Here is a 57,671-nt window from a genome sequence, read left to right on the forward strand (position 1 = left end):
ACAGCTACCGCGTTTTAAGCCTCTTTTCCGGAAATCGGCGCCAAAACACACCCTCTCCATATGCAAGAAGGGGAGGCAAGCTTTCGCCTGCCTCCCCTTCCTAATCTTTGATTGAATATTTGTTTACGCTGTGGCTGCTTTATCCTTTGGCTTTTTATATATAGGTACAGTAGAACAAGGCTCTCCATACATTATACTGCTCGCCACTGGTAAAAGCTTCTGCATAATTTCTACGTAAGCAAAGGTGGGTATTGGTATTTGCCCGCACCCTTTAATCACCAGTTTTGCGTCTTTATAGTCTTCAGGGTTAATATTGGCAATGGCATCTTGCATTAATGCCTGTTCTAACGCCTCTAAATCTCCAAAAACGAAGCGATTCACGTAAGGCTGCATCTTACTTGCTAATAACATATATGCCCATGTTGGCACAATGGCATCGGTGGAGCAGATAATGGCAACGTTCTTTCCTTCATACTGCGACCAGTCGTGCTCCTTTACAAACGCTCTAAAGTCTTTCTCTCTCAACATGAGCCCGTGAAAGAGATTATCTTTTATATCGTAGACTATTCTCTCCCCTGGGTGCAGGTACTCTTCCAAGTTCAATGTAATAAGTCCGCTGTTGGCTACTCTGTTTACAAACTCTTCCATATTCTTATTTGCCTGATGGCTTTGTGATATGCACTTCTTTTAAATAGAACGGCTCATAGTAAGCCACATCTTCAAACTCTTTGTTTTGCCATTTATTCCAAGCCAGCTCGCCTATGGCTTTGGCTGTAGGCATAACATTATCTATATAGTATGCGTTCGGGTGGTCGGTTAGAATTTTTTGGGCTTTAGTGGCGCCACTTCCAAAAAAAATAACGGCCTGCTTTTCCAACTCCTCCGCAAAAGCGGCGGAAGTTAAAATCCTAGGCTCCGTTGGGAGCACTACATTTAAATTCTCATCTACAAGACAGGTGTACACTTCGTCACGGCGCGCGTCTACCATAGGGCAGAACAAGAATTGCTGAGGATTAGGGGTAGCTGAAATTACCTGCTGGGCCATGGCTGCCAAGGTATCTACGGCTATGAGCGGCAAATCCAGAGAAAAGCAAAAGCCTTTTGCTGTTCCGGAACCAATTCGTAAGCCGGTGTAGGATCCTGGCCCACCTGAAACAGCCACCGCCGATATGTCTTCTATTGCCACCTTAGCATTGTCAAGCACCTGCTTCACCATTACGGTTATGTGCGAAGAATGCGACTTCTCCATCTGCAACTCTGCGTATGACTGCAGATGCTGGTCTTTATGCAAAGCCACTGAGCAAACCGTGGAGGATGTTTCTATAGATAAAATTAGCGCCATGCTTTCAGGTACAGGTAATCAGCATTTTCACACAAAGCTACGTTATTCTAATGCAAAAGGGCAACTGCTGTGCAGTTGCCCTTTTGCTCACTACTATATATAGGTATACTACTTCTTAGCGCTAGCGCTCAACAGGCTGTTATACTTGGTTGTGTTGTTCAGCACCTCTACCGCAGCCAGAATATTTTTGTCATCATTGAAGGTAGCCTCTACCAGACCTTTCTGCAGGTAATAGCGTGAGGCAATCTCCTGCTCTAACAACTCAACAATTTCAGGCTTGAAGCGCATGAGGTCATTGCCTTTGTTAGAGGCTACTTTCTTCTTTATTTGCTCAATCTCAGTCTTTATCTCCTCATAGTGTTTGTCTTCTTTGGCCTTTTTGAGCATGTTGTCTAACGTTTTCTCCACATCGGTAGAGTAAGAGATATCTTTCCCGTTCAAGAAAGTCACAAACTTTTGGTATTCGGCATCTGAAAGTTTAAAATCTTTAGCCGCCGGAATGCTAGGATTCTCCGCTTTGTACCTCGTGGCATAGTCAAAGAGATAGTTCTTCATCATCAGCACCCTAATAATTTCCGGCATTTTCTTATTGTCAATTGCCAAGTCGGGGCTTATGCCACCGCCGTCATACACCACCCGCCCGTTAGCAGTCTTGAAAGCCACACGCAAAGAATCCGGAATCTTATTTAAAGAGCCGTCGGCATTGCGGTGGGCATAGTCAATTGCCTGAATACAGCGTCCGCTCGGGATGTAGTATTTGGCGGTAGTTACTTTCAATTGCGAGTTATAAGAAAGCGGACGCGTCATTTGAACCAAGCCTTTGCCAAAGGTTTTCTCGCCAATTAGTACTGCGCGGTCATAGTCTTGCAAGGCGCCAGACACAATCTCTGCTGCCGAGGCACTGTTAGAGCTGGTCAAAACAGCCAAAGGCATTTGCACATCTAGCGGCTCGTCTAGCGCCTTGTACATTTTGTTCCAGTCAGAGACCTTGCTCTTGGTGCTCACTATGTCTTTTCCGCGGGGCAGGAACAGGTTGGAAATGTTCACCGCCTCGTTCAGCAATCCGCCTGGGTTATCACGCAGGTCAAGAATTACTTTCTGTGCTCCCATTTCCTTCAGCTTCGCTACAGCTGCCCGCACTTCACGGCCAGCCTCCATGGTAAAGCCGCTCAATTGCAGGTACCCAATGTCTGAGGTGACCATGCCGTAATAAGGCACGTTAGGGATGTGAATGTTGGCACGGGTAACTTTAACCAGCATGGGTTTGTCTACACCATAACGCTTAATCTCCAGTTCTACTACAGAACCTGCCTGGCCTTTCAAGAGCTTGCTCACTTCGCCATCATTTTTCTTGGCTAAGTCTACGCCGTCTATTTTCAGTATTTCGTCTCCAATCTGAATGCCTGCTTTCTCGGCTGGAGAGCCTTCATGCGGCAACGAAACAATAGTTCTGTCACCGCGCTTGCCCACCAAAGCACCAATACCACCGTAGTTGCCGGAGGTCATGGTGCGGAAATCTTCAATATCGTCTTCGGGAATGTAGTTGGTATATGGGTCCAGCGACTTGAGCATGGCGTCAATGCCCACGCGCACCATTTTAGAAGGAGCCACGTCATCTACGTAATAGGTGTTCACCTCTTTGAAGAGCGTAGCGAAAATATCAAGGTTTTTGGCGATATCGAAGTAACGCTCTGAGCCCGAAGAGAAGGAGAAAAGGCCCCAAGATGCGCCTACCAACGCAAGACCGGCAATAGATTTCTTCAGCATATCAGCAGTAATAAAAACAAAAAAGGGAGGAGACTATTTAGTTAACAAACGCTCCAATCCTGAATTTAGTTTTTTACTGACAATATTGAAAGGATTTTTTTCTTTGCCGATGTATAAAATGGCAATAATCCACGTTCCGCCCTGGGTATTGAGCTGCGGAATGAGGTGTTTGTTCAAGCGGTACGCCTCACGGATCTGGCGTTTGAGGCGGTTGCGGTCTACGGCTTTCTTGAAGTAGCGCTTAGAAACCGACACCAGCACTTGCACCGGAGGCTGGCTCTCTTGCGGCAAGTGAAGCGCCACAAAACGGAGCGGATATGAATTAAAAGAAGAACCCTCACGGAACAGCTGATCAATCAGCTTTTTGCTCCGTAAGCGTTCTTCTTTTTGAAATCTATGGGAAAGCGGTTGCTCTTCTGCAGAATGTTCAGTGAAGGTACCCATTCGCGAGGCGCCTTGCAGCGAGCTACTCAGAAAAATTAGGCTTTGTGTCTTCTCTCGTCAGAAACGGTCAGTTTATGACGGCCTTTAGCTCTTCTGCTAGCTAATACTCTTCTACCATTGGCAGTTTCCATTCTTGAGCGGAAACCATGCTTATTTCTTCTTTTGCGTTGCGAAGGTTGGAATGTTCTTTTCATCTTACACTAAACATTTTATTAAGGGTTGCAAAATTAGGAAATCAATTTTGATAAATCAAACCCTGCTCCACATTTTAATTTGATTATTTGCACGTTACCCCATTCCGCTGAAAGCGAAGGTATACGTTTATTGATTACTAAAGGCGTTTTTAACCAGTTTTTCTGAAAATAGGACGAAAACAGAAGTAGCATTAAAATAGCTCTTTATATCTCAATCCAGCAGGAACAGGCCACAACTACTCCTATACGGCAGCTTATGTGAGACCATTGTCTACAGTAAAGAAACGTTGGCTTGAAACTGACTGACTCTTATTCACAGGCGCTGAGGATGCCAACGCAGCGGACATACCGCGAGCTGCCCCTACCAAATCTGACATGTGACGTTCCCTTATTTAATGTTGTTTTTAACCTGTTTTTCGGAAAAGAGGCCTAAAACGCTCTACCTTGCAGGTAATTCTCGTTATACTAAAGAGACAGTAAAGACAGAGCGCCGTGCCACAGTATTATATCTCCTGCCAAAACCCGCTCTCGGGCTACCTGCAAATTAAGACAGTTATAGAAAACATCTCCGCCCCTGAGCTTTACCTTCAGCTGCCGGCTTGGCGCCCAGGGCGGTATGAACTACAGAACTTCGCACAGAAGCTGCAAGGCTTTAGGGTAACTGGCTCAGACGGCTCTCCGCTGACTTTCCGCAAGGTAACCAAAGACAGGTGGCAGGTTCAAACGCAAGACCACCAGAAAATAGAGGTTCATTATAATTTTCATGCCCGCCAAATGGACGCCGGGGGTTCGTGGGTTGCTTCTGATTTTTTGTACGTGAACCCGGTCAACTGCTTATTGACCGCCGAAGGCCAGGAGCAGGAACCCTGCACCCTCTCCTTGGAAATTCCGGATGATTGGCAGATTGCCTGCGGCTTACCCGTAACAGACAAAGCTACGCTACGGGCGCTGAACTATGACCATTTGGTAGATTCACCGTTTATAGCCAGTGCCACGCTGCAACATCAGGTGTTTGAAGAGCAGGGCATTCCGTTCCATATCTGGTTTCAAGGTGAATGCCAGCCTGATTGGGAGCAGGTTATTTCACATTTCAGGGCCTACACCCAAGAACAACTGGCCTTATTCCAGACTTTTCCGGTACCTGACTACCACTACCTGAACATCATTCTACCCTACCCGCACTACCACGGGGTAGAGCACCTGAATTCTACGGTTATCACCTTGGGGCCAGGGGAACAGCTCATGTCACAGAATTTATATAAAGAGCTACTGGGTGTGAGCTGCCATGAACTTTTTCACACGTGGAACATCAAGCAAATTCGGCCTGAGGAGATGCTGCCCTATGACTTTAGCCAGGAAAATTACTTCCGGACCGGCTATGTGGCCGAGGGCGTGACTACTTATTACGGTGATTACCTGTTGGCCCGTAGCGGCGTTTTCACGGCAGAGCAGTATTTCCAAGAGCTGACCACCACCATCAAACGCCACGCAGTTGACCAAGGCGAACAGAATCTATCCGTAGCCGACTCTTCTTTTGACACTTGGTTAGACGGCTACAAGGCCAGTATTCCGGACCGGCGGGTGAGCATTTACCACAAAGGCTGTATTGCGGCGCTTGTGCTGGATCTGGAAATAAGACGTGCCACCCAAAACAAAAAATCACTTGACGATGTCATGTGCCGAATGTGGCAGGAGTTTGGCCAAACCGGCATTGGCTATTCAGACCAAGATTACAAAATTATAGCCGAACAGACGGCAGGCGTTTCTTTGGAAAAGTATTTTCAGGAGATGATTTTCGGTACTGCCCCTTTTGAGGAATGGCTAGCCCCGGCGCTGGAATATGTGGGATGCGCTTTGGAAAAACTTCCTGCCACCGCTGCACATGAGAGCCTTTTCGGGTTTAGGCTTAGTGCCGCCTCTACAGCATCCCCTACCGTTGGGTATATTTCCCCTAACTCACCGGCCGCCGCCGTACTCTCTGTGGAGGATGAGTTGATTGCACTAAACGGCCGAAAACTGGAGAACAACAACTTGCCGGGGCTGCTTTCTGACAAGAAAGAAGTAGAGATAACACTATTCCGGCAGCGCAAACTGCATACAGTAAAGCTTGTTACAAACGGTCCACTACACTTGCCACAGTACCGGGTCAGCAAAACCACATCGGCTACAGAAGAACAGAAGCAAAACTTTAAACTTTGGCTGAAGCAGGATTTTTAACTAGTACGGACTGGCCAAACCCTGCCCGTACTAGAATCTGAGAATTTAGAAACTCGTTTTGGGTCTGTTTTCTGAAAAGTAGCCCCAAAACAGCTGCATGTGGCCTGATAGATTTCCCCGAACTTCTATAACTTGGGCAAAACTTGAATTGTATGCGCTCCTCCTATCTTCTGTTACCCATCATTTTGTTGCTCATGGGCTGTACTGTATCTAAACCCATCAAAAACGACTTGGCTCCGCTTAGGGAACAAATAACCACAGAATTGAACAAAGAGGCAGGCACCTTTGCCGTGGCTTTTAAAGATTTGCAGACGGGGCAGGAACTGCTAATCAATGAGCATGAAACTTTTCACGCGGCCAGCACCATGAAAACGCCGGTACTCATTGAAGCTTACAAACAAGCCGCCGAGGGCGTATTTTCATTACAAGATAGTATTTTGCTCAAGAATGAGTTCAAAAGCATTGTAGACGGCAGCGCTTACACCATTGGCGCCGAAGACGATAGTGAGCAGGAACTTTACGCTAACCTGGGCAAAAAATGGCCGCTCGCCGATGTGCTGTACAAAATGATCATACATAGCAGCAACCTGGGCACCAATCTGGTTATTGAAAAGCTAGACGCTAAAAAAGTCACCCAAACCATGCGTGACCTTGGTGCGAAAGACATTCAGGTGCTGCGCGGCGTGGAAGATGGCAAGGCATACGAACAGGGTCTTAACAACACTACCACCGCCTATGACTTAATGCTGATTTTTGAAAAAATAGCAAAGGGAGAGGCTGCTAACGCAAAGGCTTCAGAAGAGATGGTTAAGATTTTACTGGACCAGAAACATAAAAACATTATCCCGGCCAATCTCCCGAAAGAAGTTAAAGTTGCCCACAAAACCGGCTGGATTACCGGCGTTCGCCATGATTCAGGAATCGTGTTCCTGCCCGACGGCCGCAAATATGTGTTGGTGCTACTATCCAAGGGCCTGAAAGATGACAAAGCTGGCATCAGTGCTATGGCCAACGTTTCTGAAATAATTTACCAGTTTATGATGGCTAACCAATAAGCCATCATGAAACCGCCTTTACAAAAACCATTGATGGCGCAAGCGTCCGCTTGTGTCCGCACGCTTATCTGATGTTAAAACTCTGAAATTACTCTTGTTCTGGCAACCGCAGTTTTAGTTGTTGGTGAGAACACACAACAACGGCAGAGGACAAAGCTGGCGCAGTCGATAATCTTTTGCAATGCTTACGGACACAAGCGTCTGCTTGCGCCAGTATAAAAGATCAATACATGTAAAGTATAACCTGTTTTCGGCCTATTTTTGAGAATAGAGCCTGAAAACAGTACACTATCTAAAACAGAAAAGGCAGCCTTACGGGGCTGCCTTTCTAATTATCAAATAGGAGTTGATTTTATTTACCTCTGTCTGATTGGTTATCGCTTGGGTTGCTACGCGGGCGGTCGCCGCCATCGCCGTAGGCCGCATTTACACCTTCACGGTTGCGGTTACCGCCTCTTGAGAGATTGTCTTCGCTCTGAATACTGGTACCGTTGCTGTTGGTGAAATACTTGCTTTCTGGGTCAGTTTGGGTAGGGGGCACCAAGGAGTTGGGGTCAGTGTTATCCTGAAAGCCGCCTTTTTTCTTAGTTTCCTCGTTTTGACCTTTCTGGTTTCTATCATTTGTGCTTGCGCTCATATCTATATCCTCCTTTTAAATTTACGTGATATAAGACTATACGGGCAATTGGGGCAAAAGTATACTGTTTTCTTAACTAAAGGCCAGCAACAACACCACCAGCAGCGTGGGCAAAGACAGGTAAAACCAGAACATAACGTGCCGCCGGTACTCGCGGGGCACCTGAGAACTTGCAATGAGTAAAGCAGATACTACTATGGCAATGTAGGCCAGGGTAAAGTACATCACCTTGTTCCAGCTCCGGACAATGGTTCCGCCTTCCTCCTCTAACTTAGGATCTGTAGGCACTAGCCAGGTAGACAATACGTAGTACACCGCCAGCTCCAGCGCCAGGAAAATGATGGCACCAATAAACATTGCCAGCGCCGTTTCTTTGGTTTTCTGCATAAAGAAGAAATAATCCATTTAAAGGTACATAATTCCCGCTTGCCACTTTATTTTTCCGGCTTCAGAAAAGATACATAGATACTTTTGAAATTTTTTCGTTTAAGTTTGAAGCAGGCAAAGAAGGCGTTGCTACTTAAAATAATGCTCACAACCAGATTAGACCAAGATTTACAGGCTGTCATCTCCACCTACAAAGGCTTTCTGAAGCATCAGGAGTTCATGGAAATCTCTTTGGCTACGCTAGACTTAGCCAAAGAACATGGCCTGAGCAAGATTTTTGTGGATACAGTGCACTTGAAAGTAATGCTGCAGGAGAGCCAACAATGGATAAACCAGGTTTGGTTTGGGAAAGCCAAGCAAGTGGGAATTCGGCACATGGCCTTTCTAATACCAGAAGACATCTTCGGCAGAATGAGCATGGAAGCCACGAACAAACAAGCTTTGCAGGAGGGCGCTATTGAGATTAAATACTTTGACAAGGTAGAAGAAGCACGCCAGTGGCTAAAAAGCGCGTAGTCAATAAGCCATAATAAAACAGAGAAGGCCACTGAATATCAGTGGCCTTCTCTGTTTTATGCCTTCTGTTTTGAGCTTGTTTTCAGAAAAACAGGCTCAAAATGACTATAAATTAACCGCGCTGTGGCTGAAAGTTCACCAATTTCACAAACTCCAGTACGCGCTGTACCACCTCATCAGGCTGCAGGTCTACTAAACGCTCAGTTCCGAACTGCTCTACGCAGAAAGACGCCATGGCCGAACCATGAATTACGGCGCGCTTCATGTTCTCAAAGCTAATGTCATCGGTAGAAGCCAGGTAGCCAATAAAGCCACCGGCAAAAGTGTCACCGGCACCGGTTGGGTCAAAAACTTCCTCTAGCGGCAAAGCCGGCGCGAAGAACACTTCTTCCCCGTGGAACAACAGCGCACCGTGTTCACCTTTTTTAATGATGAGGTACTTCGGCCCCATGGCCATGATTTTTTTGGCGGCTTTCACCAAAGAATATTCTTTACTCAGCTGGCGAGCTTCTTCGTCATTGATGCTGAGTACGTCTACCATGCCAATGGTTTGCACCAACTCATCATAAGCAATGTCCATCCAGAAATTCATGGTATCCATTACCACCAGTTTAGGGCGGTTTTTCAGGCGCTCAATTACTTGGCGCTGTACCTTCGGGGCAAGGTTGCCCAGCATGAGGTATTGGCAGTCTTGGTAGCTTTCAGGAATAATCGGGTCGAAATCTCCTAGCACGTTCAGCTCAGTGACCAGCGTCTCGCGGCTGTTCATGTCATTGAAGTACCGGCCAGACCAGAAGAACGACTTTTCGTTTTCCTTTATCTGCAGCCCGTCTGTGTTGATGCCTTTGCTCTGCATCATCTCAATGTCAGACTTCAGGAAGTCGCCGCCCACCACACTTACCAGATTCACTGGCTGCACAAAATTGGCCGCCGACAAGGAGATGAACGTTCCGGCACCGCCGATGATTTTATCCCGTTTCCCGAACGGAGTTTCCAGGGCATCAAACGCCACCGACCCAATTACTAATAGACTCATGTTCTTTCAATTATGTGTGACCTGTATCAAGTAGCAGGTATCACGTAGCACGACATATTTTACTTTACTCAAAGGTAAAAGTACCTATTCTATACAAGTATTGTTTCTCCTGGCTTAAATCTTGAAACCTGATATGCGCTACTTGATACTGACAACTGTCCGAAAACAAAAAAAGCCCCTGAAAAATCAGGAGCTTTTTGGGTGGCCGATGGGGCTCGAACCCACGACTTCCAGAATCACAATCTGGTGCTCTAACCAACTGAACTACGGCCACCGTGTAATTGGAGAGCAAAAGTAGTGGGTTTGGATATTCAATGCAAGTGTAAGAGCGGAATTTTTATATGTTTTTTTCACCTTTTACATAATCCCCTGACGATGTACTCATTTTAACTGCTCCTCCAAATTCACTTCGTCTACTTTCATATCTACTGGACAATAATGACCATATGCCCGCTTCCGATGAAGCTCTACAGCCTCTTGCTCTTGGTCTGATAAAGTTCTCCAGAGCCGCTTTGCTTCTGACACATGCCAATTGTAGAGCGTTTTACCTGAATCAATGTCATGAATTTTCTTGAAATCATTGGGCAGAAGCTTCCATTTTACAAAGTAAGAGAAAGACGAATGTGGTTCGTAAAAAGCATGAACCCACATTGTACTGCACTCAGGGCATTGTTCTAGATTGATAAAATTGCCTGCCTCCAGCACATTTAACTCCAACTGAGAGCTGCCCGGCCCCCAAATGCTTCTTTTATCTGATTCGCAGGTAGTACAGCAAATATCTATCATCAAAGGATTCTAGCCTATTAAGGTCTAAATTAACAATACCTGCGCCACCTGAATCAAAACAGTTAATTTGATACAAAATAAATGACTAAATAATCAAGCAACATCAGGAAAATCACACCACCTGCAGTCCAAAAGAAATATAAAAAAGATTTTGCTTTCAAATTAGGAGTTCCTTTCACAAGACCTGAGATTGAAGACCAAAAAATAAACCCAAACCCAATCAGAAATACTAAAACTTTTAAAAAGGTTAAAGTAGCAAGTAACTCCGCTCTCATCTTTAATTTACTACCTGCTAAACATCACTCGCTCTCCACGCTTACTCTCATCAAACTGGCCATTCTTATAAGCCAAGTGCCCAGATACAATAGTATGTGTCACCACGCCCGGCAACTCCTGCCCTTCCAGCGGAGACCAGCCGCACTTGTAGTGAATATTATTCTTGGCAACAGCTTGAGTTTGCTCCAGGTCTACCAACACCAAGTCAGCCCAGTAGCCTTCTCTAATGAACCCACGCTTTTCTACCTGAAAACAGATGGCCGGAGCATGACACATTTTCTCCACCACCCTTTCCAAAGGAATTTTGCCTTGCTTGTAAAACGCCAGCATGACCTGCAGTGAGTGCTGAACCAGCGGTAAGCCTGATGGAGCTCCTTTGTAAGTATTGGCCTGCTTTTCCTCCCAGGTGTGAGGGGCATGGTCGGTGGCAATGATGTCTAGTCTATTGTCTAGCAACCCCTGAAACAGCGCCTGTTTGTGCCTTGCCTCTTTAATGGCCGGGTTACATTTAATCTGGCTGCCCAGCGTTTCATATTGAGCAGCGTCAAACCAAAGATGGTGCACGCACACTTCGGCGGTGATTCGTTTCTGCTCTAGTGGAACATCGTTCCGGAACAGGGCCAGTTCTTCTTCGGTGCTGATGTGCAGAATGTGCAGGCGCGTGTTGTGTTTTTTGGCCAGCTCCACCGCCATGCTGGATGATTTGTAGCAAGCCTCCACATTCCGGATAAGCGGGTGCGCACTCATAGGAATATTGCCCTCGCCGTACTCTTCGGTAAACCGCTGGGTAGTGGCTCTAATAGTGGCCTCGTCCTCGCAGTGCGTGGCAATAAGCATAGGCGACTGCTTGTAAATAGCCTCCAGCGTTTCTGGGTTATCTACCAGCATGTTGCCTGTGCTGGAGCCCATAAACAACTTTATGCCACAAACAGTACGCGGGTCGGTCTTCAGGATTTCCTCCAGATTGTCATTGGTGCCACCCATGAAGAACGAGTAATTGGCCAACGATTTTTGCGCCGCTGTGTCATATTTTTGCTGCAGCAGCTCCTGCGTAGTAGCGTTGGGCACCGTGTTCGGCATCTCCATAAACGTAGTCACGCCACCGGCCACGGCTGCTCTGGGCTCTGTGTACAAATCAGCTTTGTGGGTAAGGCCTGGGTCACGGAAATGAACCTGATCATCAATAATACCCGGCAGCAGGTACTGACCTTGAGCATCTATTACCGTGTCGGCAACTGAGTTCAGGTTTTGACCAATGGTGTGGATGAGGCCATCTTTGACAAACACATCAGAAGTGGTGATCTGACCTTCGTTGACTAGTTGGGCGTTTTTGATGAGGATGCTGTTCATGGGGCTAAGATAAAACCGGCGAGTGGAAAGTTTTTTGTTTTTGTGCTGATTTTCTGGAAACAGGTTAAAAACGGATGTTGGCATAGACACTCGCAGGACTGGAAGACACTGCGAGGTCTTTTGAGCAGGCGGTAAGACTGTAGCATTTCTAACTTGCTTTCACAAAACCAGCACAAAAACGTAAAAGAGAAAGACCAACATTCAATTACGTACCTTTGCTGTAATGATAGAAGAAGAAAACGAAAATCTTGCCCCTGAGCAGGACGAAACTATACCCGCAGAACCAACTGCAGAAACAGAATCAGCCGAGACAGAAGAGCTTGAAAGTGAACCTCAGCCCAGCTTTGACGATTTCAAGCTAAACAAGCAGTTACTAAACGCCATTGCGGAACTAGGTTTTGAGAAACCTACGCCGGTGCAGACCCAGACTATTCCGCTGGCGCTGGCGGGGCATGACGTGATGGGCATTGCGCAGACAGGCACTGGCAAAACAGCCGCCTATGTATTGCCACTGCTCATGAAAGTAAAATACGCGCAGGGTCACCACCCTAGAGCCTTGATATTGGCCCCTACCCGCGAGCTGGTACTACAGATTGAGGAGAACATCCAGAAGTTCAGCGCCTATCTAGACGTACGCATCGTGGGTATATTTGGCGGCGTGGGACCAAAATCCCAGATTGAGCGCATTCAGGCAGGGGTTGATATTCTGGTGGCCACCCCCGGACGCCTCATGGACATTTACCGTAAAGGCGAACTCATTTTGAAAGAACTGAAAACGCTGGTGCTGGACGAGGCCGACAAGATGATGGACATGGGCTTTATGCCGCAGATCCGCCAGTTACTTGAAATCATTCCGCGCAAGCGACAGAACCTACTTTTCTCGGCTACCATGCATGAGCGGGTACATACTCTGTCTGAGGAGTTTCTGGAATTCCCGATGGTGATTGAAGTAACCCCGCAGGCTACGCCCGTGACCACCGTGAGCCAGAAGCTGTACCGCGTGCCTAACCTCCGCACTAAAATTGGCCTGCTGGAACATCTGTTTCATGACAAGGAGGCATTTAACCGCGTGCTTATTTTCACCCGCTCCAAAACCAACGCAGACAATGTTAGCTCGTTCCTGGACCGTAAAGGCGAGGGAGGCGTGCGGGTGGTGCATGGCAACAAGGGCCAGAATACACGCATTAACGCCGTAGAGGCCTTTAGAGAAGGCGAGGTTCGTTATTTGGTTGCCACCGATGTAGCCGCCCGTGGCATTGACATCAGCGGGGTGAGCCACGTGATTAATTTTGATGTGCCTATTATTTACGAGGACTACGTGCACCGCATAGGCCGTACGGGCAGGGCCGAGCAGACTGGCGCTTCTATCACTTTCGCCAATGAGGCAGAGATATACCACATCCGGCGCATTGAGAAGCTGATCAAGATGCAGATTCCGGAAGACCCTCTGCCTGAGGAGGTGGAAGTATTCAAAACGCCTTATGAGGAACAGCAGGAAATAGACAAAGAAATAGACAACCAAAAGAAGAGGGCGAACCCAGAATTCAAAGGCGCTTTCCATGAGAAGAAGTCACTTCCGCCACGTGAGAATATTGGCAAAGGCGCCAAAACTCGTGACAGAAAGAAAGCTGGCTGGAAAAAGACTAAATCTGGCGGTGCCAGCAAGCGCAAAAGCAGATAATTTGATTGGTGATTGTTAGTTGTTGATTGTTTAGGAAATGTATTTTTGGCCTCTTTTCATAAAAATAGGCCAAAAACAACAAGAGCCGCGGGTCTTCTCTCGCGGCTCTTGTTGTTTTTGCTAATTACAAGTAGTGTACGGGTTGGAACATTGCGCCTCGGGCGATAGCCAACCTTGTATGACCCGGCCATTCATATTCAACTTCACCCGCACCCATCCTTCATTGATAGAGGTTACTTCTAAAAAATTGCTTACCCGTTCAGATGCCACAACGCTCACCCCAGCATAGGTACTTGGCTCTTTATATAATGTCAATGGAGTGGCTGCATCATAGTCTCTGGCGTATGTTCCAATATGCTTTCCCTTCTTTATCCAGCCTTTATAAGATTTGCCAGATACTGCAAAAGAAACAGCGGCAAAATAAAAGTTAGAGGTTTGCTGAGTGACAGACAACAATATAAAATCTTCAGCCTCTACATCATGCGCAACAGTAGTTACCAAGTTTCCTTCTGGCTTCTCATAAACGCGAATAGTTTCTGTATAATCCGGATTAACCAGTAACTCGCAAGGCTTCTGAATGATAGCAGTCCTGAAAGGAAGAAAACTGAGAACTAAGAGGAAGTAGAAGATATTCATGATACTTGTGCCTACTTTACTTTAAAAACTCCAGGAAAGGCAGGTGCTTTAGCTGGAATACTATTAGGGTTAAGGCGAAACCCCAGAAAAGGGCGCTCCAGAGCATATGCCCCATAATCCGGGTTTTGGCTACTCCAAACACAGTGGCCAGCACCGTGCCCCCAATAGGTGTTAAAATCAACGGCGTTAGAAAAGCAATACCAGGCATACCAAACCGGCGCCACACCTTTACTACTCTACGCGTTTTCTTACTGAAGATGGGTTTGTTTTTGGCTCTCCGCCTGCGCACATAATAGCGGTGCGCGGTATTACCCAGCAAAGAGAAAACAACGACACTGCTCATCATGCCAGCAACGGTGAGTCCAAAAGTCTCCAGAAAAGATAGCCCTGTGGAAATGCCGGCCAAAGGACCTCCAATGAATTTGATTGTACTCAGCAGATAAACCGAAAAGTATTTTAGTAACTCACCGCCCATATTTTCTTTTCTTCCTGAGTAACGTGCTTATCAATACGGAATTTGCTGAGAGGGCGATAAGACAATTATTTCTTCGCGCCGAAGGCCAGATCACCGGCGTCACCAAGTCCTGGTACAATATAGGCGTTCTCATTCAGGCGTTCATCTAAGGCGCCCACCCATAGTTCTGCCTCCGGTATTTCCTGTTGTAAATGCGCCGCTCCCTCAGGGCTGGCAATAATGGCGGCAATAATAATTCGCTTGGGGGTACCAAATCTCAGCATGTCTCGGTACGTGAGCACCAAAGACTTACCAGTGGCCAGCATGGGGTCTACCAGAATGAGCACTTTGTCTTGCAGGTTGGGGGCGGCCATGTAATCTAAGTGCACCGCCAGCTGCCGTTCACCATCTCCTTCTACTCTATAGGCACCCACGAAGGCGCAGGTGGCTTGGTCAAAGTAATTCATGAACCCCTGATGGAAAGGCAAGCCCGCCCGTAGCACCGTGGCTAGCACCGGAAATTCGGTGAGCAGCGTTTGCTGCGTCTGGGCCAGGGGCGTCTGGATAGTCTTTTCGGCAAACTCCAGCGTTTCAGAGATTTTATACGCCATCACTTCGCCCAAACGCTCCAGGTTGCGCCGGAACCGCAGACTATCTTTCTGCACCGTAACATCGCGCAGCTCAGATATAAAATGATTGGCTAACGAAGGCGTTTGCGTAAGGATGTGAAGACGTTTCGGGTCCATAGGTAGGCGGCAGGTAAGTTTTGGAAACTTAAAGATAGATATGGAACGGGTTGCGCGCCAAAGTTGGCGTAAAATTTCGCCACGCCCGGCACTTCGCTTCCCTCAAAATCAAAGGTTTTTCCAGAGCCAGCCTCTTGCTGAATCAGCTGGTCCATGAGAAAAGCCATAGCATTTAGTTGCCTACCTTTTTCAGAACTTGCCCCAAACAAATAAGTGATACGGGTACCGTCGTGCAGAAAAAAACCGATGCAGAGCACCTCTTGCTGCTGCCTTACCTCCCACAACTGCCCCACTCCCGCCTGCTGCGCATTATGGAATAACTGGCTAAGCCGTTTATATTCTTTCGCCTTCAGTTCACCCAGCTCTTTGCCTTTGGTATTCTGGAACAGTTGCAGCAGCTTATCAAAAGAGGCTGCTCTACCAATGTTTAGCTGAGCAGCCTGCGCCTTTTTCAGGTTCCGTTTCAGGTTAGTGGCACAAGCACGGTACAGCTCAGGGTAAGTAGGCGCTAAAGAAAGCTCATAATTTGGCCTTAACCTGGCGCTCCAGTTTTTGGGCAGATGTAGTTCTACCTCTGGCTGCGGCAACTGGTACTGCACCTGGGCAAAGTGCGGCGGAAGTAAAGAGAGGTATTCTGAAACAGAACGGTGTTGGCTGGCTTGGGTGCAGAACAAGCCAAGCTGCTGCGTGAACAAGGGCTGAAACACCATCTGCTTCCCCAGTACTTTCTTGATAGGCAACGGAAAAACAGACACATACGCGTCCTTCTGCACTTCCACCAAAGCCTGCCAGTTTGGTCCGCAAACAGCATCTAAATACCACGCATGGGCATATACCAGCGGCCTCTCCGCCTTTTGCAGGCAAGTTTCCCAAAGGGCTTTGTCTATGTCTTGATAGCGAAGCAGCTGTATCATGCAGCGGCAAGATAAGAGTTTTGCGGCTACAAGTCAGGAAGAACAGATGACGAATGAACCTTGCCCTAGGCTGTTTTCGGCCTCTTTTTCTAAAAACACGGCTAAAACAGACGTTAATCTTTCTGAACCCCGCCACTTATTTAGACAACCTATGCCCTAAAGCTGTAGTACACGCACAAAATTCTCTTAACTTAGTATATTCAATCTGCACTATATGAAAAAAATATACCTGCTGGCCCTCCTGACGGTATCTGCGTTTCTTCAGGCATATGCCCAAGACGCCACAGTACCATTAAATGAAGATGTGTACCGGCTCATTGACCGCTATCATATTAAATACAATACAGAAAATCTGCACACCTCCTTCAAGCCTTACGGCAGAGCTCGGGTAGCCACCCTAGCCGAAACTGCTCAGCAGAACTTAGATGAAAAATCTCCGGAGGACCAGTACAATATTCAATACCTGATCAACGACAACTGGAACTACACCCGCTATGACCGCGATAACCTGAGCCGCCGCCCATTTCTGAAGTATTTTTACGAAAACCAAACTGACTTTTACCACTACGAGAGTCCTGAATTCAGCCTGCGGGTGAACCCCGTAATAGGTTTACTTGCCGGGGAAGATAACCAAACTGATGGTCTGCGGTCTATCAACTCCCGTGGTGTACAAGTGGAGGGTACCATAGATGAGCGGCTGGGTTTTTATACTTTCTTGGCTGAAAACCAAGTCTTCTTTCCGGGCTGGGTGAATAACCGCATTGCCAGAGACACCATTGTGCCGCATGAGGCTTACTGGAAACCGTTCAAAGACGGAGGCTATGACTTCTTTTCGGCTCGTGGCTATGTAAACTACGCTGCCACCAAGCACATAAGTGTCATGCTGGGGCACGATCGCCACTTTATAGGCAACGGCTTCCGTTCGCTCATTCTCTCTGATTACTCCGCCCCGTATTTTTTCCTGAAACTTCAGACACAAGTGTGGAAACTACAGTACACCAATCTTTTTGCAGAACTCACCGCCGACCATGAATCCCGAGATCAGCTGTACCCTAAAAAGTACATGGCGCTGCACCACCTGAGCGTAAACCTTCTGCCCAACCTGAACGTGGGTGTGTTTGAGTCTACCATTTTTGGCCGTAACTACGGCCGCTTTGAGCTGCAGTACCTGAACCCTATTATTTTTTACCGTGCTATTGAGCAGGCTCTGGGGTCAGAAGACAATGCCATTTTGGGGGCAGACTTCAAATGGAACATCTACAACAGAGTGCAGCTATACGGCCAGTTTGTGTTAGATGAATTTCTGCTGAGTGAAATAAAAGCCGGGAACGGCTGGTGGGGCAACAAGTACGCGTTACAAGGCGGTGCCAAATATATTGATGCCTTCAATGTGTCTAATTTAGACCTACAGGGCGAAATAAACATAGTTAGGCCCTTTACTTATCAGCACGAAAGCGCATCTACTAACTTCCAGCATTACCAGCAGCCATTAGCTCACCCCATGGGTGCCAATTTAGCCGAGGCCATTGCTATTGTGAGATACCAGCCGCTGCCTAAGTTAACCCTTACCGCAAAAGCCATTGCCACCCGCTACGGCCAAGACCCTGAGCCTAGAAACAACGAGAGCAACTTTGGCGGCAACGTGCTCAAGCCTTACACCACCCGCAACGGCGAGTATGGCCACAACATTGGCAATGGGGTGAAGACAGACCAACTGTACGGCGAGGCGACTCTTTCTTACCAGCTCAAGTACAACATGTTCATAGATGCTACCCAGATAGTGCGCAATGCCAAGGCTGAAGATCCTGCCTTTGACCACAATACCACGTTTACGGCCTTGTCTTTCCGCTGGAACATTCCGCAGCGGTCGCATGCCTTTTAGCCAAAGCTGACAGCAAATCATATATACCTCTTTTACATCAGCCTAAAACAGCACCGCCCCGTTTGACTATCAAGCGGGGCGGTGCTGCTTTAGGCCTGTTTTTCAAAAAGTAAGCCTAAACGAGTAAACAACAGGTATGCTGTTTTAGCCAGTAAAGCCCTACCTTTGCCAGAATGAAAACTTATTTCCGCATTCTTAATTTTGCGCGGCCCTTTAGTCAGTATGTTCCGTGGTATGCAATTGCAACTCTGCTAGCTACCATTTTCGGGATCATGAATTTCACTCTTCTGGTACCTTTGTTGTCAGTTCTTTTTGACGAGGTAAGTACGCAGGAGGCCTCCGTTATCACCACCAGGCCAGAATTCTCACTTTCGTTTGATTGGGCCAAGCAATTCTTCTATTACTACTTTGGGCAGGTAATACAGTCCGAGGGTAAACTGGGCGCTCTCCGCTTCATCTGCCTTTTACTGGTTGCCTCTGTTTTACTGGCCAACCTGTTCCGCTACATTGGCCTCAGAATAGAGGGCGAAGTAAGAGCCAAGGTTGTGAAAAACTTACGCTTTCAGGTATATGAGCGCATCACGCAGCTGCAGTTGGGCTTTTTCTCTAACCAGCGCAAAGGCAACATCATGTCTACCCTCACCAATGATGTGCAGGAAGTAGAAAACTCAGTGGCCAGCACGCTGAATGTTCTGTTCCGCGAGCCTTTCCTGCTTTTCGGGTATTTTGGGGTGCTGTTTTACCTATCACCTAGCCTTACCCTTTTTAGCTTATTAGTATTGCCTGCCTCTGGCTTGATCATCTCCAGCCTTGCCAAAAAACTGAAACGACAGTCAACGGAAGGACAAGATTCTTTGGGCTCCATTTTGGGCATTATTGACGAAACCTTGGGCGGCCTTCGCGTGATCAAAGGATTTAACGCCCAGCCGTACGTGATCAATAAATTCAAGGAGAGCAACAACCGCTATGCCCGTATCATTACTTCCATGAACAACAAGCGGAGCTTGGCTTCGCCTATGTCTGAGTTTATGGGCGTGACGGCCGTAGCAGGCATTTTATTCTACGGAGGTTCATTGGTTTTAAGTGGTCGTTCTGACCTTGAGGCCGCAGAATTAATTGGCTACCTGATTTTGTTCTCACAAGTATTGGTGCCGGTAAAAGCCATTTCCAATGCATTCAGCAATATACAGCGCGGCTTGGTGGCCGGTAACAGAGTATTGGCTCTTATAGACACTCCTCCACAAATCAGAGACAAGGCCCAGGCACAAGTGCTGCCCCCTTTCAGCCAACATATTGAGTTTAAAAATGTAGGCTTCCGCTACGCCGAAGACCCAATTCTACAAGACATCAACCTGCGCATTCCTAAAGGCAAAACTATTGCTTTGGTAGGCCCGTCTGGTGGGGGCAAGTCTACCCTAGCTGATTTGCTCCCACGCTTCTATGACCCAACCGAAGGCGCAATCTTTATTGATGGCCACGACCTCCGCGACTGCACCCTGCACTCCATCCGAGACCAGATGGGCATAGTGACCCAAGAATCTATTTTGTTCAACGACACCATCTTCAACAACATCAAGTTCAACAAAACAGATGCCACCGAAGAAGAGGTAATGGCCGCCGCTAAAATTGCCAATGCCCACGAGTTCATTATGAACTCACCCGAAGGCTACCAAACCTTGATTGGTGACCGGGGCGGAAAGCTATCTGGTGGACAGCGGCAGCGCCTGAGCATTGCCCGTGCCATTCTGAAGAATCCACCCATCTTGATCATGGATGAGGCCACTTCAGCGCTGGATACTGAGTCAGAAAAGCTGGTACAGGAAGCCTTGACGAACCTCATGAAAAATCGCACCTCCTTGGTTATTGCGCACCGCCTCAGCACCATTCAGCACGCTGATGAAATTATTGTGCTACAGGCTGGTAGAATAGTAGAGCGCGGCAATCATGCGGAGTTAGTGCAGCATGGGGGGCTTTACTACAAACTCACCCAAATGCAGACGGCGTAATAATTGTTGATTGCTGGTGGTTGATTGATATTTCCCTTATTTCGAACTCCTCTCCTTGGAAGAGGTGGGTCTTCTTTTGCCGATCATAACAATCAACAACAAACAATCAGCAACCCTAAGAACAGCTATTTTAAAGCTTTTGCGTAAGCATTAGAATATATAGTATATTTAATGTTCACGCGATCTCTCACTATGGAAACTCTGAAGAAGGTTATCAACATCACTGCAATGGTTTATTTGATCGTTGCCTTTCTGTTTTTGCTGCGCATTTTAAGCGTGAGCAAGTTTGTGGCTCTTTTTGATTTGCCTCATGATGCTGCTTTTCTTAACCGCTTTCTGTGGGCTGGTGCCATTTTACTTCTGGCAGAACTGTTGATAGAAAACGCGTATATTGCCACCCTAAAACGTGGTTTAGAGCGCGAACATCGGCAGATTACCGAGCTAAAAGCGCAGTTGTATGACCAACGCATGAAAGATTCTGTAGCTGCACCTGTTGTTCCTCAGCCTGACCCAACCAGACCAGTTAATTCTACCCCGCAGAATGGAACGTTCTGGGCTTCGGCTGACCGCACCATACCACCTACCACTGGCCCAACTGACGAATCTGATCTACCACCGCGGCCAGATCAAAGACCATTACCTTAATGAATCCAACTACTGAACTTATATTAGCTGAGCTGCAAGAAGCACAACAGGTACTCTCTAATTTTTTAGCGCTTCCTTCCACTGTTTCTTCCATAGAAGCTGCAGTACACCTCATGGCAGACAGCCTGAAGAACGGAGGCAAAATTCTTTCTTGCGGAAATGGCGGTTCTATGTGTGACGCCATGCACTTTGCCGAAGAGTTAACCGGCCGCTACCGCAATGATCGCCCAGCCATGGCTGCTATTGCCATCTCAGACCCTACGCACATGAGCTGCGTGTCTAATGACTATGGGTATGATCAGGTTTTCTCAAGATATGTGGAGGCCATGGCCCGCCCCGGCGATGTGTTGCTGGCTATTAGCACCAGCGGCAACTCAGGCAATGCTTTAAAAGCAGCTGAGGCGGCCAAAAAGAATGGCGTGAAAGTAGTAAGCCTTACTGGAAAAGACGGCGGTAAACTCGCAGCTTTAAGCGATGCAGAAGTCAGAGTGCCACACTTCGGCTACGCCGATAGAATTCAGGAAATCCACATTAAGGTTATTCATATTTTCATTTTGCTCTTAGAAAAGCACATGGGCTACTAAAGCTTCGCCAAATTAGGAACTTGGTATGGAGCAATACCCGCCCCAAATGCATGGTAGCCACGGAAGGCGCTCTAAAGCTCTGCAAGTCTGCTGGATTGTGTACCATCAGTCCACTCCTTTATATCTGTTGCCTACTGTCGCAGATTTTCTTTGATGAGGGCTAACTTTAGTTCTGGTTATACAAAGGGCAGTTCTGTTTTAGCCTTATTTTTCTAAAATCAAGCTAAAAACAAAGAGCACCTTTCCATCTGGAATTAATTGCAGCAGCTTAATGTTGGCGTACTCAAGATAAAGCACCCTTGCATTATAAGATATTATGCTTGTTAAAACCTTTGGCAGCGCGGTACAGGGCGTAAATGCCTATACCATTACCATTGAAGTAAATGTTAGCCCCGGCACAAAGTATTTTTTAGTTGGTCTGCCCGACAATGCTGTTAAAGAAAGTGAGCAGCGCATAAAGTCGGCTTTAAAACAATATAACTACCGCTTCCCCAGGCAGAATGTAGTCATCAACATGGCGCCCGCTGACGTTAAGAAGGAAGGCTCCGCTTATGACTTGCCTATTGCCATTGGCCTGCTGGCCGGCTCTGAACAGCTACCCACAGAAGACATTGACAAGTACATCATGATGGGTGAGTTGGCTTTAGACGGAGAGCTAAGACCCATCAAAGGTGTGCTCCCCATTGCCATTCAGGCCCGCAAAGAAGGCTATAAAGGTTTTATTCTACCAAAAGAAAATGCCCAGGAGGCAGCCATTGTCAATAACCTGGAGGTGATTGGAGTGTCCACCTTAAAAGAGGCGGTTGATTTCCTGAGTGGAAACCTTTCCATCTCTCCCCTTAAAGTTGACACCCGCGATATCTTCCAGACAACCGTACACCAATACACCGCCGATTTTGCCGATGTGCAGGGGCAGGAAAACATAAAGCGGGCGCTGGAGATCGCCGCAGCCGGTGGCCACAACGCCATCATGATTGGGCCTCCGGGAGCCGGTAAAACTATGTTAGCCAAGCGACTACCTTCCATTCTGCCGCCGCTTACTTTGCATGAAGCCCTTGAAACAACCAAGATTCATTCCGTAGCGGGCAAACTGGGCACTAACAGTTCCTTAATGGCGCAACGTCCCTTCCGGGCACCGCACCACACTATTTCAGACGTAGCGCTGGTAGGTGGCGGCGGCAATCCTCAGCCTGGTGAAATCTCGTTAGCCCATAACGGCGTCTTATTTTTAGATGAATTACCTGAGTTTAAACGGACGGTTTTGGAAGTAATGCGCCAACCTTTGGAAGAGCGACGGGTAACTATTTCCAGAGCCAAGCTTACCATTGATTTTCCGGCTAACTTCATGCTGGTGGCCAGCATGAACCCTTGCCCCTGCGGATTCTATAATGACCCCAATAAAGACTGTGTGTGCGGACCAGGCGTGGTACAGCGGTATCTGAACAAGGTAAGTGGCCCGTTATTAGACCGGATTGATTTGCATGTGGAAGTAACTCCGGTGTCTTTTGACCAGATGACTTCTACCCGAAGAGCTGAAACCAGCGCTGACATACGCGAGCGGGTAGAGAAGGCTCGTCAATGGCAGGCTGACCGCTTCAAAGACTTTCCAGAGATACATTCTAATGCCATGATGCCCCCACAAATGGTAAAAGACCTTTGCCGTATTAATGAAGCCGGCCGTTTGTTATTGAAAGCCGCCATGGAAAAACTGGGACTCTCCGCCCGTGCCTACGACCGCATTTTAAAAGTAAGCCGCACCATAGCCGACTTGGCCGCCTCTGAAGAAATAAAAATTGAACACTTAGCCGAAGCTATTCAGTACCGCAGCCTCGACCGCGAAGGTTGGGCAGGATAAAATTAAAGTCAAAAAAATCATGTAAGAGGGGCCAGCTTTGAATAAAGCTGGCCCCTCTTTTTGTAGAAAATATTTTTAACGACTTATAGGGGTAAACAACACACCTGCTGTCTACAATTACAGAAACAATATAATTATGTAACGTTTTATTAAAACTTATCTTACATTAGAATCATAATTTCACTTGTTCAAAAACATAGGCTATTCTTTTACCAATATCACTCTTTATTCACCTGAGCACACATAACTCTTAATGAAAAAACTTTTACTTCTGGCTGTCTTTAGTTTGTCTTGTGTGTGTGGGCATGCGCAAACTGGTTTCTCCCTAGGCGTTAAAGCCGGCGGTAATTACACTGGGTTTACTGGTGAAGATGTACCCGCAGAAGCAAAATATAAATTCGGTTTTCATGCAGGCGCCATTATTGAATATGCCCTTACACCGTCTCTCTCTATCAGACCAGAAATGCTGTATTCGCTCAAAGGCACCAGTATGAAATTTATGGGCCCAGACTGGGAAAGCATTAACTGGGAAACGGTTAATTGGGAAGAGTACATGGCAGACCCAGAAGGCTACGAATTTGAAGTTGGCGAGAAAGAGTATCATTTTAAAGAAACTCTACATTACATTGACGTACCGGTTCTGGCTCATTATAAAGTAGGAAATCTTTTCTTACAGGCTGGTCCTACCGCTTCCTTTTTCATTTCTTCTAAATCAGAACTTGATGGTGACTCTACCCCTGACGATGAAGAAACCGCCGGAGGCAACGATTATAGAAAAGTTGATTTTGGTTATGCCTTAGGGATTGGCTATCAATTAAGCCATGGACTAGAAGTTAGCGCCAGGTATAACGGCGGAATAACCAACGTAGACAAAAACAACAACTACAAAGCTAAAAACTCAGTGTTTCAGCTTTCTTTAGCTTACATAGTTGGCAAAAATTAGTAGATTCAGTTACTGCATACGTGTTAAGGAAAGCAACACAGTCACTATCACCTGAGCACTAACTTTATGGCACCAGCCAATATAGGAGTAGTCAATATTATTTATTATATCGCAGCCCAATCATCACTCAACCCAACCCTTTTCAAACACTTACTTCATGAAAAAATTATTATTCTTTGTTGCAACTCTGTTTACAGTTTCACTTGCCCAAGCGCAGGATGGTATCAAACTTGGCTTAAAAGCTGGTGTTAACATAGCCTCTATGGCCGGTGATGATGCTGACGATATCACTAATAAATTCGGTTTCCATATTGGAGGTTTTGCAGATTACGGTATATCTGAAATGGTGTCAATCCGTCCAGAACTCCTGTACTCAACAAAGGGCGCGACATCTGAAGAAAATGATGATGCAAGCTTCAACCTAAACTACATTGACGTTCCTGTATTAGCTCGTATCAAAGCAGATAAACTTTTCTTTGAGTTTGGCCCTACATTTTCTTTTTTGGTGAAAGCAGAGGTATCAGATGGAGATGTTTCTATAAATGTGAAAGATGCAACTAGAGGTTTTGATTTTGGTTATGCTGCCGGACTCGGGTACCAATTCACAGAGCAAATTGGCTTAGGCCTGAGATACAACGGTGGTTTAACAAACATCTTTGAAGAAGAAGATGGTGAATCGCTTGCGGAAGTTCGTAATTCTGTTTTCCAAGTCTCTTTAAGCTACTCTTTTGGGAGATAATTATGAAACACTCTGCTAGGGTGCTATATGGGTATTCCTAGCAGAGTGTTACATTAGCGACAGCTCCTATAAACTGCGGCTACTCACTTTTCTTTCTTTTAGCAGCATTTCTTTTAGGCCACCTTACATGTATATTTTATGACATGTGTAGTACTTACAAGTAGGTATAGGAGCAGACCAAAAAAAATTAAAAATTAGCAACTGAAATATTTCAAACTTTTAACCCTTAAAACCCTTTATTTATGAAAAAACTACTTCTTTTTGTTGTAGCACTATTTACCATATCTTTTGCCCAAGCGCAAGGTGGTATTAAGTTAGGCTTGAAAGCCGGTGGAAACTTAAGCAATATTACTGGAGATGACACTGAAGACTCCAAAAACAAATTTGGTTTTCATGTAGGCGGATTCGTTGATTTTGGCGTTTCTGACATGGTTTCTATTCGCCCCGAAGTTTTATACTCTATGAAGGGAGCTACCGGAGAAGGAGATGGAGATAGCGACATGAGCCTTAACTTAAACTATATTGATGTTCCGATTATGGCTCGCATCAATGCTGATAAGCTTTTCTTTGAATTTGGTCCTACCATCTCTTTCTTAGTTAAATCAGAAGCAGAAATGGGAGATTTGTCTGTAGACTTCAAAGATTACACTAATACTGTTGATTTTGGATATGCTGCTGGACTAGGTTATAACATCAGTGATAATATTGGTCTAGGGCTGAGATACAATGGCGGATTATCGAAAGTCTTCAAAGATAATGAAGATGCAGATTTTGGAGATGTTCGTAACTCAGTATTCCAACTTTCTTTGAGCTTCTCATTAGGTGGCAGATAAGAAATATTAACCACATTCAACAAAAAAGGGGTGCTAAAATTAGCACCCTTTTTGTTGAATGTGCACTAGTAGTCAGCGGTTTGTATTAAAAGAAAATTTAAAAGAGACATAATTGTAGTTTTCCTATTCTGCACAGCCACAAGTCTTTCATTACTCCACTACAAGTAAAATACCAACTTTTTTATCAGAAAGCGTATAAAGAAGCATTTTACATGGTAGCCACTTTTTGCTACATGAATAACTTTAATGCGTAACACTATGAAAAAGATTGTATTATTCTTAGCAGCAGCTTTATCCTTTTCGGTTGCACAGGCACAAAACGGTCCACGTATTGGTCTTAAAGCAGGTGTAAACTACTCTAATTTATCTGGCGATTTAAAAGAGGACAGGTATGAAAACAAAATTGGTTTTGTGGGGGGTATCACCGCTAACTTTCCTCTAACGAGTGACAACTTCTTGTCTATTCAGCCTGAACTGCTCTTCTCTCAAAAAGGGTATAAGTATCGGGACATAGAATACAAAAACGCCATGAACCAAACCATTAAAAACAAAGGTGAAGTAAGCTATAATTACCTTGATCTGCCTATTTTATTACGTGTAAATGCGGGTGGTTTATTTTTTGAGGGAGGTCCCCAGGTTTCTTACCTGTTAGGAATTAAGGATAATACAGAAGTAAGTGTAGATGGAGACACGTTTAGAGAAACATCCACCAAAATAGACAAAGATAATCTAGCCGAAATAGAAATAGGTTACGCCGCCGGTATTGGGTACCAAACCGGCAATGGACTTAGCCTTGGCTTGCGCTACAACGGCAGCATCAACTCTTTAGCTAAAAACGACGGTGATGAACTGGCCAATGCCCGTCACTCCGTTTTCCAGCTAACTTTAGGATTTATGATTCCTAGAAAATAAAGTCTATGCCTTAAATGAAAACAATAAATGCTCTGCTAGTGCGGGGCATTTGTTGTTTTATGGACGCACTTTTAATTTTTGAAAACAAGCAAAGTTGATCGTCACAACTAACTTTTTCGCTTCAAACCGTATATAGGAGCATTTTAACCTTGTACGCCTAACACAAGGCTCCCTTACCTAATCGATACTACTATGAAGAAGAATGTATTATTTTTAGCATTAGCAGCAGCTTTATCTTTTTCGGTTGCTCAAGCACAAACCGGACCACGCATTGGTCTTAAAGCAGGGGTTACTTATTCAAATCTTGCTGGCAATTTAGAAAACGAAGATATCTATAAGAATAGGCTTGGGTTTGTAGGAGGTCTTACAGCTAACCTGCCTTTAGCTGCCGACGGCTTTCTTTCCATTCAACCAGAACTGTTATACACACAGAAAGGATACACCTACCGTGATCAAGCCTTTACTCTGGGTACAGAAAACATAACCCGCCAGGGAGACGTCATCTTCAATTATGTAGAGCTACCGGTGTTCTTGAGAGTTAACACAGGAGTACTTTATTTTGAGGCTGGTCCACAAGTATCTTATCTCGTGCATATCACCAATGAATCTGAAGAACGCATAGGCAACAGCAGCTTTGAGCAGTCTAACAGAATAAACAAAGACAACATGGCGGAGTTTGAAATAGGCTATGGAGCAGGTTTAGGACTGCAAACTCCAGGTGGCTTCAACTTAAACTTGCGCTACAACGGCAGCATTAACTCATTAGCTAAAGAAAATAACGATGAGCTGACCAATGGTCGTCATTCAGCATTTCTGCTTACTATTGGCTACATGTTCCCGGGCAGATAATATCAATTCTGCAGTAACTTCAAGTTTTTCACAAATGCTCTGCCAAACGCAGAGCATTTGTGTTTAATGAGCTAGTCCAAAATAAAACAGCCTCGTATACTTATCCTAAAGCAAAACAGGCACAGTGTTTGAGTAAGTATTTCCAGTGAATGGAACTTTTATCTTAATTTTTGAACCATGAAAAAATTACTTTTTCTATTTGCGGCGGTGGTTGTGTCTTATACAACACAGGCCCAAGCAACTTTCGGACTTAAAGGCGGGCTAAACTACTCTAACCTTTCTGGCGATTTAAAAGACGAAGAGCGTTTTAACAACAAGATAGGCTATAATGCCGGTATTTTTTTAAATGCTCCCATTGTTGGTGATTTCTTCTCTATTCAGCCAGAAGTACTGTATTCTAACAAAGGGTACAGGTACGATGACAAGGTAGTTAGCACTGTTCAGACACCTGTAGTAGGAGCCGGTGAAGAATATAGATATGAGGGCTCAGCCAACTTTAACTATATTGATGTACCAGTGCTAGCTCGCGTAAAAGCGGGTCCTATCTTTTTTGAGGCTGGTCCGCAAGTATCTTACCTGGTTAGTGTGAACGATAAAACCAAACAGTACAACAACAGAACCGGAGAATTGATAACAAGAAATACCAGTGAGAAAAGCAAAGAAGGCTACTCTGATTTTGAAGTAGGGTATGCGGCTGGTATTGGTTTTGCCACCCAAGGCGGTATTAGCTTAGGCCTCCGTTATACCGGCGCATTTACCGAACTTACCGACGATTCCCCTACCCGCGGAGATTTCAAAAATGCCCGTCATTCTGTGTTTCAGCTACAAGTAGGTTTCCCAATTAGCAGATAGCTTTAAGACACAAGATGTAAGACGCAAGACATATCCCTTCATAAAAATGCCTGCACAATTACTGTGCAGGCATTTTTATTTTTTACCGTTGTCCAAAACATCGAAGAAAGAGTCTTACATCTTATGTCTTGAGTCTTGTGTCTAAGACCTTCCGTGCAATTGGGCAAAATGCTTGTAGAACAACGGAATAGTCTCAATACCTTTCATGAAATTAAATACCCCAAAATGCTCGTTTGGAGAGTGAATAGCGTCTGAGTCTAACCCAAAGCCCATAAGCACCGTGTCTATTCCTAATTCAGATTTAAACATGGCCACTATAGGAATGCTGCCGCCACTGCGTACGGGCACTGGTTTCTTCCCAAAGGTATCTTCCATGGCCTTGGCTGCTGCCTGATAACCCGCCGAAGTTGTTGGTGTTACCACTGGCTCCCCTCCATGGTGAGGCTTAACCACTACCTTTACACTTGGTGGGGCAATAGATTCAAAGTGCTTCTGAAACAACTCACTTATTTCTTCAGAAGTTTGGTGAGGTACCAGGCGCATAGAAATTTTAGCGTAGGCTTTAGAAGGAATCACAGTTTTGGCTCCCTCGCCAGTATAACCGCCCCAAATGCCGTTCACATCTAAGGTAGGCCTGATGGAATTTCGCTCCATGGTGCTGTATCCGGCTTCGCCATGCACGTCTGGCAGATCTAGAGCTGCTTTATAGGCATCAAGGCTAAAAGGGGCTCGTGCCATTTCTACCCGCTCTTCCTGGCTTAGCTCTTCTACTTTGTCATAAAAGCCAGGTATAGTAATGTGGTTGTTTTCATCATGCAATGAGGCAATCAACTTGCACAGAATGTTAATTGGGTTTGCCACTGCACCGCCGTACAAGCCTGAATGCAGGTCTCTGTTGGGTCCGGTTACTTCTACCTCATGGTAGCTCAACCCACGCAAGCCACTGGTAACAGACGGTATATCATTTGCCAGCATACCCGTGTCTGATATCACAATTATGTCTGCCTGTAAGCGGGCTTTATTCTCCTTCACAAAGGTGGCTAGATTTACTGAACCTACTTCTTCCTCGCCTTCAATCATGAACTTCACGTTGCAGGGCAAAGAGTTTTGCTGCATCATGGTTTCAAAGGCTTTTACGTGCATGTAGGTCTGACCTTTGTCATCACAGGCGCCACGGGCGTAAATGTTTCCGTCTTTGATTACGGGCTCAAACGGAGGCGAATCCCACAGCTCATAGGGGTCGGCGGGTTGTACATCATAGTGACCGTACACCAACACCGTAGGTAAGGCAGGGTCAATAATTTTGTCGGCGTACACAATAGGATTACCCGCTGTCTCAAACAGTTGGGCATTGTCGGCACCGGCTTCGGCAAGCTTTTCTTTAAGATACTCAGCTGCTTTTACCACGTCGCCCTTAAAAGCCGCATCAGCACTTACCGACGGTATCCGGAGCAACTCCAGTAATTCGTTTATAAACCTATCCTTATGTTGTTCTATATAGTTTTTCATGCTGAATAAGTGTTGAGATTTTAATAAGTAAGAAGGTAGAATCACACTACCTCATTTTGTCATCTTGAAAAGATCTTGTGGGCGAACTAGAAAAGCACTTATTGCCCGCTACTGCCGTTCGTCACCAAGATCTTTTCAGGGTGACAACAAAAAACCGGCAAACTATTTTTGCCCACCCTTTTTGGGGGAGAACACCAGGATCATCCTCTGCCAATTATGCAGCTTTCCATGGCCTACTGCAAGACTGAGTTCCTGCTTTGGTCACAGCAGATCTAACAGAAGTATTCAGCTTTTCTTGCCAAAGCTTATCTTGCTTTCTACTCCTTGCAAGAGGCGGGTTATGTTCTTTCGGTGTGTCAGCACCACCATTACGGCAATCAAGATTCCGAAAACCATTAGCAGGGGCTCATCTTGTCTAAAGACGGGCAGCAATAACAAAAGAGGGAAAGAGATAGCGGCCAGCATAGAGCTCAAAGAAACATACTTTGTCAGTAACAGCACCACAATAAAGATTCCCAGACATACCAGTGCTACCTGCAGGTACACTGCCAGCACCATGCCCATGAGGGTAGCCACTCCTTTGCCGCCTTTAAAACCTACGTAAACCGGAAAAATATGACCTATCACGGCAATGGTACCGAACAGAAGCTTATACATGATCAGCTGCTCTTCCGGAATGGCCTCAAAATATACCAACAGCCCAGCCAACGAGGTAGCGGCCCAGCCTTTGAAAATATCTACTGCCATTACAATGGCGCCTGGCTTTTTGCCCAACACTCTAAATGTGTTGGTGGCACCAGCGTTACCGCTGCCATGCTGCCGAACATCTATACCATAATAAGACTTGCCCACCCACACTGCCGTAGGAACTGCCCCAATCAAATAGGCAGCCAGTAACATGCCTCCAATTATTAACCACTCCATATTTTGGTCTTTCTCTTTTACCCAAGTTTCTGTTCCGCCACTCTTGACGCAGCCACAGAAATACTTGATTCTTCAAATATAGAAAAAGAGCCTTCTTTTGCCCAAAATAAGTACTGGAGTAGAGAATTTATACCTGCTTTCGTGAATAAAGTATGGTTATTCAGCCTGCCCTTAGTTAAAAGACGCTACTGAAGCCGAAAACAAAAAACCTTCTGTTTTAAGCCTCCTTTCGGAAAAACAGGCTCAAAACAGAAGGTTTTAACTTATAATAGATTAGCGGTTGCAGTGCCTTAGTTGCCAATAGGAATATCAGGTGGCGGCACTTCGGCTTCTTCCTCGCCTTTCTTCTTTTTCTTTTTATCTTTTTTAGAATCTTTGGCTGGTTCAGCCACCGGAATGTCAGGAGTTGATTCTGCCTCAGCCTCTTTTTGCTTTTTCTTTCTCTCCTTCTTAGACTCTTTGGCTGGAGTTTCCGCCTCTTCTGCTACCGGAATATCACCTGTCTCAGCCTGTTTAGCGTCAGTATTCTCTTCCTTGTTCTTCTTCTTAGACTTTTTAGAATCTGCAGGCGCGTCTGCTACCGGTATGTCAAAGCCCGCCGGAGCGGGTCCGTTTTCGTCGTCCTTACCTTTTTTCTTTTTGTCTTTCTTTGCCTTTTTCCCGCTAGCTTCTTCTTCATCTGCGCTTGCAAAAGTATCATACGTTGGCTGCGGTGGCGCCTCGGCAGGTCCTTTGCCTAAGTAATTCTTACGGAAGTAGTTTACAAACTCCATTTTATCTATCTGTTCTAATGGATAGAAACTGTAAGACCCCGGAGATTTGCCGTTTGATTTTTTGGAGATAACGCTGTTGAATTCTCCATCAGAAGCTACCAGACCCAAGCCTCCTTCGTAGAAGTTGAGGTAGTACCACCCGTACGGATTTGGCTCCAGGTACACTGAAACCACATCGCCACTGGCACCACGTTTTATCTCAATGTACCCATTTATTTTAGCGTTCACATCGGTCTTATCAATACCAGCAATACTTAAAGGGCCTACACTGTACCAGGCATTAGTCACCGGTGACCATTTCAGCTGTACATTGTTCAGCACAAGGGAACGAACCAGTTTAGACGAAATCTTTGAGAAAGGAACGTAGCCATTGGCTGTTTTCGCTTTAAAGTCTTCTACTCCCTTATCGCCAATGAAAGCGGCCAATTTATAAGGCAAAGAAGCACTGTTCAAGTCTACTCCCTCTGGAGCGCCCTGCACGTTCTTGACTAGATTCTTCGCCATGTTCTCTATGGCTTGCGAAGGCACATCAAAGTCAAAAGCCATGAAAGTATCTAAGGCGTAAAGACTGCTATCGGTTCGGCCTGAACCATTGCCAGACACTTGCAGCTTAAACCCTTTTGCAGGTTGAATCAGATTAAAAGCTCCTTCATACTTAACTTCCTTCGTGGCGTTGTTGTAATGCAACACATTACCTGTGTAAGAACTGCCGAAAGCCCGATTCTCGTCGCCCAGTTTGTATTGTTTCGTCTCTTTGTCAAAAGAAAGAAGTCCTTCTACCTCAAACACGTCAAGGTCATCGTCATACTGTTTTTTAGACACAAAGGTGTTGTAAATTCTACCATCGCTGGCATTAATATGGATTCCGGTTTTCAGCGGCGTCCCGTCTGCCAGCGCAGCCTTTCTGATCTCAAGCCGAACGTCTTCAGGATTTAGCTCATCACGTTTGAAAGGGAACCAATCAGAACTTTCATTGCTGCTGAATTGCAGCTTTGCAAATCCGTCAAAGTTCATATACTGCTTGTTTGACGCCAAGCTTACGGTACCATAATACCTCACATTTGGTAAAATGAATACAGTATCTTCCTCAGCTACCTGGGCAGTAGCCAAAAAATGAGGAGTAGCCATTTCTCCTTTTCGCTCTTCTTTCTTGCTTAACTCTGGTGCGTTCCAGGCAAAATTATTAAACTTAATATCATAGCTATTGGAAGCGGAGTTAGTGAATTTATACACAGCGTTACCGGTAATACCAAAGGCATTGTCCAGGTGTAGTTCACCGCGCACCATCTGATGGTACTTCTGTACCGAGTCCATGGCCAGGGCTGCATTCTGGAAAGTTTTCAGCTTTGCGTCTTCCAAAATATGCACTCTATTACTGTCAGGAATAATGTAACTGTCACCTACTGGAATGTAAGGCACCCCGGTAGCTACTAAGGTGTAATTACTGAGGTCGTACACGGCATTTGAAGCTTTAAACCGCAACGAGTCCATACCGGTCTTCATAGAATAGAAGTACGATTCATTGTCACCGGCTTCACCTGAACTAAGGGTTAGCTTTTTCTCTTTGAAACTCCAGTGGCCGCCGCCTAAAGAAGATTTATACTGCGCAAGCGGAAACACGGTGCTGGCAAAACCTTTACGTTCTGGGGCATATTTGGCATACCCTTCATCTAAGAAGAAATCCAGGAAAACATCAAAAGTAGTCAGGGCTGGCTTAGTCTTATCAGAAGAACTGATTTCCATACTAGCCCGGTTGCCGTGAATTAACCCTTTTTTGAACGTAAACAAAGGCGACTTAATGGCAACATCTTTATTCTCTATCACGCCATCTCCAAAAAGTGCCGACGGCGTGAAACCAAGCATTCCTTTGTAGGTAAACCGGTTGCTAAACATACTCATGAGCTCCTGGCCTTTGGTTTCAATTTGAAGTGTATCTCTGTAAGGCCACCACTCCATGGTATACCCTTTGAAGGTCCCGCTTGGGTAAGACCCTTGCTGTACAGAACCGGCAGTAAAACTACCTTTAACACCCGAATCTGTTATGGCTGAATCTTTGAAGAACACAAAGCTTGGAGATTGCATTGTGGCCGTTTGGTAAGAAAGCGTCCCATTCCCCCGCAGACCTTTGGTATCAAGGGTAAGCGTATCAGAGAACTTGCCCTTGCCACCGTACACTTCTATACCCTTCGGAACAAAATATTGAAATCCTAAAGCTCCATCTGGTTGAACTGAGAGCTTTGTTTCAATGGGCGGGAAAATACCACCGGAATGGAAGGTGCCAGAAAGCCCAATCACACTTTCGCCCCCGTTACTCATACTGTCTACCTTAAACGGTGGAATACTGAAGAATACCGTAGTATCATACACTCCTCCAAGAATTTCAGGTTTATTGAAGTAAACCGTTGCTCCGGAAATGGCATCTAATGCGGGGTAACCACCATACTTCTTCTGACCCGACTTATTGTCTGGCCGATTCAGGTATAGTTTTGCAACACCCTTCCCGCTACGGCTAACCAGAGTATAAGGGGTAGACTTTAGATTGCCGCTTTTGTCTTTGGTTTTAGTAGTTAATATGGTGGAGTCAATTTTAGCCAGATCAATAAAAAATCCGTCATAGTCAAACAGGAATTCCTTCCCTTTGAAGGTAAAATCAGCTGATTTTACCCGGCCATTAAATAGAATATTTCGGTTTTTCTTAATTCTTACAATCTGGCTATCTGGCTCAGCAGTAACGGTAGAATCTTTCGTGAACGTAAACTTCTTAACTCCCCGAACAACCAAATCACCAGTTTCAAGATCTATAGTGGCATTACGGCCGCTAGGAGACAGAGCGTTCAGGTGAATAAAATCATAGTCTCGCCGGCCTCTTGACGCTTCTACAAAATGAATGGCCTTCTCTCGCAGCTGCACATGCCCAGTGGCAGGGTTATACCCCAAGAAGTTACCCCTTGCCAGGCTAGTGAGGGTGTTATGCAATACCTCTTTGTCCATTTTGGTATCGCGGACCATATCTGCCAAGTAATATTCTCTGGTTCCCTGCTGCTGCCCGTACCCTACCGCTAAATACAGCGGATGAAAATTAGAGATAGATCTAATTTGATTAAATAATCCTTCAGTATAATATTCTCTAGAATTTACCTGAGCCGGCACCTGACTTTTGGCCGACAGGATGGTAAAATTAATTTGAGACTCTTTCAGGTTCCAAATGGCGGCATCGGCTAACAGTTCTACCTGATGGTAAGAGTCAAAATAAGGTGTAGGCCTGAAGACTCCATCTGAATAGGAGAGCACCAGCCGGCTGGTTTCTCTGTTAAAGTTGAAATTCACGCCGGGGTGAGCAATAGAGTCTTTCCCTTGGTACAAGGCAATACTTGCCTCTGGTGCTTTGATCAAACTGTCTGTAATTGTAAATGCTCGCGCCGATGCTCTAAACTTGGGCTCCCCTCCCTCTGATACCACAATAGTGGAAGGGCTACCATCTAAAGCCGCGCTCATGAGTGCCTGACCGGCTATGGAAAGCCCGCCAACATATTTGAGACCAGCCCCAAACTTTTTGATTTTGGCGTTGCTGGTACGTGAAATAAATTTAGGGAAATCTCTATCACCGTTCGCCTTTGGCTGACTCAGCCTGTACTCAAAGTCTCCCCTTATGTCATTCTCTAACAAGGTTGGGTGTTTTAAAAGTACGTTTTCAGCCTTAAAACTTGGTTTATCGCGGTCAAACACCAGATTACCTAATTCAGCGGTAGCCTGAACGCCCATGTGGCTCCAGGTAATTTTACCGCCTTTACCGGCGTACTTGCCCCCTTCTAAACTCATGGCTCCACTTACACCTTTAATGGTGATAGAGTCATAAGAAGAAGTAAATAACAGATTAGCATTCTGCAGCACCACTACCGGACCACTTAACTGAGGAAGCGGCTCTTCATAGAAAACAGGTTCTTCTTGCGGGGCGGGTTCTTGCACAGCGGGTTCAGGCTCAGCCTTTTTAGGCGCAGCAGCGGTTTTTCCTTTAGTTGACTTGGCAGGCGTTTTCTTTTTTGGCTTATCCCAGTCTCCCCACGGATCCTCTTCCTCTACTTTGTTTTGTGCAGGGGCCGCCGCAGGGGCTTTTACAGGTTTAGGTGCATTGTCCCAGCTGGCACCAGGGGCAGCGTCTGCGGTGGCATCTCTGTATTCAAAAGTGAAACTACCGCCAACGGCTTTCAAACCATTTGATTTACCCTGAAAAAGAGCTTTGGTACTTAAGAATTGATGAGCGCTGTTCAGGTAGCGTTCATATACTTTATAATCGTGTTTCTGCAGTGTTTGCTCTGTAACTTTTAGCAACTGGTCTAACTTGTCACCAGTAAACTGATGTACGTTCACGCTGCTACCCAAGGCACCAAAGAAATCTTCAAAATGCGGACGAGCCCTCAAACGCTTCTTCAGCATTTCCTGGGTTAGCTCCATAATCTTTTTTTGCTGAGACGAGCTGATTCTACCGCTGTTCCAGGCCGTTTCCCAACTAGAGCCCACTTTTGCAGCAACCTCATTTTGAGTTGCTGTAAACATGGTCTTCACATCCGTCAGGAATTGCTGTGGATTATCAGCACTGATGCTGTTGTTTTGAGCAAAACCTATGACGGTAATAAGTGAAAATATTAAGAATAAAGTAAGCTTCCTCATAAGAAGATAAGATACCAATTAATGGCCGTTTTTCCTAAAAATGGCTGAAACCCAATTGTTTTTGGTTCGCATTGACTCATAAGTAAGCCCCTGCTCCGCTGCTTTTTCCTGCAGCATTGGAAGATCCTCGGTGTAAAAGCCGCTTAAAACTAAGGGACAGTTGGGGAGAAGAAGTTGGCTGTACACGGGCATGTCTGCTAAAAGAACATTGCGGTTGATGTTGGCCAGAATCAGGTCAAAAGGGGCTTCTCCTTCTAAAACTGAAGCATCGCCTAAGCGAACTTCTAAGGTGGTGCAACCATTGTATTCGGCATTTTCTTTTGCATTTTCCACCGTCCAGTCCTCAATATCAACTGCCAAAACATTCTCAGCACCAAGTTGTTTAGCCATGATAGCCAGAATTCCGGTTCCGCACCCCATGTCCAACACCCGCTTGCCTACGTGGTTGAGCGTCAATTGGTTTTCTATCATGAGCGTGGTTGTCTCATGATGTCCGGTACCAAAAGACATTTTAGGGGTAATAATGATGTCATATTCTACGCCCTCTGGTTTTGGGTGAAAATCTGCCCGTACTGATACCTTCTCTGAAATAAGCAGTGGCTCAAAGTTTTTCTCCCACTCTTCGTTCCAGTTCTGTTTGGCAATGGCTTTTACTTCATAAGGGAAACTGCCAGCAAAGCTGTACCGCTCCAGTAGTTCCTGCACCGCCTCTTCCGCAAAAAGGTCTTCGGTGATGTAGGCCTGAAAACCATTTTCGGTTTCCTGGAAAATATCATACCCCAGCTCACCCAGTTCGGCAATGAGAATGTCTGAATAATCAGGAGAGGCAGTAACGGTTACTTCAATGTAGTTCATGATGGAAAAAAATTGCAGCCATTCTTTTAAGGTTACTGGCTGGTCTAGTTTATTTTAACGAAGTTACGACGGAAGAAGTGTGTATCTGCTTTATTTTCTAAAAACAGAAGCAGGATTTTCAGGTTTGAATGAAGGCAACAGAATTTGGGTTGTCCTTTAACGATAAAATCCAGCAGAAATGATGTTAGTCTTACCTACTGAATGTAAAAAAGCGTTTTAGACCTGTTTTATGAAAACATGCCCAAAACGCTTCTTTAACTATTAATTTTTTCCGACTCAAGACTCGCGACTCAGAACTCGCGACGCATTAAAAGGCCTTTATGATATCAGTGAAGTCTCTCGATTTTAAGGAGGCTCCACCAATGAGGCCGCCGTCTACGTCTGGCTGCGAGAACAATTCTTTAGCGTTGCCTGGGTTAGCGCTGCCGCCGTACAAGATCGTTTTGTTATAGGCTGCCTCAGCGTCAAATATTCTGGAAAGTTCTTCCCTGATGCTGGCGTGCATTTCCTGCGCCTGTTGGCTGCTGGCGGTACGGCCGGTGCCAATGGCCCAGATAGGCTCATAGGCGATCACAATCTGGTCAAACTCCTCGTTGCTTAAATGCGCCACGGTGTCGCGCAGCTGCTCATTCACATATTTAAAATGGTCTTCGGCCTCGCGTACTTCCAAAGGCTCACCGCAGCAGAAAATAGGTTTTATTCCCTGCCCCAAGGCCGCCTTCATTTTCTTTACGAGTAAATCAGCGTCTTCCTGGTGATACTGACGGCGCTCAGAGTGACCTACCAGCACGTACTCCACACCCACTGACTTGAGCATGGCGGCAGATACCTCACCGGTGTAGGCGCCGCTTTCGTGGGCGCTCACATCTTGCGCGGCCAAATGCAGGCGCGGGTTGCCTTGTACTAACTTACCAACTGGCTGTAAAAACGGAAATGGCGGCGTCACAATTACCTCTACATTATCTGCGGTGACCTCGTCTTTCACCATGTTGTCAATCTCGCTTACCAGCGCCAGAGCGTCTTGGTAGGTTTTGTTCATCTTCCAGTTGCCGGCAACAATGTTCTTTCTCATAGTATCTAGGTTTATCAAATAAAACGGCCACCTTTAAAGTAGCTGCGTTTTTAGGTTCTTTTCTGAAAAACAGGCCTAAAACGCGTTGGGTAAAAACTTAACCAATACGTTCAGTGGCCGCTAAGTTAGTGATTTCAGTTTTAAGTCTTTGCAAGACTAAAGCCGTTACTTCTCCATAACTGTCACCAGTAAATCAGAGGCAAACACACTGGCAGGTGAAATTACCTGCTCCTGGTATGGAATGTTGCTGCCGTACCGCTCTTTCATTTTCTGCTGCACCGGTCCAGCGTTTAGGTCAAAGTCTTTGAGTTGTTCCAACTTGCCAATCTCTAAGCCAGTGGCGCGCTGATAGACTTTCCAGATAAGCTCCGAACAGTAAATCTTGTCGTCTGACCATTCAAAGGTTAAGTCATAGTCTTTGCCTTTAAATCCCTCGCCCACAGCCTTCATCTTGGACAATACGGCTGGCGTGAGCACCCCATGGGCATTCTTCAGGCGCTTTACCACAAAATGGCCGCCCTTACCCCGAGCAATCCATTTGGCCAAGGGAGTGACCGATACCGGCTGCACCGCCTCAAATACAAAGTAGTCACCACCGTTTTGGTAGATGATGCCGCAGTGGCTGTACTTAGATTTTGTGGCTAACTGAATGGCTTTGCTTTGGGCGGAGGTAGAGGTGTGGAAGATAAGGTCACCATTCTGCAGTTTGGCAGTGCTTTCAAGATCCATGGCTGCTGCCGGTTCTGCATGGGCAGCAGTGAAGTGTTTCTTGTATAGAAAAACTGCTGAAATAACGAAGAGCAGAAAAATGAGCAGTAGAAGCTTAGACTTTAGCATAACACAAGGTACTGAAATGGCAGTGGAAACAAAAAGCCCTGTGAGCTTTGAACTCACAGGGCTTGTCAACAACACTTTCTGTTTTCGGCCTACTTTTCAGCAAACAAGCCAAATCCAGCTTGCTTTAAATTATGCCGCCACTCGAGATTGTATCCCTTTGAAGGGGGTAGGGGGATAACAAGGACGTTTGAATAACAAAAAGCACGCTTGAAAAGCGAAAAAGAATAATACTCAGGAATGCTTGATCTACACGAGTAATCATCCCCCTCCCCCCTTCAAAGGGAGACGACCAATTATTCCTATTTCATGCAGCTTTACTTGTTACAACTTCGGCTTCAGATATTTGGCGGTATGGTTATCCTCCAACTTCACCAGGTTCTCCGGTGTGCCTTCAAAGAGCAGGTGTCCACCGTTAGTACCGCCTTCTGGACCGAGGTCAATGATCCAGTCAGCGCATTTCACGATGTCCATGTTGTGCTCAATCACCAGCACGGAGTTGCCGTTTTCTACCAGCGCGTTCAGGGCTTTCAGGAGCTTGCTGATGTCATGGAAGTGGAGGCCGGTGCTGGGTTCGTCAAAAATGAACAGGATATTGTCGTTGTGCGGCGTGGCGCCTTTAGTCAGGAACGACGCCAGTTTCACGCGCTGCGCCTCACCACCAGATAAGGTGTTGCTACTTTGGCCCAAGCGGATGTAACCGAGACCCACATCTTGCAACGGCTTCAGCTTCTCCAGAATCTTGGGCTGATCTTTGAAGAAGATCAAGCTGTCATCTATGGTCATGTCCAGCACTTCAGAGATGTTTCGCTCTTTGTACTGCACGTCCAGAATGTCTTGTTTGAATTTCTGACCACCGCAAGCCTCACAGGTCAGGTAGATATCAGCCATGAACTGCATCTCAATCTTCACCTGCCCCTCGCCCTGGCAAACTTCGCAGCGACCGCCCTCTATGTTGAACGAGAAGTGCGATGGTTTAAAACCGCGGGCTTTCGCCAATGCTTGATCAGCGTAGAGCGTCCGGATGGCGTCATAGGCTTTCACGTAGGTCACTGGGTTAGAGCGAGACGATTTCCCGATTGGATTCTGGTCTACGAACTCCACGTGCGCCACTTTATTGATGTCGCCGGAGAGGCGGTCAAACTTACCAGTGGCATCGGCGTGTCCGCCCAAGGCTTTGATGAGCGACGGAGCCAGAATCTTCTTAATCAGTGTAGACTTTCCTGAACCACTCACACCTGTTACTACCGTCATCACGTTCAGCGGAACTTTCACGCTCACGTTTTTCAGGTTGTTCTCGCGGGCACCGTGTACTTCCACGCAGTTCCGCCACGGTCTGCGCTGCGCAGGTACCGGCACCTCCATGCGGCCACTTAAATAACGACCGGTGTAGGTGTCACTCTTCAGTAATTCATTAAAAGTGCCTTGAAATTGCAGGTTTCCACCACCAGACCCTGCTTCAGGGCCGATGTCCAGCACCTGGTCAGCCACTTCCATCATGCCCTCTTCGTGCTCCACCACAATCACGGTGTTACCCATCTGCTGCAGAGAGCGCAGCACGCCAATGAGTTGGTCGGCGTCTTTGGGGTGCAGGCCAATGCTGGGCTCATCCAGAATGTACATGGAACCAACCAGTGCACTACCTAAGGAAGTAGCCAAGTTGATGCGTTGGCTTTCGCCGCCAGAAAGAGTGTTAGAGAGGCGGTTCAGCGTCAGGTAACCTAAACCAACGCGCACCAGATAGCTCAGGCGGTTGGTGATTTCCTTTACCAGACGCTCAGCTACGGCCTGGTCATGCGCGTTCAGCTGTAGATTCTCAAAGAACTCCAGCGCCTTTGTTACAGGCATGAGTACCAAGTCAGTGATGCTTTTCTCGCCCACTTTCACGTAGCTGGCATCTTTGCGCAGCCTGCTGCCTTTGCAGTCGGGGCAGGTGGTGCGACCGCGGTAGCGGCTCAACAACACGCGGTACTGAATCTTATGCGTTTGAGCCTGTACGTGCTTAAAGAAGTCGTTCAATCCTCCGAAGTATTTGTTACCCGTCCAGAGCAGTTCCTGCTGCTCCTCTGTGAGTTCGTTGTAGGGCCGGTGAATAGGGAAGTCAAACCGGATGCCGTTCTTGATTAAAGGCTGCAGCCACTCGTTCTGCTTCTCGGTGCGCCACGGTGCTATGGCTCCCTCGTACACCGTCAGGCTTTTGTCCGGAATAACCAAATCAGGGTCAATACCCAGCACGCTGCCCCAACCCTCACAGGTTTGGCAAGCGCCGTAGGGGTTGTTGAAACTGAAGAAGTTCACGCTGGGCTCCTCAAACACAATACCGTCCAACTCAAAGCGGTTAGAGAAGATATGCCGCTCCTCACCAATCTGTACCTGGCATTCGTCGTGGCCCTCATAGAAAGCGGTCTGCACTGAGTCTGCCAGGCGCATCTGCAGGTTTTCCGCTTCTTCGTCTTTTCTGACGGCGGCGCGGTCAATCAAAATAAATACTTCGCCCTTGGGCTCTGGTTTACCCTCGGCAATGAGTTCCTCAATAAAGAAAGGCTCGCCGTTAAGAATTACCCTTGAGTAGCCTTTCTGCAGCAGCAGGTCCAGTTCTTTGCTCAATTTGCGGTCTTTGGTTTGCTGCAGAGGCGCCAGAATCATCAGGCGAGTGCCGTCTTCTAGACTCATGAGGTAATCTACCACGCTGCTCACTGTGTCTTTCTTCACCTCCTGCCCCGACACCGGCGAAATGGTCTTGCCAATGCGCGCGTACAGCAGCTTCAGGTAATCATAAATTTCGGTGCTGGTGCCTACGGTAGAGCGGTTGTTTCTAATACTTACCTTCTGCTCAATGGCAATGGCCGGACTGATGCCGCGGATGTAGTCTACATCAGGCTTGTCCATCCGGCCCAGGAACTGGCGGGCGTAGGAGCTTAAGCTCTCTACGTACATGCGCTGCCCCTCGGCATAGAGCGTATCAAAAGCCAATGATGATTTTCCGGAGCCGGAAAGGCCGGTCACTACTATGAACTTATTGCGCGGCAGCGCCACGCTCAGGTTCTTTAAATTATGGACGCGGGCCCGTTTGATGATGATATGCTCGCGGGCGTCTAATGCGTCTAGTTCGGTATCTTGAAAAGTATCTTCTATCATAATGAATTGTAGCCTCTCTAGAACAACAACCGCAGCAGAAAAATTCTGTTTTGCCCAGTGTTTACCACAGCGCGAGGCCAAACCGCAAAGGTAGAAATACGCAGCCGGATTAGGAAAGGTAAAAGCAGTTTGCGTTTTGGGGCTGGTTTCTGAAAATCAGGCTGAAAACACTCAGAAATTTGCGCTTATTCCGCAAACCTTGTAACTTTCTCTCCTTCCTTCTCGGAAAAGATAATTCGTCAATTGATGTTTCACTTACAAATTAATCAGTACCACTATGGGAAAAGGAGATTCAAAAAGCAGAAGAGGTAAAATCAGCAAAGGGTCGTTCGGCAACAGCCGTCCGCGCAAAGCAAAAAACGAAGCCACCAAAGCAGCTAAAGTAGCAGTGAATAAAGCCACCGCGTAATCACTTTCTTTGGTAAACCAGTGCGCACCAGATCTATTCCGGTGGGGCGCACTGGTTTATAGGTCTTTGATATGGATAAAATGCGGTTGATGTTCTTGTGCTTAACGTTAGCACCAGCGCTCTACGCACTGCCAGACAGCCAATTTCCTGATTGGCGTTGCTGCCTTAGCAAAGGCTAGGGGCCCAGACACTGTGATGTATTTTGAGCAGGCGGTACTACTGGAGCAGAATTTTCTACCTTTCCCATTTTCGTTCATTCCCTCATTAAATTCTTATCTTTGCCGCAAAACCTCCCTTATCTTGAAAGTCAGAGTTATCTTTTTTGCGGTTTATCTGTTCTTGGGCTCTTTGCTGCCCAACTCTGATCTGCATGAGCTTTCTAAAATCACAGATTTGCTGCAGCATTACCAGACGCACGTAGCCTTGAACGGACAGCTGAGCTTTGCGGAGTTCCTGCACATGCACTACCAAGGCGTGGAAAACACTCCTTCTGAGAACCACGACCGGCTCCCACTCAAGCAGATGGGCAACTCCGCCTATGACTATTTTGTAGCCATGCCGCTGCTGCAACCTCCTTTCAGAATAAAAGAGGCCATGGAGCCACAGCAATTCACCCCGCTCACCCAACAACGCGTACCAGATGCCTTTACCGGCAGCATCTGGCAGCCTCCTCAATTCGCATAAGCACACAATTCTTTGTTGGCATTAAGCAGTCTGGCTAATTTCAAAAGCTGGGACTTCTCCCTTATGTCATTCTGATAGAACCTTGTGGGCGAACTTGGTTAGCGTTGCAGGAACGTTGCTACCGTGCGCAACCAAGATCCTTTCAGGATGATAAGAAAGGTCCGGTTCATGCAGTCCTACAGGCAAAGCGTAAAATGCGCTTTTGACCTATTTCCTGAAAAAGAGGTCAAAAATAGCAAACGCCAGCTCAAATGACCTCGTAGCGTCCGGAGAACCTGCGAGCGTCCTCGCCAACCACCTATCCAACACCCAAACCAATTCCCCCAGAAACCTTAGCCGCAGCGCTGCGGCTTCTCTTGACTTGCTACTTTTCTCTCAATAACAGAGAAAAGGCAGCTTCACTCTTTTCAACAACATGTTACAGAAGATAATAGCATTTTCCATTAAGAACAAGCTGGTGATAGGCTTGCTCACGGTGGCTTTGGTGGCGTGGGGCGTGTACAACGTGCAGCGCCTGCCCATTGATGCCGTGCCCGATATTACCAACAATCAGGTGCAGGTGATTACGGTGTCGCCGGCACTGGGGGCGCAGGATGTGGAGCGGTTTATTTCGTTCCCCGTGGAATTGGCGGTGGCCAGCGTGCCCGGCATTACAGAGATTAGGTCATTCTCCCGTTTTGGCCTCTCGCTGGTAACGGTGGTGTTTGACGAAGACCGCGATATTTACTGGGCCAGACAGCAGATTACCGAGAAGCTGAAAGAAGCCGAAGAGCAGATTCCGGAGGGCATGGGGACACCTACCCTGGCTCCGGTTTCCACGGGCTTAGGCGAGATTTACCAGTATGAGCTGCACCCCGCCCCCGGCTTTGAAGAACAATACAACGCCACGGAACTCCGTACCATTCAGGACTGGATTGTACGGCGGCAACTGCTGGGCACGGCGGGTGTAGCCGAAGTCAGCAGCTTTGGCGGAAACCTGAAACAGTACGAGGTAGCCATCAGCCCTGAGAAACTCCGCAGCTTCGACCTGACCATTTCAGAGGTGTACACTGCGCTGGAGCAGAACAACGCCAACGCGGGCGGCGCCTACATAGAAAAAGACCCCAATGCCTATTTTATCCGCACCGAGGGGCTGGTAAAAACCAAACAAGACATCGGTCAGATTGTGGTCACCACTACCGAAAGCGGCACTCCGGTGCTGGTTCGGGATTTGGCCGATGTTTGCGAAGGCTCCGCCATCCGCTACGGGGCTATGGTGAACGAAAACGGAGAGGTAGCCGGAGGAATTGTGATGATGCTTAAAGGCGAGAATTCCTCCGAAGTCATTAATAGAGTAAAAGATAAGATTGCCGAAATCAGGAAAACCTTACCTGAAGGCGTGGTGCTGGAGCCGTTTCTGGACCGCTCTAAATTGGTGGACCGCGCCATTAACACCGTTGAGAAAAATTTGGCCGAGGGCGCGTTGATTGTGGTGTTCGTGCTGGTGTTGCTACTGGGCAACCTGCGGGCGGGGCTGCTGGTGGCATCTGTTATTCCGCTGGCCATGCTGTTTGCTATTTCGTTCATGAACGTGTTCGGCGTGTCGGGCAACCTCATGAGCTTGGGCGCACTGGACTTCGGGCTGATTGTAGACGGGGCCGTGATTATTGTGGAGGCCGTAATTCACCGCATTCAGGTTAGTAATTACGCAGAGTCCGGTATTTATAAACTCAGCCGTGAGCAGATGGACGATGAGGTGCAGAACTCGGCGGGCAAAATGATGGGCTTCGCCTCGTTCGGGCAGATTATCATTTTAATTGTGTACCTGCCCATTCTGGCGCTGGTGGGCATTGAGGGCAAGATGTTCAAGCCCATGGCCCAAACGGTGTCCTTTGCCATTCTGGGCGCGTTCCTGCTGTCGCTCACCTACGTGCCCATGATGGCTTCTTTGGTGCTAAGCCGCAAGACCGTCCACAAAGATAACATCTCTGACAAAATCATGAACGCCATTAACCGAGCCTATCAGCCGCTGCTCAACTTCGCACTTAAAGCTAAGGTGCTGGTGCTGACAGTAGCAGTGGGATTGTTCGCGCTGAGTTTGCTGCTCTTCACCCAAATGGGCGGTGAATTTATTCCTTCCCTCACTGAAGGCGACTTTGCCATTGAAACCCGCGTGCTCACCGGCAGCTCCTTGAATGAAACTATTGAAGTAGTGCAAAAGGCTTCTAAAGTGCTGAAAGAGAATTTTCCGGAGGTAGAGAAAGTGGTGACTAAAATCGGCTCCGCCGAAATACCCACCGAGCCTAACCCCGTGGAACTAGGCGATATGATTGTGGTGCTGAAAGACCAGAACGAGTGGACCAGCGCCAACAACCGTATTGATTTGGCCAATAAAGTTTCTGAGGTGCTGCATGAGAACCTACCCATGGCCACCTTTGGCGTGCAGCAGCCTATTCAGATGCGTTTTAATGAGCTCATGACCGGCGCGCGCCAAGACGTGGTGCTCAAAATCTACGGCGAAGACGTGGCCCAACTGGTGCAGTATGCCGAGAAAGTGGGTCGCCTGATTCAGCCAATAAAAGGTGCGCAAGATTTGTACATTGAGGAAATGAGTGGATTGCCGCAAGTGGTGGTGGAATATAACCGCGCTCAGATGGCCCGCTACGGTTTAAATGTGCAGGACGTAAACCGCACTGTCACTGCCGCTTTTGCCGGACTGTCGGCGGGTCAGGTGTACGAGGGCGAGCGGCGCTTTGACCTGGTGGTGCGCCTGAACAAACAGAACCGGCAAGACCTTTCAGATGTGCAGCAGCTGTACGTGAGCAACGCCGCCGGCCTCCAGATTCCGCTGAAGCATGTAGCCCAGGTGCAGATGAAAGAAGGCCCTAACCAAATTCAGCGCGATGGCACCCGCCGTCGCATCACCATTGGCTTTAACGTGCGGAACCGCGATGTGCAGAGCATTGTAGACGAGATTCAGCAGAAAATTGAAGGCCAAATAAAGCTACCGCCCGGTTACACCATTACCTACGGCGGTGAATTCCAGAACCTGCTGGAGGCTAAGGAGCGGCTGAGTGTAGCGGTCCCGCTGGCACTGGCGCTCATTTTCATCTTGTTGTTCTTCGCCTTTAAATCTATTAAACAATCGGTGCTCATTTTCACGGCTATTCCACTATCGGCCATTGGCGGTGTGTTTGCCCTGCTCCTGCGCGACATGCCCTTCAGTATTTCCGCGGGCGTGGGCTTTATTGCGCTCTTCGGCGTGGCCGTGCTCAATGGCATTGTGATGATAGGCTATTTCAACCAATTGAAAGCCAGCGGCATGACCAATCTGGAACAAATAATACGCGAGGGAACAGCGGCTCGGTTGCGCCCCATCATCATGACGGCCACGGTGGCCTCGCTCGGCTTCTTGCCCATGGCCTTGTCTAACTCAGCGGGCGCCGAAGTGCAGAAACCTTTGGCCACGGTGGTAATAGGCGGATTGATTTCTGCCACGCTTCTTACGCTGGTGGTGCTGCCTGTTATCTATTACTACTCAGAAAAAGGCCTGGGCAGCTTACGGAAATCTGCTATGATCTGGCTACTGCCGTTCTTTTTTATGTTGCCGATGAGCAGCCAAGCGCAAACGCCGCAGCAGCTATCTTTAGAGCAAGTTCTGGAGCTGGCCAAGCAGCACAACCAGCAATTGAAAAGCGCTGCATTACAGGTAGAGGTACGGGAGGCGCTGCAGAAAACGGCTGTGGATGTTCCTAAAACAGAGCTGACCTACGCCCAAGGCTACCTGAACAGCCCCGTCACGGATGACCGCATTGGCGTGAGCCAAACCATTCCGTTTCCTACGGTGTGGTCAGCGCAGAAGAAGCTGTTGCAGGAGCAGAAGAACCTGAGCCAGCAGAGACTGAGCCTGGAGCAGCACGAGTTGGCGTTGCAGGTAAAACAAGCCTACGGGCGGCTGGCGTTCTTGCACGGCACCCAGCAACTGCTGCAACAGCAAGACAGCATTTATAAAGTACTAGAACATGCCGCTGAAGTACGTTTTAGAACAGGAGAAACTGGGCTACTGGAAAAAACCACCGCCACCACGCAACGGCTCGAGCTTTCTGACCGGCTCCGGCAAAACCAGGCAGCTCTGGTTATTGCCCAGACCCAGCTGAACGCCCTCATTCAAGCTCCGCAGCCGTTGCTTATCATTCCTGAGCCGCTGCAGCAAGCGCAAATATCCTCTGAAACCGATGTGCTTGCCAATCATCCGCTCCTGAGCGTGTACCAGCAGCAAATTACCGTGGCCGACCGTGAGCGGCAGGTTGAGAAAAGTAAACTGGCTCCAGACATCACCCTCGGGTACTTCAACCAAAGTCTGGTAGGCACATATGAGATTAACGGACAGGTGGAAACCGCACCAGATCGGAGTCATCGGTTCCAAGGCGTGGAGGCCGGAGTGGCCATCCCGCTTTTCAGGGGCGCACAAAACAGCCGGGCCAAAGCCGCAGAATTAAACAGACAGGCTGCCGAAGCTACCCTACAGAACCAGCAGTACCTGTTGCAGAGCCAGTGGAACGCGGCCTATCAAGAACACCAGCGCCTGCGCCAGAGCCTGCAGTTTTACCAAGAGCAAGTGCTGGTGAACGCCCGCCTTGCCCTCACCCAAGCCGACAAAGCGTATCGCGCCGGCGAGGTAAGCTACCTGAGCTACCTGCAAGCCGCCGACCAACAACTGCGCATCCGCCAAAACTACCTGCAACTGCTGCTGGACTATGAACAAAACGTGTATCAACTCCAATATTTAGGAGGAAATTAACCATGAAAACATCATTCCTTACCTATAGCTTAGCCGGACTTTTTCTGTTTTCGGCCTGTTCTGAGAAAAACAGCCCGGAAACGGGAGACACCACACCATCTGAAGCGGCCACTACCGAGCAGCTCACGCTTACCCAACAGCAGCGGCAGAATGTGGGCATTGAACTAGGTGCCGCCTCGCAGCAGCGCCTGGGCAGCACCTTACAACTTTCCGGCGAAGTAGACGCTCCGCCCACCAGCGTGGTGAGCGTGTCGGTGCCCTACGGCGGTTTTGTGAAAACTATGAACCTGCTGCCGGGCCAGCACATCCGCAAGGGGCAAGTACTGGCCACCCTGCAGCACCAAGATTATGTGCAGCTGCAGCAGGATTACCTAGATACCCGCGCCCGTTTGGAATTGGCTAATCTTGAATATAAGCGCCAGCAGGAACTGACGGAGGAGAAAGTGAGTGCCCTGAAAAACCTGCAGCAAGTGCGTACCGAGCGTGAGGTGCTGCAGAACAGCCTGGCCGCCCTCCGCGAAAAACTGCTCATGATAAACATTAACCCCGCACGTCTGCAGAACGGCAACATCACCCGCACCATCAGAGTCACCTCACCCTTTAACGGTTTTGTGCGGAACACTTTTGCCAACGTAGGTAAAATGGTCAACGCCTCTGATGTGCTGTTTGAACTGGTGAACACCGATGACCTGCACCTGAAACTGAACGCGTTCCAGCAAGACGTACCCTACCTGCGCCCCGGCCAACACCTCACCTACACGTTACCTGATGACCCTAAAACCCGCACGGCTGAAATTATCTTAGTAGGCCACAGCGTAGAGGGCGACAACACCATCCCCGTCCATGCCCACCTTCAAAACCACGACGAGCACCGTTTGCTGCCGGGCATGTACGTCACCGCCACCGTTCAGCTGGAAGAAAGAGCCGTCACCGCGCTACCTGAGTCTGCCGTGGTGCAATTCAAAGGCAACTTTTTTGTTTTTGCTGAATCAGGAAGCGGTCAATTTGAGCGGATAGAAGTAAAAACCGGCCTTAAAGGCAACGGCTATGTAGAAGTGCAGCTGCCCGCGGAGTTGCAAAATTCTAACAGAATTGTGTTGAAAGGCGCCTATAATCTGCTGGCCATGCAGGAGAACAAGGAGGAGGAAGAGTAGTTTTATTGCTGGTTGCTGGTTGCTTATTGCTGATTGTTGATTGTTGAAACGGCTGAAGGCTCAGACACTAGCAGGTCTGCAAGACACTGCTAGGTCTTGGGGAAGTCTTGAGTTCTGAGTCTTGAGTCACGAGTCGCGAGTCTGCGAGTCGCGAGTCTGCGATAAAGTAATGAGTAGTAATTTCCTCCTTATCGTCTCCTGCGGGAGCGGGCAACGCAGAAGCCGTAGGCGCCGAGGCGCTTAGCGGGAGCACGAGATACAGGTTCAATTTAGTAGTAGCCGCAGTGGCTATGGAACAGCGCAAATGTGCCAGGTGGTAAATTGACTGAAACCCTTACTGTTTGAGCGGCAGCGAGTTTAAGGGCTTCTTGATTCTTTTGGTTACTTTTCTCATCAAGGAGAAAAGTGACAAACCTCGGCAGAAAGAGACGCAGCTAGAGGTTTAGCAAGAAGGGCAGTGGGAGCAGAGGCTTTTTAAGGTGTTGGTGAGAGCACTCAACAACGGCGGAGGGTAAAGCGAAAGTAGGGGCAATAGTCTTCGTTAGATCCTTCGGCTAGCGCTCAGGATGACAGTAAAAGAGTAGAATCAAAAATTCGTGGACCGGCAGATGTAAACATCCCCTTCGCCCCCTTCAAAGGGGGAATCTGCTTTCAAACAACGACAGGGGGGATTTGAAGCTTTTCTTGCTTCTGTTTTAAGGCTACTTTCTAAAAATCTGCCCGAAAACAGCAGCTAAAAATAAGCCAGAACCGCTAGAAGCTCAGCTTCCGAAGTTTATCTGCTTTCCAGGCGGTGAAGCCAACAATTAGCAAGGTCATAGAACCACCAAACACCACCGAGGGTACCACGCCCATGAGTTTGGCAGCGAGGCCAGATTCAAAGGAGCCGATCTCATTGCTGGAGCCCACGAAGATGTTATTCACACTGGAGACGCGGCCTTTCATGTGCTCGGGTGTAAACGTATGGATGAGCGTAGACCGGATGATCATGGAAACACTGTCCAGTAAACCGCTCATGAGCAGCAAGAAGAACGACAGCCAGAACCAATTTGAAAGACCGAAACCAATAATGCAAGCCCCGAAGCCCGCCACGCACCAAAGCATTTTCTTGCCCGCATTTTTGGTAATCGGCCGGTAGGCCAAATACACCGCCATGCCCACTGACCCGATGGCCGGTGCCGAACGCAAAGCCCCCAAGCCCTCGGGGCCGATGTGCAGAATATCAGAGGCGAACACGGGCAGCAGAATCACCGCCCCACCAAACAGCACCGCAAACATATCCAGCGCCAAGGCACTCAGAATAATCTGGTTCCTGAACACAAAGCGCAGTCCTGTTTTCAGGCTTTCTTTGATGTTGAGTTTTGGCCCCTCACTCTCTGGCAACGGCCTTCCGGCAATAAGGCTATAGAACGTGAGGGAAAGCAAAACCAAAGCGGCATCTACGCCAAAGGCCATGGTCACGCCGCCAAAAGCATAGACCAAGCCACCTATGGCCGGCCCTGCCACCGAGGCCGCTTGCCAGGTGGTGCTGCTCCAGGTAATGGCATTGGAGTACAGCTTGCGGTCTTTTACCAGCTGGGGCATGAACGAGAAAACGGCAGGTCCCATAAATCCACGCGCCAGCCCGCTCAGGAAAATGATGGAATAAATAGGCACTGTACCCCATTCGCGCAGCACCTGCCCAATATCAGTAGTGTACGCCAGCAGGGCCAGCGAACAAAACAGCAACACGCTCAGCACAGAAATAATGATTCGCTTGCGCGGCACCACATCGGCTACATAGCCGGCGTACAAAGCTACCGTAATAGACGGAATGGCTTCGGCCAAGCCAATGAGTCCCAGTGAGAAAGGGTCTTTGGTGATGTCATAGATTTGCCACCCCACCACCACCGCCTGAATTTGCATGGCCAAGGTAATGCAGAAGCGGGCGGAGACAAACAATCTGAATTCGGGCAGGCGCAAGACCGCGTATGGGTCGTGGCGTTCTTGAGGGGCTGGGGCAGGTGTGGTCACAGAATAAAATTCAATCGCCGCAAAGGTAGAGCAATTTTGCGCTTACAAATAATTTGCACTGAAAGCGAACGATTTTGAAACATAGGTGTTGCCTATATAGAATTTCTTGCGAGGAACGTGCGGTGGTTCTCTACATTCTTTGTAAGTTTACTTACTTTATTCAAATACCCTATGTCTCCACTTTTTTTAGATGCCATAGCCCTTACTCACCGCCCAGATCTGGACGTGTTGTTTCTGCGCTGGCCTCAGCCCGTGTATGATTTTACGGTAAGAGAAGTGTACCAGCAGGTGCTTGAGCTAGCCGAAGCGACAAATGCCCGCTACTGGCTATTTGATATCCGGAGCCGGGGCCCTCTCTCAGACGCCGACAGCCACTGGGTTAGAAACGAGTTTTACCCAACGCTGCACGAGAAGTTTGATCATATTACCCATGTAGCATATCTACTTACTCCCGCCCACGCCGAAGACCATTTCACCATAAAGGCGGCAGAAGAGTCAAGAAAGCAAAGCTGGTATGGCAAATGCGCCGATTTTGAAGGCTTCACCTCTGAGACGGAAGCGTTACACTGGCTTAAAAAATGTCAGTTGGCCGAAGTGGAAAAATAGCCACCTCCTTTTTTAAGACACACCCGCCCGATGGTACCACCGTCGGGCTTTTTTATTTTTTAAGCCTACGGTTTTGCTTTTTCAATATCAATCGTATATTTGCGATAAACAATTACACCCATGGCGTACACCAAAAAAGAAGCGTTTGATGTAGATACTGTAGCGCTGGCGAATTTAGCCAAAGCATTGAGCCACCCTGCGCGTATTGCCATTCTGCGGTTGCTGGCCCAGCGGCAGTCCTGCATCTGCGGTGATATTGTGGCAGAACTGCCACTCTCGCAATCCACCGTATCGCAACACCTAAAGGAACTGAAGCAAGCCGGTTTGATCACCGGCGACATTGACGGCCCTAGGGTTTGCTACTGCCTGAATGTAAAACAGTGGCAAATAGCCCGCACCTATTTCGAGAAGCTCTTTACTGATTTGAATTCCTGTACCTCTCAAAACTGTTGTTAACTATGCAAACCAATACAACTTTTCCGCGCATGCACGTGAGTTATTACGTGTCTGACATCACCAAAACCGTAGATTTCTACACCGCTTTCTTTGGACAAGCGCCTGCTAAGCAGAAAACTGATTATGCTAAATTTGTGCTGGACTCGCCCAGCCTGATTATTTCTTTTGTGCAGAACCCCGACCGGGTACAGCCGCACTTTGGGCACCTGGGCTTTCAGGTAGAAAGCCAAGCTGAACTGCTCGCTCGTTTGGAGGATATAAAAGCCAATGGCTTACCTATTCTAGAAGAGATAGGTACCAACTGCTGCTATGCCACTCAAGACAAATTCTGGATAACCGACCCAGACGGAGTGCAGTGGGAGGTCTACTACTTCCACGCCGACGCCGAATTCAACGACCCACATTACCAAACCCAGGAAGCTACCGCCTGCTGCCTGCCACCCGCCCAGGAAGCCCCTGCCGCTCAAAAGGAGTTGACGTTTATTTCCCTCTCTTCATTAGGGGTAAATACAACCGAGGGTGAAACTTGTACGCCCGGCGGCGGTTGTTGCTAGTTTTTATAATGATTAATGAACAATGAGTAATAATTAGTGTCTGTTTTAGCCTTTTTTCTAAAAAAACAGGCCTAAAACCTATACGCTGCCTTTGTTGGTGTTCTCACCAACAAACCATTTAGCGGCCCAAGTTGAAATTTCTCAGATTTCTGTTTTTCAGAAGAAAGCCTTATCTAATCTTTCGGCTTACAGACGGAGTTATACTTGTTGGTGATAACACCAACAAGGGCTAAAATGACAGCAGAAAATTTTACCCATTCTTCATTTCCAACTACACATTAATCATTGGTCATTACTCATTAATCATTTCAATAGAGTGGAACAGAAAAAGACCATCCCTTTCTTTGACCGCTACCTCACCGTTTGGGTGGCATTATGCATAATGGGCGGAGTAGCCCTGGGCTATTTGGCTGGCGACAGCATTGAGGTATTGAGCAGCTGGGAAATAGCACGGGTAAATGTGCCGGTGGCTGTCTTGGTGTGGCTCATGATTTACCCCATGATGCTGCAAATTGACTTTGGGAGCCTGAAAAACGTGGGCAGAAAACCAAAAGGACTGGTGCTGACGCTGGTGATCAACTGGCTGATTAAGCCCTTCACCATGGCTTTTTTTGCCTGGCTGTTCTTCTCTAACTTATACCAAGCCTGGATTTCACCAGACGTGGCAGGGGAGTACATTGCCGGGGCTATCATTCTAGGTGCCGCCCCCTGTACCGCCATGGTGTTTGTATGGTCCTATCTCACCGACGGCGACCCTAACTACACCTTGGTGCAGGTATCGGTAAACGACCTTATAATCTTGGTTGCCTTCATACCTATTGTTGGGTTGCTGCTAGGCATAACGGATGTGGCTATTCCTTATGAAACACTGATTGCCAGTGTAGTCATTTTTGTAGTTATCCCTTTGGTTTCGGGGTATATCACCAACAGGGTGCTCATTAAATCAAAAGGCGAAGTATGGTTTAAAGGTAAGTTTCTGCCTAAGCTGAAACCTGTTAGTATTCTGGCTTTGCTCCTGACATTAGTGTTGTTGTTTGCTTTTCAGGGGCAGAACATACTTGACAATCCGTTCATCATCTTATTGGTGGCCATTCCTCTTACTATTCAGACCTATCTCATTTTCTTTTTAGCCTGGTACGGCGGCCGCTGGCTTAAACTGCCACACGCCATCTGCTCCCCCGCCGCTATGATAGGAGCCAGCAACTTCTTTGAATTGGCAGTGGCAGTGGCCATTTCTTTGTTTGGACTGCAGAGTCCGGCAGCACTGGTGACGGTGGTGGGCGTATTGGTTGAGGTGCCTATTATGCTGTCATTGGTGGCGTTTGCCAACAGAAATAAGTTTTAACTACGCTAAAAATACTGAACTATGAAAATCGCGCTGTTCTCAGACATTCACGCCAACCTGCCGGCACTGGAGGCTTTTTTTCAAGATCTGGAAATCACTCAACCCGATGCCGTTTACTGCCTCGGAGATTTAGTGGGCTATAACGTGTGGCCCAACGAGGTTATTAACGAAATCCGGAAGAGAGGCATTCCTACCATTGCCGGCAACTATGACTATGGCGTGGGCCGCTCCTCAGATGACTGCGGATGCGCTTACAAAACCGACCACGACAAAGACAACGGTGCCCAATCTATTGCATACACCAACCATCTGGTAAAGCCCGAGGAGCGGCGTTATCTGCGCACTTTGCCTGCCCACCTGCAGCTGGAGTTCCAGCTGAATGACCACCCGCTGTTCCTGCTCATGGTGCACGGCAGCCCGCGCAAAATAAACGAGTACCTGTTTGAGGACCGCGAGGAGAAAAGCATGGTGCGCATCATGGAGAATGCCAATGCTGATTTGCTGTTCTTCGGACACACGCACAAGCCCTACCACCGCACGTTTGAATATGATCTGAACGGCCAAACAGCCTACCGCCATGCTATTAATTTAGGCTCTATTGGCAAACCAAAAGACGGAGACCCCCGCGGCTGCTATGTACTCGTCACCCTGAACGACAACAGCAGCAAGTTTGACAAAGACAGCATTCAGGTAGAATTCAGGCGGGTGAGTTATGATGTGGAAAAAGCCGCGCAGGCCGTAGAGAACAGTCCCCTGCCCAATGACTTTGCCGACATGCTAAGAAAGGCTTACTAGCTTCCGTGAGGCAAAACACACCAATTTCAGCAAATCTAAAGGCTCATGGGCTTACAATAATGGGCAAACGAAAGATTCTCTTGGATGGGCTATCTTAGCGCTTTTAGCCTGCTTTTCAAAAACAGCTTTAAAACACAAAAGCGGATGCTTGGCCGAACATCCGCTTTTTGTTATGGAATAGTATATATTGCTAGATGGGAGCCTGCTTTACCGGTATAAGCTACTCACCATTCGGGAAGAGAACTCTAAAAGAAGTGGGCGGTTTTGCATTCCAACTACACTTTCACTTTCCCGCCGCCAACACTTCTTCTATATTTTATCCAATAATTAAATAAAGGATATATTTTATATAGACATGTCTCTATGGCTCACTTTCATTTCGGCGGCTTTCTCAGCCTTTAATATTGCCAGCATCTGTTTGGCTGGTACATACGCCTCACGCTTACGCTGTATAAGGGCACGTTTTTTTATGAATTTCCTAAACCCTATGTAACCAATTCCTAACCCCAGTGGTATCAGTACCGCTGCTAAGTACATTGAAACGGTAGAATTAAAAAATTGATGCAATGAAATACCTACCACTATCAATGAGAGAGCGGTTCTTAGGTAGGCTAAAAAAGTACGCTCGTTGGAGAACTCAGTACGTTCAATGGCCAACGTGTCCTTTATTTCAGCATTTGCCTTTTGCTGTATTTTGAGGTCTCTCTTTACCTCTTTTCTAAATTCCGGTGTCATGTAAATGTTATATTCCATAGTACACTTATATACGCCCCTATTTTGCTTTTGATATAGCTATAAATATAATTTTAAAAAGAACATAATTGCATATTTGAAATAAAACGTATAAGCAGAGAGAATTTATTTTAGTTTACGTTTTTTTGTTAGTTGAAAAAGCATCAACTGATTCAGTGCAGCTTGCTAAATCAAAGTGCTATGAAAAATATTTATCTTGCTTTTTGTCTGTTATTAACTTTCTCTGTGTGTAGTGGAATAACCGCTTCTGCCCAAGCTCAAACCTCCACCTCTTCTGACACTGTTCTTACCAAAACAACTATCAAAGACAACACTATTTTTTGGCAGCAAGACCATTTGGTACAGCACAAGGGCGGGCGCCTGCTGAAAGTGCAGGACCCTATACAATATGAGAATGGCACCATAGTTTTTGCAGACGGCCGCGTGCGCACCCCCGACGGCAAAACGCTTGTACTTGAAAAGAAGCATGCCATTAATCCGAAAGGACGAATTGTGCTGGTGGCAGACGATCTCTTCACGCATGACACAATAATTAAGCATGAGCGCCAAACCGTGGGCGATACCGAAACCCGCATTGTGGTCATAGATGGTAAAATAGCCTCTGTGGCAAATAATAAAGAGCAGCAGGTATACAGCACAGGACTCAATGAGAAGGCACAGCTTCTGGAGAAAATGACAGAGTTACTGGAGCAGCGTTTAAAGTTGCTAGAAACCGCTCTTACCCCTGCCGAAATGAGAAAAATACAGGGCTATTACGACGGCCTTAATAAGCAGATTACCATTGTTGAGGAGGAAATAAAATCCCTGACGTCTAGTGTTAAAAACCCTTAGTCTATTTACGCTTTGAATACCCCAAACCCAATTCCGCCTGCCGAGTTAAAAACGAAACGCTTTTGGGGCCATTTCCGCGATGCCCTTTTAATCTGCATTGGCGTTTGCTCCGCAGGTTTAGGACTCAAGGGATTCCTGATCCCCAACCACTTTATAGACGGCGGGGTAACAGGGCTTTCCATGCTCTTGTCTAAAAGCACAGGCTTGCCTTTACCGCTGCTGATTTTGGTTATCAACGCGCCATTTCTCATTGCCGGCTACCGCCAGGTTAGCCGCACCTTTGCTTTTACCAGCTTATTAGCAGTTATGGGGCTGTCCCTGCTCCTGCTATTTATTGAGTTACCCTCCATTACAGATGATCTGCTGCTGACAGCGGTATTTGGAGGATTCTTTCTGGGCGCCGGCATTGGCCTTTCTATTAGGGGAGGCAGTGTGTTAGACGGCACCGAGATCCTTGCGCTACTAGTGAGCAAACGAACCAGCCTCACCATTGGCGACGTAATTTTGGTGATCAACCTTATTTTGTTCTTGGTAGCTGCCTTTTTGCTTGGGCCAGAACCTGCCATGTACTCGGTACTTACCTACCTCACTGCATCTAAAACCATTGACTTTATTATTCATGGTATTGAAGAATACACCGGCGTTACCATAGTTTCAGTACATAGTGATGCCCTGCGCCAGAGCATTCTTACCCAGCTGGGCAGAGCGGTTACTATATACAAAGGCCAGCGCGGTTTCTCAGGCGACGAGGTAGATATTTTATACTGTGTGGTGACTCGCTTAGAAGTACAGCGCCTGAAGACGCTTATCTCAGAGATGGATCCGTCTGCCTTCATGATCATGCACAGCATTAACGACACCTCTGGGGGCATGATCAAGAAAAGACCGCTTTCTCATTAACCCCCTTCACTGATTCTGTTTTAGGCTTCTTTTTGAAAAATCAAGCTTAAAACAGAAGCTATACTTCTTATTGAACACTT

51 protein-coding genes and 1 tRNA gene are annotated in these 57,671 nt (G+C 47.2%); 26 read left to right on the plus strand and 26 right to left on the minus strand.

What is annotated here, in order from left to right; genetic code table 11:
• Positions 1–123 precede the first annotated feature (123 nt).
• From A8O23_RS08435 to rpmH, 5 genes are all read right to left on the minus strand, one after another.
• Positions 124–648: a DUF2480 family protein gene (locus A8O23_RS08435; protein ID WP_066619584.1), complete on the minus strand. Its 525-nt coding sequence runs from the start codon at positions 646–648 to the stop codon at positions 124–126.
• 4 nt (positions 649–652) lie between these two features.
• Entirely contained in the window at positions 653–1,342 is a 690-nt protein-coding gene (gene tsaB, locus A8O23_RS08440) for a tRNA (adenosine(37)-N6)-threonylcarbamoyltransferase complex dimerization subunit type 1 TsaB (RefSeq protein WP_066619590.1), read from the minus strand.
• Between the two features lie 108 nt (positions 1,343–1,450).
• Entirely contained in the window at positions 1,451–3,109 is a 1,659-nt protein-coding gene (locus tag A8O23_RS08445) for a S41 family peptidase (RefSeq protein ID WP_066619591.1), read from the minus strand.
• A 33-nt stretch (positions 3,110–3,142) separates the two neighbouring features.
• Positions 3,143–3,553: a ribonuclease P protein component gene (gene rnpA / locus A8O23_RS08450; RefSeq protein WP_066619593.1), complete on the minus strand. Its 411-nt coding sequence runs from the start codon at positions 3,551–3,553 to the stop codon at positions 3,143–3,145.
• A 35-nt stretch (positions 3,554–3,588) separates the two neighbouring features.
• A complete protein-coding gene (gene rpmH, locus A8O23_RS21205) occupies positions 3,589–3,747 on the minus strand; it encodes a 50S ribosomal protein L34 (protein ID WP_071885432.1) in 159 nt (52 codons plus the stop codon).
• Between the two features lie 492 nt (positions 3,748–4,239).
• On the opposite strand from rpmH, the gene A8O23_RS08455 reads away from it, so the two are divergent.
• Positions 4,240–5,964 carry a M61 family metallopeptidase gene (locus A8O23_RS08455; protein WP_066619595.1) on the plus strand — a complete coding sequence of 575 codons (1,725 nt, stop codon included), beginning with the start codon at positions 4,240–4,242 and terminating at the stop codon, positions 5,962–5,964.
• 152 nt (positions 5,965–6,116) lie between these two features.
• Positions 6,117–7,019, plus strand: a complete 903-nt coding sequence (locus A8O23_RS08460) for a serine hydrolase (protein ID WP_066619597.1) — start codon at positions 6,117–6,119, stop codon at positions 7,017–7,019.
• 352 nt (positions 7,020–7,371) lie between these two features.
• Here the strand turns inward: A8O23_RS08460 and A8O23_RS08465 are convergent, their stop codons facing one another.
• Positions 7,372–7,656 (minus strand): hypothetical protein, encoded by a 285-nt coding sequence (locus tag A8O23_RS08465; RefSeq protein ID WP_066619600.1) that lies wholly within the window; start codon positions 7,654–7,656, stop codon positions 7,372–7,374.
• A gap of 72 nt (positions 7,657–7,728) precedes the next feature.
• Entirely contained in the window at positions 7,729–8,061 is a 333-nt protein-coding gene (locus tag A8O23_RS08470) for a hypothetical protein (protein ID WP_066619603.1), read from the minus strand.
• A gap of 123 nt (positions 8,062–8,184) precedes the next feature.
• On the opposite strand from A8O23_RS08470, the gene A8O23_RS08475 reads away from it, so the two are divergent.
• Positions 8,185–8,559 carry an STAS/SEC14 domain-containing protein gene (locus tag A8O23_RS08475; protein WP_153042125.1) on the plus strand — a complete coding sequence of 125 codons (375 nt, stop codon included), beginning with the start codon at positions 8,185–8,187 and terminating at the stop codon, positions 8,557–8,559.
• Positions 8,560–8,671: 112 nt separating this feature from the next.
• Here the strand turns inward: A8O23_RS08475 and A8O23_RS08480 are convergent, their stop codons facing one another.
• The 5 genes from A8O23_RS08480 to A8O23_RS08500 all read right to left on the minus strand — a co-directional run bounded on the left by A8O23_RS08480 (position 8,672) and on the right by A8O23_RS08500 (position 12,007).
• Positions 8,672–9,595: a PfkB family carbohydrate kinase gene (locus A8O23_RS08480; RefSeq protein ID WP_066619610.1), complete on the minus strand. Its 924-nt coding sequence runs from the start codon at positions 9,593–9,595 to the stop codon at positions 8,672–8,674.
• A 200-nt stretch (positions 9,596–9,795) separates the two neighbouring features.
• A tRNA-His gene (locus A8O23_RS08485) sits at positions 9,796–9,869 on the minus strand.
• Positions 9,870–9,976: 107 nt separating this feature from the next.
• Positions 9,977–10,384, minus strand: a complete 408-nt coding sequence (locus A8O23_RS08490) for a hypothetical protein (RefSeq protein ID WP_153042126.1) — start codon at positions 10,382–10,384, stop codon at positions 9,977–9,979.
• A gap of 59 nt (positions 10,385–10,443) precedes the next feature.
• Complete coding sequence (locus A8O23_RS08495) at positions 10,444–10,656, minus strand: hypothetical protein (protein WP_066619617.1); 213 nt, start codon at positions 10,654–10,656, stop codon at positions 10,444–10,446.
• A 10-nt stretch (positions 10,657–10,666) separates the two neighbouring features.
• On the minus strand, positions 10,667–12,007 hold the full coding sequence (locus A8O23_RS08500; RefSeq protein ID WP_066620401.1) for a dihydroorotase: 1,341 nt from the start codon (positions 12,005–12,007) through the stop codon (positions 10,667–10,669).
• A 223-nt stretch (positions 12,008–12,230) separates the two neighbouring features.
• Here A8O23_RS08500 and A8O23_RS08505 point away from each other — a divergent pair, with 223 nt between their 5' ends.
• Positions 12,231–13,688 (plus strand): DEAD/DEAH box helicase, encoded by a 1,458-nt coding sequence (locus tag A8O23_RS08505; protein ID WP_082882965.1) that lies wholly within the window; start codon positions 12,231–12,233, stop codon positions 13,686–13,688.
• 120 nt (positions 13,689–13,808) lie between these two features.
• On the opposite strand, the gene A8O23_RS08510 is transcribed toward A8O23_RS08505, so the two are convergent.
• From A8O23_RS08510 to A8O23_RS08525, 4 genes are all read right to left on the minus strand, one after another.
• The gene (locus tag A8O23_RS08510; protein WP_066619620.1) at positions 13,809–14,324 is read right to left on the minus strand and encodes a hypothetical protein; all 516 of its coding nucleotides are present in this window, start codon (positions 14,322–14,324) and stop codon (positions 13,809–13,811) included.
• Between the two features lie 16 nt (positions 14,325–14,340).
• A complete protein-coding gene (locus A8O23_RS08515) occupies positions 14,341–14,799 on the minus strand; it encodes a hypothetical protein (protein ID WP_066619624.1) in 459 nt (152 codons plus the stop codon).
• A gap of 65 nt (positions 14,800–14,864) precedes the next feature.
• A complete protein-coding gene (gene upp / locus A8O23_RS08520) occupies positions 14,865–15,524 on the minus strand; it encodes a uracil phosphoribosyltransferase (RefSeq protein ID WP_066619626.1) in 660 nt (219 codons plus the stop codon).
• Positions 15,479–16,438: a GNAT family N-acetyltransferase gene (locus A8O23_RS08525; protein WP_066619628.1), complete on the minus strand. Its 960-nt coding sequence runs from the start codon at positions 16,436–16,438 to the stop codon at positions 15,479–15,481. Before A8O23_RS08525 ends, upp begins: the two co-directional genes overlap by 46 nt.
• A 214-nt stretch (positions 16,439–16,652) precedes the next feature.
• On the opposite strand from A8O23_RS08525, the gene A8O23_RS08530 reads away from it, so the two are divergent.
• The 11 genes from A8O23_RS08530 (at position 16,653) to A8O23_RS08580 (ending at position 28,538) form a co-directional block, all read left to right on the plus strand.
• A complete protein-coding gene (locus A8O23_RS08530; RefSeq protein ID WP_066619630.1) occupies positions 16,653–18,320 on the plus strand; it encodes a hypothetical protein in 1,668 nt (555 codons plus the stop codon).
• Positions 18,321–18,493: 173 nt separating this feature from the next.
• Complete coding sequence (locus A8O23_RS08535; protein ID WP_066619633.1) at positions 18,494–20,326, plus strand: ABC transporter ATP-binding protein; 1,833 nt, start codon at positions 18,494–18,496, stop codon at positions 20,324–20,326.
• A 192-nt stretch (positions 20,327–20,518) separates the two neighbouring features.
• Positions 20,519–20,971, plus strand: coding sequence for a hypothetical protein (locus tag A8O23_RS08540; RefSeq protein ID WP_153042127.1), 453 nt, complete (start codon positions 20,519–20,521; stop codon positions 20,969–20,971).
• Positions 20,971–21,555: a D-sedoheptulose 7-phosphate isomerase gene (gene lpcA / locus A8O23_RS08545; RefSeq protein WP_066619638.1), complete on the plus strand. Its 585-nt coding sequence runs from the start codon at positions 20,971–20,973 to the stop codon at positions 21,553–21,555. Before A8O23_RS08540 ends, lpcA begins: the two co-directional genes overlap by 1 nt.
• Before the next feature lie 316 nt (positions 21,556–21,871).
• On the plus strand, positions 21,872–23,410 hold the full coding sequence (locus A8O23_RS08550) for a YifB family Mg chelatase-like AAA ATPase (RefSeq protein ID WP_066619641.1): 1,539 nt from the start codon (positions 21,872–21,874) through the stop codon (positions 23,408–23,410).
• 253 nt (positions 23,411–23,663) lie between these two features.
• Positions 23,664–24,353 (plus strand): porin family protein, encoded by a 690-nt coding sequence (locus A8O23_RS08555; RefSeq protein WP_066619643.1) that lies wholly within the window; start codon positions 23,664–23,666, stop codon positions 24,351–24,353.
• Positions 24,354–24,510: 157 nt separating this feature from the next.
• Positions 24,511–25,092, plus strand: coding sequence for a porin family protein (locus tag A8O23_RS08560; RefSeq protein WP_066619644.1), 582 nt, complete (start codon positions 24,511–24,513; stop codon positions 25,090–25,092).
• Positions 25,093–25,334: 242 nt separating this feature from the next.
• The gene (locus A8O23_RS08565) at positions 25,335–25,925 is read left to right on the plus strand and encodes a porin family protein (RefSeq protein WP_066619646.1); all 591 of its coding nucleotides are present in this window, start codon (positions 25,335–25,337) and stop codon (positions 25,923–25,925) included.
• Between the two features lie 258 nt (positions 25,926–26,183).
• Positions 26,184–26,837 (plus strand): porin family protein, encoded by a 654-nt coding sequence (locus tag A8O23_RS08570; protein ID WP_066620405.1) that lies wholly within the window; start codon positions 26,184–26,186, stop codon positions 26,835–26,837.
• Positions 26,838–27,029: 192 nt separating this feature from the next.
• The gene (locus tag A8O23_RS08575) at positions 27,030–27,686 is read left to right on the plus strand and encodes a porin family protein (RefSeq protein WP_066619649.1); all 657 of its coding nucleotides are present in this window, start codon (positions 27,030–27,032) and stop codon (positions 27,684–27,686) included.
• 177 nt (positions 27,687–27,863) lie between these two features.
• Positions 27,864–28,538, plus strand: a complete 675-nt coding sequence (locus A8O23_RS08580) for a porin family protein (RefSeq protein WP_066619650.1) — start codon at positions 27,864–27,866, stop codon at positions 28,536–28,538.
• 141 nt (positions 28,539–28,679) lie between these two features.
• Here A8O23_RS08580 and A8O23_RS08585 read toward each other — a convergent pair whose 3' ends face one another.
• From A8O23_RS08585 to uvrA, 7 genes are all read right to left on the minus strand, one after another.
• Positions 28,680–30,047: a dipeptidase gene (locus A8O23_RS08585; RefSeq protein ID WP_066619652.1), complete on the minus strand. Its 1,368-nt coding sequence runs from the start codon at positions 30,045–30,047 to the stop codon at positions 28,680–28,682.
• 285 nt (positions 30,048–30,332) lie between these two features.
• The gene (gene plsY / locus A8O23_RS08590) at positions 30,333–30,971 is read right to left on the minus strand and encodes a glycerol-3-phosphate 1-O-acyltransferase PlsY (protein WP_066619654.1); all 639 of its coding nucleotides are present in this window, start codon (positions 30,969–30,971) and stop codon (positions 30,333–30,335) included.
• Between the two features lie 290 nt (positions 30,972–31,261).
• The gene (locus A8O23_RS08595) at positions 31,262–36,412 is read right to left on the minus strand and encodes a hypothetical protein (RefSeq protein ID WP_066619657.1); all 5,151 of its coding nucleotides are present in this window, start codon (positions 36,410–36,412) and stop codon (positions 31,262–31,264) included.
• Between the two features lie 18 nt (positions 36,413–36,430).
• Entirely contained in the window at positions 36,431–37,267 is an 837-nt protein-coding gene (gene prmA, locus A8O23_RS08600) for a 50S ribosomal protein L11 methyltransferase (RefSeq protein ID WP_066619659.1), read from the minus strand.
• A gap of 307 nt (positions 37,268–37,574) precedes the next feature.
• Positions 37,575–38,339 (minus strand): triose-phosphate isomerase, encoded by a 765-nt coding sequence (gene tpiA / locus A8O23_RS08605; protein ID WP_066619663.1) that lies wholly within the window; start codon positions 38,337–38,339, stop codon positions 37,575–37,577.
• Between the two features lie 165 nt (positions 38,340–38,504).
• Positions 38,505–39,176 (minus strand): YiiX family permuted papain-like enzyme, encoded by a 672-nt coding sequence (locus tag A8O23_RS08610; RefSeq protein WP_066619666.1) that lies wholly within the window; start codon positions 39,174–39,176, stop codon positions 38,505–38,507.
• A 321-nt stretch (positions 39,177–39,497) separates the two neighbouring features.
• Positions 39,498–42,311, minus strand: coding sequence for an excinuclease ABC subunit UvrA (uvrA, locus tag A8O23_RS08615; RefSeq protein WP_066619669.1), 2,814 nt, complete (start codon positions 42,309–42,311; stop codon positions 39,498–39,500).
• A gap of 277 nt (positions 42,312–42,588) precedes the next feature.
• Between uvrA and A8O23_RS08620 the strand changes: the two genes are divergently transcribed.
• From A8O23_RS08620 to A8O23_RS08635, 4 genes are all read left to right on the plus strand, one after another.
• Positions 42,589–42,720, plus strand: coding sequence for a 30S ribosomal protein THX (locus A8O23_RS08620; protein WP_066619671.1), 132 nt, complete (start codon positions 42,589–42,591; stop codon positions 42,718–42,720).
• Between the two features lie 192 nt (positions 42,721–42,912).
• Positions 42,913–43,404, plus strand: coding sequence for a hypothetical protein (locus A8O23_RS08625; protein ID WP_153042128.1), 492 nt, complete (start codon positions 42,913–42,915; stop codon positions 43,402–43,404).
• A 415-nt stretch (positions 43,405–43,819) separates the two neighbouring features.
• Positions 43,820–48,184 carry a CusA/CzcA family heavy metal efflux RND transporter gene (locus A8O23_RS08630; protein ID WP_066619676.1) on the plus strand — a complete coding sequence of 1,455 codons (4,365 nt, stop codon included), beginning with the start codon at positions 43,820–43,822 and terminating at the stop codon, positions 48,182–48,184.
• Positions 48,185–48,186: 2 nt separating this feature from the next.
• On the plus strand, positions 48,187–49,338 hold the full coding sequence (locus tag A8O23_RS08635; RefSeq protein WP_066619677.1) for an efflux RND transporter periplasmic adaptor subunit: 1,152 nt from the start codon (positions 48,187–48,189) through the stop codon (positions 49,336–49,338).
• A gap of 67 nt (positions 49,339–49,405) precedes the next feature.
• Here the strand turns inward: A8O23_RS08635 and A8O23_RS21425 are convergent, their stop codons facing one another.
• Together A8O23_RS21425 and A8O23_RS08640 are read right to left on the minus strand one after the other, a co-directional pair.
• Positions 49,406–49,642, minus strand: a complete 237-nt coding sequence (locus tag A8O23_RS21425) for a hypothetical protein (protein ID WP_153042129.1) — start codon at positions 49,640–49,642, stop codon at positions 49,406–49,408.
• 449 nt (positions 49,643–50,091) lie between these two features.
• Complete coding sequence (locus A8O23_RS08640) at positions 50,092–51,351, minus strand: MFS transporter (protein WP_066619678.1); 1,260 nt, start codon at positions 51,349–51,351, stop codon at positions 50,092–50,094.
• Between the two features lie 171 nt (positions 51,352–51,522).
• Here A8O23_RS08640 and A8O23_RS08645 point away from each other — a divergent pair, with 171 nt between their 5' ends.
• From A8O23_RS08645 to A8O23_RS08665, 5 genes are all read left to right on the plus strand, one after another.
• The gene (locus A8O23_RS08645; protein WP_066619679.1) at positions 51,523–51,957 is read left to right on the plus strand and encodes a hypothetical protein; all 435 of its coding nucleotides are present in this window, start codon (positions 51,523–51,525) and stop codon (positions 51,955–51,957) included.
• A gap of 120 nt (positions 51,958–52,077) precedes the next feature.
• Positions 52,078–52,413 carry an ArsR/SmtB family transcription factor gene (locus A8O23_RS08650; RefSeq protein WP_066619681.1) on the plus strand — a complete coding sequence of 112 codons (336 nt, stop codon included), beginning with the start codon at positions 52,078–52,080 and terminating at the stop codon, positions 52,411–52,413.
• Positions 52,414–52,415: 2 nt separating this feature from the next.
• Complete coding sequence (locus A8O23_RS08655) at positions 52,416–52,967, plus strand: ArsI/CadI family heavy metal resistance metalloenzyme (RefSeq protein ID WP_066619683.1); 552 nt, start codon at positions 52,416–52,418, stop codon at positions 52,965–52,967.
• A gap of 316 nt (positions 52,968–53,283) precedes the next feature.
• Complete coding sequence (gene arsB / locus A8O23_RS08660) at positions 53,284–54,312, plus strand: ACR3 family arsenite efflux transporter (RefSeq protein WP_066619686.1); 1,029 nt, start codon at positions 53,284–53,286, stop codon at positions 54,310–54,312.
• Between the two features lie 21 nt (positions 54,313–54,333).
• A complete protein-coding gene (locus tag A8O23_RS08665) occupies positions 54,334–55,107 on the plus strand; it encodes a metallophosphoesterase family protein (RefSeq protein ID WP_066619688.1) in 774 nt (257 codons plus the stop codon).
• Positions 55,108–55,452: 345 nt separating this feature from the next.
• On the opposite strand, the gene A8O23_RS08670 is transcribed toward A8O23_RS08665, so the two are convergent.
• Positions 55,453–55,860 (minus strand): DUF202 domain-containing protein, encoded by a 408-nt coding sequence (locus tag A8O23_RS08670; protein ID WP_204377684.1) that lies wholly within the window; start codon positions 55,858–55,860, stop codon positions 55,453–55,455.
• A 180-nt stretch (positions 55,861–56,040) separates the two neighbouring features.
• On the opposite strand from A8O23_RS08670, the gene A8O23_RS08675 reads away from it, so the two are divergent.
• Entirely contained in the window at positions 56,041–56,691 is a 651-nt protein-coding gene (locus tag A8O23_RS08675; RefSeq protein ID WP_153042130.1) for a DUF6799 domain-containing protein, read from the plus strand.
• Between the two features lie 12 nt (positions 56,692–56,703).
• Positions 56,704–57,591 (plus strand): YitT family protein, encoded by an 888-nt coding sequence (locus A8O23_RS08680; protein WP_239693370.1) that lies wholly within the window; start codon positions 56,704–56,706, stop codon positions 57,589–57,591.
• The last annotated feature ends 80 nt before the right edge of the window (positions 57,592–57,671 follow it).

The organism is Rufibacter roseus (assembly GCF_001647285.1).
Classification (GTDB): domain Bacteria; phylum Bacteroidota; class Bacteroidia; order Cytophagales; family Hymenobacteraceae; genus Nibribacter; species Nibribacter roseus.

Excerpts from the sequence above, each read along its gene's own strand:
- A8O23_RS08585 (WP_066619652.1), bottom strand. The coding sequence starts at position 30,047 with ATGAAAAACTATATAGAACAACATAAGGATAGGTTTATAAACGAATTA.
- A8O23_RS08505 (WP_082882965.1), top strand. The coding sequence starts at position 12,231 with ATGATAGAAGAAGAAAACGAAAATCTTGCCCCTGAGCAGGACGAAACT.
- A8O23_RS08465 (WP_066619600.1), bottom strand. The coding sequence starts at position 7,656 with ATGAGCGCAAGCACAAATGATAGAAACCAGAAAGGTCAAAACGAGGAA.
- A8O23_RS08630 (WP_066619676.1), top strand. The coding sequence starts at position 43,820 with ATGTTACAGAAGATAATAGCATTTTCCATTAAGAACAAGCTGGTGATA.
- A8O23_RS08565 (WP_066619646.1), top strand. The coding sequence starts at position 25,335 with ATGAAAAAACTACTTCTTTTTGTTGTAGCACTATTTACCATATCTTTT.
- A8O23_RS08635 (WP_066619677.1), top strand. The coding sequence starts at position 48,187 with ATGAAAACATCATTCCTTACCTATAGCTTAGCCGGACTTTTTCTGTTT.
- A8O23_RS08515 (WP_066619624.1), bottom strand. The coding sequence starts at position 14,799 with ATGGGCGGTGAGTTACTAAAATACTTTTCGGTTTATCTGCTGAGTACA.
- A8O23_RS08500 (WP_066620401.1), bottom strand. The coding sequence starts at position 12,007 with ATGAACAGCATCCTCATCAAAAACGCCCAACTAGTCAACGAAGGTCAG.
- A8O23_RS08525 (WP_066619628.1), bottom strand. The coding sequence starts at position 16,438 with ATGATACAGCTGCTTCGCTATCAAGACATAGACAAAGCCCTTTGGGAA.
- A8O23_RS08470 (WP_066619603.1), bottom strand. The coding sequence starts at position 8,061 with ATGGATTATTTCTTCTTTATGCAGAAAACCAAAGAAACGGCGCTGGCA.
- uvrA (WP_066619669.1), bottom strand. The coding sequence starts at position 42,311 with ATGATAGAAGATACTTTTCAAGATACCGAACTAGACGCATTAGACGCC.
- A8O23_RS08495 (WP_066619617.1), bottom strand. The coding sequence starts at position 10,656 with ATGAGAGCGGAGTTACTTGCTACTTTAACCTTTTTAAAAGTTTTAGTA.
- A8O23_RS08480 (WP_066619610.1), bottom strand. The coding sequence starts at position 9,595 with ATGAGTCTATTAGTAATTGGGTCGGTGGCGTTTGATGCCCTGGAAACT.
- A8O23_RS08475 (WP_153042125.1), top strand. The coding sequence starts at position 8,185 with ATGCTCACAACCAGATTAGACCAAGATTTACAGGCTGTCATCTCCACC.
- prmA (WP_066619659.1), bottom strand. The coding sequence starts at position 37,267 with ATGAACTACATTGAAGTAACCGTTACTGCCTCTCCTGATTATTCAGAC.
- A8O23_RS08610 (WP_066619666.1), bottom strand. The coding sequence starts at position 39,176 with ATGCTAAAGTCTAAGCTTCTACTGCTCATTTTTCTGCTCTTCGTTATT.
- A8O23_RS08655 (WP_066619683.1), top strand. The coding sequence starts at position 52,416 with ATGCAAACCAATACAACTTTTCCGCGCATGCACGTGAGTTATTACGTG.
- A8O23_RS08620 (WP_066619671.1), top strand. The coding sequence starts at position 42,589 with ATGGGAAAAGGAGATTCAAAAAGCAGAAGAGGTAAAATCAGCAAAGGG.
- A8O23_RS08570 (WP_066620405.1), top strand. The coding sequence starts at position 26,184 with ATGAAAAAGATTGTATTATTCTTAGCAGCAGCTTTATCCTTTTCGGTT.
- A8O23_RS08555 (WP_066619643.1), top strand. The coding sequence starts at position 23,664 with ATGAAAAAACTTTTACTTCTGGCTGTCTTTAGTTTGTCTTGTGTGTGT.
- A8O23_RS08535 (WP_066619633.1), top strand. The coding sequence starts at position 18,494 with ATGAAAACTTATTTCCGCATTCTTAATTTTGCGCGGCCCTTTAGTCAG.
- A8O23_RS08510 (WP_066619620.1), bottom strand. The coding sequence starts at position 14,324 with ATGAATATCTTCTACTTCCTCTTAGTTCTCAGTTTTCTTCCTTTCAGG.
- rpmH (WP_071885432.1), bottom strand. The coding sequence starts at position 3,747 with ATGAAAAGAACATTCCAACCTTCGCAACGCAAAAGAAGAAATAAGCAT.
- tpiA (WP_066619663.1), bottom strand. The coding sequence starts at position 38,339 with ATGAGAAAGAACATTGTTGCCGGCAACTGGAAGATGAACAAAACCTAC.
- A8O23_RS08575 (WP_066619649.1), top strand. The coding sequence starts at position 27,030 with ATGAAGAAGAATGTATTATTTTTAGCATTAGCAGCAGCTTTATCTTTT.
- A8O23_RS08460 (WP_066619597.1), top strand. The coding sequence starts at position 6,117 with ATGCGCTCCTCCTATCTTCTGTTACCCATCATTTTGTTGCTCATGGGC.
- rnpA (WP_066619593.1), bottom strand. The coding sequence starts at position 3,553 with ATGGGTACCTTCACTGAACATTCTGCAGAAGAGCAACCGCTTTCCCAT.
- plsY (WP_066619654.1), bottom strand. The coding sequence starts at position 30,971 with ATGGAGTGGTTAATAATTGGAGGCATGTTACTGGCTGCCTATTTGATT.
- A8O23_RS08530 (WP_066619630.1), top strand. The coding sequence starts at position 16,653 with ATGAAAAAAATATACCTGCTGGCCCTCCTGACGGTATCTGCGTTTCTT.
- A8O23_RS08670 (WP_204377684.1), bottom strand. The coding sequence starts at position 55,860 with ATGGAATATAACATTTACATGACACCGGAATTTAGAAAAGAGGTAAAG.
- upp (WP_066619626.1), bottom strand. The coding sequence starts at position 15,524 with ATGGACCCGAAACGTCTTCACATCCTTACGCAAACGCCTTCGTTAGCC.
- lpcA (WP_066619638.1), top strand. The coding sequence starts at position 20,971 with ATGAATCCAACTACTGAACTTATATTAGCTGAGCTGCAAGAAGCACAA.
- A8O23_RS08645 (WP_066619679.1), top strand. The coding sequence starts at position 51,523 with ATGTCTCCACTTTTTTTAGATGCCATAGCCCTTACTCACCGCCCAGAT.
- A8O23_RS08665 (WP_066619688.1), top strand. The coding sequence starts at position 54,334 with ATGAAAATCGCGCTGTTCTCAGACATTCACGCCAACCTGCCGGCACTG.
- A8O23_RS08650 (WP_066619681.1), top strand. The coding sequence starts at position 52,078 with ATGGCGTACACCAAAAAAGAAGCGTTTGATGTAGATACTGTAGCGCTG.
- A8O23_RS08560 (WP_066619644.1), top strand. The coding sequence starts at position 24,511 with ATGAAAAAATTATTATTCTTTGTTGCAACTCTGTTTACAGTTTCACTT.
- A8O23_RS08595 (WP_066619657.1), bottom strand. The coding sequence starts at position 36,412 with ATGAGGAAGCTTACTTTATTCTTAATATTTTCACTTATTACCGTCATA.
- tsaB (WP_066619590.1), bottom strand. The coding sequence starts at position 1,342 with ATGGCGCTAATTTTATCTATAGAAACATCCTCCACGGTTTGCTCAGTG.
- A8O23_RS08550 (WP_066619641.1), top strand. The coding sequence starts at position 21,872 with ATGCTTGTTAAAACCTTTGGCAGCGCGGTACAGGGCGTAAATGCCTAT.
- A8O23_RS08540 (WP_153042127.1), top strand. The coding sequence starts at position 20,519 with ATGGAAACTCTGAAGAAGGTTATCAACATCACTGCAATGGTTTATTTG.
- A8O23_RS08435 (WP_066619584.1), bottom strand. The coding sequence starts at position 648 with ATGGAAGAGTTTGTAAACAGAGTAGCCAACAGCGGACTTATTACATTG.
- A8O23_RS08675 (WP_153042130.1), top strand. The coding sequence starts at position 56,041 with ATGAAAAATATTTATCTTGCTTTTTGTCTGTTATTAACTTTCTCTGTG.
- A8O23_RS08580 (WP_066619650.1), top strand. The coding sequence starts at position 27,864 with ATGAAAAAATTACTTTTTCTATTTGCGGCGGTGGTTGTGTCTTATACA.
- A8O23_RS08445 (WP_066619591.1), bottom strand. The coding sequence starts at position 3,109 with ATGCTGAAGAAATCTATTGCCGGTCTTGCGTTGGTAGGCGCATCTTGG.